The following is a 57,671-nucleotide window of genomic DNA, read 5'->3' on the forward strand; positions in this document are numbered from 1 at the left end:
AAGCCTGTCGGCACAACATGGCTGGGAAATCCCGTGAAATTATGCGGGCCGGTCAGCGGTCTGCTTGCCCCGAGAAACGGAATTTGTTTTCCGTTGATAGTCGCCATGACGGTATCGATGGGCGCTCCGATGCATGAATACGCCGGGAGGAGCAGGCCGTCATACGGCGCAAAAAGGGCCTCCATTTCCCTGATCAGAATTACCTTTTTCTTAAGTGCCTCAAAATACATAGCCAGTGTTGTGTTTCTGGCATTCTCAATTCGCGCGCGAACATCGTCTCCATATTTCTCAGGATGATTGTCGATATTCTCCCGATGCACCGCCAAAAGTTCCGCGTCGGCAATCGGCAGGCGCTCGTTGTTCAAATCATCGGCGAACGAGCAGGCTACCGTGTCGATTTTCGCACCGAGACCTCGCAGCACCTCCACCGCTTCGTTGAAAGCATTTTCAACGCTTTTATCAATCTCGATTTGAACCAGGTCCGGGCATAGCACAAGCCGAAGCCCCTTTACGTCACCCCCAATTTCGGCGGAAAAATCTGGTACCGGCATATCGATTGAGGCGCAATCCGCCGGATCGTAGCCAGCCATTCCCTGCAGAATAAGGGCGCAATCCCGCGACGAGCGGGCAAAGGGGCCGATGTGATCGAGACTCGTGGCATTCGGATAAACGCCGGTGAGGCTGACACGGCCATATGTGGGCTTTAATCCGTTGACACCGCAAATCGCCGCAGGTCCCCGAATCGAGCCCCCGGTGTCGGAGCCAAGGGCGGCCGGACACATTCTTGCCGCCACGGCAGCCCCTGAGCCGCCGCTTGAGCCTGCCGGGATACGACTCGTATCCCACGGATTCGCGCAAGCGCCGTAATGTGGGTTCTTCGTTGACGCGCCACAGGCAAATTCATGGGTGTTGCACTTTCCAATGACTATGGCGCCCGCCTCTTTGAGCCTGCGTACGCACTCAGCATCTTTTTCAGGAACATTTTGAGAATAAAAACTTGAACCTTGTGTGGTGCGGATTCCTTCAGTATCAATAATATCCTTCACCCCTATGGGGATGCCGTGAAGCGGGCCGCGATACTGGCCGCCGCTGATTTCCTCCTCCGCCCTGGCCGCCGCCGACATCGCCTCTTCATGGCACACCGTGATAAACGCATTGAGCTCGGGATTCAGTTCATCGATTTGAGCCAGATGCGCCTCCACCGTTTCGCGCGGCGATATTTCTTGTGCCTTGGTTTTTTCGGCCAGTTCAGAGACAGAAAGAAAGCAAAGCTCACGTGATGACATTATTCGTTCTCCACAAAAACCTTGCCGCTTTGATAAGGCCCACCACAACCGCCATAGCCGCCCACGCCATGAATGGTCTCTGTGTCGGACGTGTTAATCGTCAAGTGAATTTCCCCCCGGGGAATCGAAATAAAATCTCCCTCCTCGGTAACCATCTCTTCTCTATTCTCACCGATATGCCAGATGGCTTTGGGCCCCCTGAGGTGATACCAGATGAGATCGCCGTTTGTGTGAAAGTGCGGTTTGCTTTTCTTGCTCGGTGGAAAAATAGTTCGATAAAGGGTGACGCTGTTCACGCCGCAAGACTCTTCCGTGAGCCCATAGTGCATCTCAAATCCGGGTTCATAAACAAGATCGGGATCCTGATTTTCGTTCTTAACAACTGTGGCCATGGTCGCCTTCCTCCTGGAAAATGGTCGAACAACAAAGAGCACTAATTTTTTTGTATACCGACACTCTAATGAACGACGTACCCGCCGTCCATAACGAGCGCATGGCCGAGAATATAGGCGGCATCCTTGGAGACGAGAAATGCCACCATCCCGGCAACCTCCTCCACTGTTCCGAAGCGTCCGATGGGAACATCGCGGGCGCGCTGCTCAAGTTCTCCCGGGTTTCGGTTCGCCAGAAATCCATCAGTTGAAATGGGCCCTGGGCATATCGCATTCACCGAGATCCCGTCCCTGCCCAACTCAAGCGCCATCGAGCGGGTCAGTTGAATAAGACCCGCTTTCGTCAGGCTGTAAACAGAGCCGTAGCGCGAGGCAACTATGCCAAGTTGGCTTGCCATATGAATGATGTGCCCACCGCCCTGCGCCTTCATAATTGGCACTACGGCCTGGCTTGCCAAAAATGGCGCGCGAAGATTAATCGCCACCACCCGATCAAATTCCTCTTGGGTAAACTCTCCAAATGCCTTACGAACCCTGATACCCGCATTGTTCACTAGAATATCCACCCGGCCCATCCGCTCATGGGCAGCGGCTACCATGGCCTCCGCCTTCCCGCTGCCCGATATATCATGCTCGCCCCAGGCGGCGTCTGCGGCGCCCGCCTCCCGGCATGATTTTTCCACATCTATCAACTCTGCCTCTGTGCCGTCAGCCGCCAGATAGATCGAAGCGCCCTCTGAGGCCAGACGAAGCGCAATCGCCTGCCCTATCCCGCGAGATGCCCCCGTTATTAGAGCCACCTTTCCGCCCAATTCACCCATAGCCCACCTCTCCCTCAAGTTACTCAGAATAATTTCACATTTCCCATTATCTTAGATTATCCAGTGAAACAGAACAAAACGAGGGGAGCAAATTCATAATCGAATGATATAGTCTCTCAAACCCGCATGGCCGAGAAAACGGCAGATGCCCTACAATGGAAGCAACTAAAAGCATGTAATTGATTTGCAAATGGCCACTGAGCCAAACATTCGAACCTTGAAGCAATAAACTATGGAGAGAAAAAATGAGTGAGAAATCCGAAGCCTACCAACGTGGATTAGAAATCAAGGAGGCCCTCGGCGAATCTGCTCGCAGCAGCCTCGACGAAATCGATCAAGAATTTGCCGACGTTACTATCGAAACAATCTTCGGTGGGCCCTGGGCCCGTGAGGGGCTAAGCCTCCGAGATCGCGCCCTCGTAACAGCCGCCACGGTCATTGCGCTGGGCCGCGAAGCCAGGGCCGTCAAACCCAATATTCGGCGAGCGCTAAAGAGCGGTGTAACGGATCGCGAGTTTCGGGAAATGTTGTACCAGGTCATGCACTACGCTGGCTGGTCAATTGGGGGCCCAGCCATGAATAACTACAAGGAGGTGCTGGCGGAATTGGAGAATGAGGGATAATCAAAACCAAATTCCTCAGCACCAACAATATGACAGGTGTATAATTTATTTTCCTTGTGAGTTTATGCGCTGAGCTCAACTTTGACCGATTATTGACTTAATCGCTTATTCGAATTTCTTTCTTTCAGGAGAAAACAATGCGGTGGATGCGCTTTGAGGTTGACGGCAAAACTACTTACGGAATCGTTGAAGGCGATTCGGTCAAAGCGGTGGATGGCGATCCCTTTGATGGCTACCAGGAAACCGGCAAAAACCATGACATATCCAATGTCAAAATATTAATACCCCTCGTCCCGAAAACGTTCTACGCGGCGGGTCTGAACTATGTCGCGCATATTGAAGAGCAGGCCCGCCTGCATGGCCAGGAGATCAACCTGCCCAAGAAAGCCGATGTCGGCTACCGGGCGAATAATTCCTTGATCGCCCATGGCGAGACAATCGTTATTCCGAAAGACGCGACCGTAAAGGTCGAATACGAAGGCGAACTGGTTGTCGTCATCGGAAAGAAGGCGAAAAACATCACCGAGAATGAGGCGCTCGATTATGTTCTCGGCTTCACCATCGGAAACGACCTCAGTGAGCGAAACTGGCAAAAAGAAGACCGCACCATGTGGCGTGCGAAAAATACAGACACCTTTGCGCCCATGGGTCCCTGGATCGACACCGATGCGAAACTCGAAGACATGGAAACCATCGTCAGCGTCAACGGCAAAGAAAAAATCCGGTTTAAAACCAACGATATGCTTTTTGGCGTCGAGCACTACATGAGCACCATCTCTAAATACATCGAACTTCTACCGGGAGACGTATTGTGGATGGGCACCGAAGGCGATTCGCCAAACCTTGTTCACGGCGATGTCGTTGACATCGAAATCACTGGAATCGGCACCCTCAGCAATCCGATCATAAAAGAAAGCTAATTGAGACCACTATGCAAATCGTTGATTCGCAAATTCATATCTGGGGCGCCAATACGCCAGAGCGTCCCTGGCCGGCAAATCACCACGATCCGCATCGGCCTATTCCCTATTCCCTGGCGGATCTGATACCCGAAATGAATGATGCGGGCGTTCACCGCACCGTGCTGGTGCCGCCGTCCTGGGAGGGTTTTCGAAACGACCTGGCGCTTGAGGCGGCGCGGCTTCATCCTGATCGCTTCGGGGTCATGGGACAGATGGATACGGTAGCGCCCGAATCGCGGGGCCTGATTGCTGGCTGGCGGCAACAACCCGGCATGCTGGGTCTGAGGCTGACTTTCACGCGACCGCACGTTCGCCCCATTATTTCCGAAGGGCTTGCAGATTGGCTATGGAAGGACGCCGAGGAGGCTGGAGTTCCGATTATGATCCTAATCGATTGGGAGCAGATCGATACTTTCGACAAAATCGTCGAGCGTCACCCGGGGCTAAAGTTTGTTCTTGACCATCTGTGCATTCCCGCCCGCCTGAAAGATGAAGCCGCTTTCGAGGGCCTCGATAAAGTTCTTTCAATGGCAAAGCGGCCCAACGTCGCCGTCAAGGCAACCGCTTTCCCAAGATACAGCACAGAGGATTTTCCCTACAGCAATCTTCACCCCTACCTTCGGCGCGTCTATGACGCATTCGGCCCGAAACGGCTTTTCTGGGGAACGGATCTGACCAGCCTGCCGTGTAATTACGCACAAGCTGTTGCGATGTTCATGGAGCATATTCCGTGGCTAACGGAGGAAGATAAATCCTGGATCATGGGTCGCGCAGTATGCGAATGGCTGGAGTGGCCACTCGAATAAACGGACTGACACACAACCTGATACACCTCGCCAAATTCAAAGCGAGCCCACACCCAGGAGATGCCTAGCCCCGGACGACAAAGTTGCCCCGCCAGGATTACGCTGGCAGCGAGCCGAAATTCGGTGGCGAAACGCGGCGCCTCGATGCCGCCTCATACGCCGAGGCAACTTTCAGCTGGATATCTTCCTTACCCGGCTCGGCCCGGAACACGAGCGAAAACGGCAACCCAGGCTCTGGAATCTCGGTGGGCACATCAGACGGCGCAGACTCATAGCGTAAGCCATTCGCGCTGAGCTTAAACACCGGATCGTAGGCCGTCCTGACATAGCCCGCCGGAATCAAAACTTCCGAGAGACCAGCATTGGGCCCGTTGTAGGATTCGAAGCGCAGATTGTTCCTGTTGCCATACTGAGGAGCCCCGCCAATTAGCCCCGGCGGCCACGGCGTGTGCAGACGGACTAACGCGTCAAGATGATTTTCCAAGATCACCATCATATCCACCCGACGCAGCAATTCACGCAGTATGATGCGCTCACTGACGGCCTGACGCTCACCATGCGGACTTCGCGGGTCGGCCACCTCTTCCCAATTCTTGAAGGCAGCGCGCTGATCGTCGCCCCAAAATTTCGAGCGCGCATTGAGCGTGGCAAAATCGGTGAGCTTTTCTGTAAATCCTTTCGCCTCCCAGTCCACAGCGCGTCGCGAGAGATATTGGTGAATATGGTACCGGAACGTCGGCGATACATCCCACTGCTGGACGGTGGCGAGGTCGAGGTTCGAGGGGGGCGTGATCTTTTCGTCCGTCAGCCCGACCAAGTAGTCGATCGGTTTCATTTTTCCCGTTCCGAAAAATTTTCCGGGCATGAATTCGGTCGGCACAATTGCCTCCGCGAATTCCTTGAATACGGGCTCACCATCTACCCCAAGACGGAACAGCAAGTCGGGCATGAATACGGGCACCAGCCTGGCGAGCGCCTGCCTGAAATCGGTTTTCATCGTTTCAATATCGGGGTCAGGTTTCCACAGGGGATCGGTCGATTCGACAAGCGTCACGCCCAACTTTTCACCGAGGATTTCCTTAATCTCTTTTGTGGCTGCGGTGACGATGGGCTCTTCGGTCTTTGAGCCCGGCGGATAGACCATCGACTCGCGGATGATCCCAAGACGCATGCCTTTAAGCGCACCCGGCGCGCCCGACATTCCCGTGTGGCTCGCGTAGGGCGTGTCCAACACTGATGAGCGCGGCACGGTCGTGAACGGGTCTCGTGGATCGTAATATCCCTCAACGGGATCTTTCAGGGCATCGAGCACCTTGGCGCAATCGGCGATTGCGCGGCAATGGATGCCGCTGCGGTCGCAATAAATATCCGCACCAATGGCCCCGCCGTCGAAGCCAAGCATCGCCTTGTGAGGCAGAATCAGCGCCACTGCGTTGTGGTTGGACGGCCCGCGGGTCGATGCCCGCGTCTCCTCGCCGAGGCTGGCCATCACCAGATTTGTGCTGACCGACAAGGCCGACCCCGAACTCGAGCCAAGCGAGGCCGCGCGGGTCGTGTCGTAGGGATTGGAAGGATTGCCCGCCCAGGTGCTGCGCTGATAACCCAGCGTCGAGGGGAGAACTTTATCAGGTACGTGGCGTCCACCCGGATCTCCCGCCCGACCGTTGTATTCCGTGTTAACGGCCTTGGCATAGATGATCGCTCCCTTGTTGCGAAGCTGCTCGACCAGCACATGATCTCTCGCGGGGAAATCGATGTCGTAGCTGGCGTCTCCGCCACCAGTGGATCTCATGTCCTTCGTGTCAAAGGGATCCTTGAACGAGAAGACGACCCCATACATCGGCATCTTTTCTAAATCGGGATTGCTGCCATACTCCGCGTCAAGCTCCGCCGCACGCTCAAGGGCGTCGGGCATCTCGCGGAACATATCGCACACGGGAGGCGCACCGGGGGGCAGCGGCCCCTCGGAGGGATGTCTGTCAAAATCGCCTCGGCATGTAACCGAGCGCTCGCCCCGAATGTTGAGAGTCCCAAGTGCATTCACATGCCCGGCATTTGGTATACCGGCAATCATTCCGAACTGTTGCTGCACATCGGGGTCCGAGGCCGTCGCCTCCATACGACCGAATTCGAGAGGCGTCCCTTTGTACTTGTCGAGATCAGGAAGAATTGCGGATGCCTTAACAGTTTCTGTCGGAAATCGGAGCGCCTCTTGTGCACGCACGGCGCCCGTTGCCTCTGGGACCGGGGCGCCGTCTTCCGTGACCAGCGCGCTGGCAACGCCATTATAAGCTCGTGCACGATCGATATAGTGCTGAACGATTCCAACACAGGTTATCTGCCCTGCCTTGATCGCGGCGTGCATTTCGTCAATCGTCGCCTCCTCAAGACGAAACGGTTCATTTTTCGTGCTGTCCTTATCCGGCATGTTCTTCTCCTTCAACAATTTAGCTTCTCCCCCTGGCCTCAAGGAAATTAAATCAAGTCATCTTTCTATTAAATTTTACGGAACAACAACGATTTTTCCGAAGAATTTTCCACCCAGAACAAATTGATGCGCCTCATTCGACTCATCAATTGAAAACTCCCGCTCAACATGAATATCAAATACCCCATCATTGAGAAGAGGAGTAAGGTCGCGAACCATTCCGGGGACTTGCGGCCCTAAGTTCAGACCCGACATACCCATGATATGCGCATCCTTTACCATGGCGGCGGGCACCCGAAATTGCGTCATTGGCCCCTTGCCCGTTCCCGTTCCAATAAGGAGAATGCGCCCCCCAATTCGGATGGCGTCCATGTCTTTATCAAAATTATCGCAAGCGACAAGCTCAACGATGGCATCCAGCCCCTTATCGTCAGTGAGTTGCTTGCACCGCTCGACGAAATCCTCTTCCTTATAGTTGATCACTTCATCAGCACCTAATTTGCGGCAATAATCGGCCTTTTCATCCGTGCTGACCGTAGCGAACACCCGGCAACCCAGATGTTTGGCAAGCTGAATAGTCGTCATGCCAACTCCCCCGGCGCCGCCCTGAACAAGTACGGTCTCACCAGGCTGAACATTGGCCTTCAAGACAAGGGCATTCCACGAAGTAAGGAGCGAAATCCGAATCCCGGCGCCTTGCCCGTAGCTAAATCCATCGGGGAGCGGGATAACACCTGATGCCTTCATCCGAACTATCTCGGCATAGGCCCCGCCCATGGTTCCACCGAAAACTTTTTGACCTTTCTCAAAATCCTCAACACCCTCTCCCAACTCGACAATCTCACCTGAAGCCTCATTGCCCGGGATATACGGAGGTGTGAGAAATTTCGAAAAAGGATGCTTGCCCGTTCGTGTGGCGATATCAGATGGATTTAGCCCGGCGGCCCCAACCTTAACCAAAATCTCTCCCGCCTCCGGCCTGGGGTCATCAACCTCATCCACCTGCATGGGAACATTCAAATCAAACTCGTACACGCGAACGGCTCTCAATTCAATTCTCCTGTTTTGACCCTCATAAAATATCTATATGCCCTAATTTAGGTTTCACAGTGAAGCGAGGATTCTAGACACAATTAATTTTTTTGTCGCCCCCTTATCTTTCCGGTAGGGGTGATGTAGAATGTACGCATCACAATCATTTCAAGAAAATAGATTCATGACCCTTTGTATTCACTGGAGAAGACACCAATGAAGCTACTTTCTTACCGAACAGCCTGGGGTGGCGCAAGCATCGGCGCCATAGTGGATGACATGGTAGCGGATCTACCGTTGCTATCGGCCCACTTTCGGCCTGGTGAGGCTTTCCCTTCCACCATGCTGGGATTGATTGGTCAGTGGGAAAGGCTACGCCCCATCCTGGAAGAACTTCTGGCCCAGGCGCCAGATATAATAGGCGAAAAAAATGGCGAGGGACGCTTCATCCCGGAGGGGAAAGTGAATTTTCTCCCACCAATCCCCTACCCCCCAAAAAATATTATGTGCCAAGGCGTGAATTACAAAGAACATGCCGAAGAAGGTGTTGAGGCTCTGACTCTTTCCACAGATTCGGTGTACGTGGAACAACCCGTAATCTTCACGAAACCCCACACGGCTTTGATAGGCCACCGAGGCGAAATTATCCACCACGACGCCACCGAGGCGCTCGACTATGAAGGAGAGCTCGGCGTGGTCATCGGTCGCACGGGGAAAAACATCACACCTGAAAAAGTATACGAGTATATATTCGGCTACACCGTTGCCAACGACACGCCTGCCCGCGACCGTCAACGAATACACAAACAAGCCTTCAAGGGAAAGGGCATGGACTCCTTTTGTCCCATGGGTCCCTACTTGGTTCCCAAAGATTATTTTGGCGATCCGATGAACGTCATGCTTCGAACATGGGTGAACGGTGAGCTTCGACAGGAATCGAGCACCTCCCTCATGATCCATAATATTCCCACATTAATCTCTGTTCTTTCCTTAGGGATGACATTGGAGCCTGGTGATATTTTTCTTACCGGCACCCCAAGCGGGGTGGGATACGCACGGGAAACCCCCACATTTCTACAGCCAGACGATGTGGTGGAAATAGAGATTGAGGGACTGGGTAAGCTCAAGAGCACCGTCGTGGCACCCTCAAACTAATATGCAGATACATAAGAGGAAATAAAGCGCGTAGCGCGGCCTAGCAAGAATAAAGTTGAAGAGAAAAACGTCCCGCTGAAATCTAACTTAAAAACATCTATTTCTATTTCTCAGGAAAACAAAAGGAGCAGGAAAAATGGATGAAGCTAAAGACCAGGTAGCACCCTATATCGATCAAAATCCAGACGCTGAGGCGCGAGTTCAAAAAGCACTTGAAATCCGAAAGGCCATGGGGATTTACGGAAAAGGGGGACAAAGCGGGCGAGGGTTTTGGAAATTTGCGCCTTTGCATGCCCAGGCTATTTTTGAGTATTGCTTTGGCATCGTATGGGCCCAGCCACTCCTTAATCTCAAGCAGCGCGAAATTATTGTTATCAGTGCTCTGGCCGCCAATAATCTCGAAGACGAGGTGGAATGGCACATACGCAGCGGCATGAGCCTGGGGCTGACGAGGGATGAAATAATTGAGGTGCTTACGACCCTATCGCCCTACATTGGTCTTCCTCGGACGAATCATGCCTTCAAGGCCGCACTTCGTGCTTTCGAGAAGGCAGACCGCGAAAATGGCATCGAGCCCGTGGAGCCTCCTGAAAACGACCCAGATGATCTTAAAGCTGAAGCTGCCGGTGACCAGATCGGGTCTCAGGTAAATCTAAAACCTGATTTAAAGGACCGCATCAACAAGGCTTTTGAGGTTCGCCAGAAGATTGGAATATACGGAACGGGTGGGCAGGGAAACGACGGCTTCTACAAAATCTCCAAGGCCCACAATCAGGCTATCTTCGAATATTGTTTCGGCATGATCTGGAACCAACCGCTACTCGACATGAAGACAAAAGAACTCATCGTCATCGCCGCTTCCACCTCGAACCAATGCGACAACGAGTTGGAATGGCATGTCCGCAGCGGGCTGAATGCGGGTCTATCGCGTGATGAGATTATCGAGGCGATAACCCAGTGCTCACCCTACATTGGACTCTCGAAAACGAATCAGGGAATGAGAGCAGCCCAAAAGGCTTTCGACGCGCTAGACGCTGATAAAGCTTAAAAGCGGGTGATGTTTGCGGGCTTGCCCTGCCGGAAACTTGTTCTAAATGAAACTTAAGTTCCTGACTTGCTCATTAATTTATGCGCAAATCACATTCAGAAGGGCCTGTCGGCCATTCACGCGCACCTCGTGAAGTGCCCGTTGGATGGCGGCAGGCAACTCTGAAGGATCTTCCACCCGCTCACCATAGCCACCGCAGTCCTCAGAAATCCGCTCATAATTAGGCGCAGGCTTAAGGTCAACCAGAACATAATCATTATTACTCACCGCCCAGCCGTCGGGTGCCAACTCACCGACTGCGGCGCCTACCGAATTCCAACGACCATTGTTAAATACCACGACAAGTATCGGCACATTATGAGCCGCAGCCGCCATGTGGCAGGCAATCGGATTACTAAACAGATAAGCGCCGTCTCCCAAACCACAGATAACCGTTTTCTCAGGTGCACCAAGTTTTGCCCCAATCGCCGCACCAAACCCCCAACCCAAACCGGATACCGACGGACTTCCGAAATAGCTTCCCGGATGGCACAGATGGAGTTGCTCGGCCTTCAGGTCATACTCACTTAAAAAAATCGTATCCTCATCCGCCACTTCACCCAGACAGTGCGAAACCCAGTACATATTAATTGGGTTCTGCTCAGAAGCCTTCTTTTCCAGCTCTCGCGTCTGCTCAGCCATCTCCTCATGTATTTTTTGATACTTCGCTTTTCTCTCTAAAACATTTTTCGTTTGAGTGGCTTTGCTTTCTTCAAGATTTTTCCGAAGGGCCGCCAATGACAACACAGGGTCTCCCGCCAATGCCACATCCAACGGAAATCCCCGAATGGGATAGGCTGAAAAAAGCGGATCACGTGCAATCTGGATGACAGGAACATCCTCACCAGGCCCTGTAAGTGAAGGAATCCATGGAACATCGGCTTCAACAGCAATGACCAGATCCGCTTTCTCAAGATAAGGATCTACTGAAAATCCCAAATGAAGAGGATTATCCGCTGGAAAGTTCATACTAAAAGGGAAAGATTCCACAACGGGCAGTGCCCAGTCTTCTGCCAGTTTTACCAATTCACCCACGGCCTTGGGATTTCGCCCCATGTGGCTAGCCAAAACAAGCGGCCGCTTGGCACTCGCAATGAGTTCCCCTGCTTTCAAGATATTCTCGGGACCAGCACAAACAGATATATTCGTGTCGAAACGATTCTGCGCAGTGTAGCGAATTGAATCCTGACGAACGGCAAGCTGCTCTCGGGGAAGAGTCAGATAAACTGGCCCTTGTGGGCTCGACTTGGCCAAAGCAATGGCCCGATCAACAACGGTATTCAGTTGCGCGAAATCGCGCAACTCGTAATCCCATTTCAAATACTCCCGAATCATCGACGCCTGATCGAAGCTCTCCTGGGGCCAATGGATGCGTCGATTGCGGGCACCGACAGCATCTTTTTCAAATATGGGGGTCCTCCCCGCCAATACGATCATGGGGATTCCCATTCGGGAGGCGTTCATAATACCGGCTGCAGAATTGGCCGTTCCCACCGTAACATGAGTAAACACTGCCGCAGGCTCGCCCGTCATCCCCGGGCCACGCCTAGCGGCCTCAGGACCGTCCATTCGGGACTCCTCGGCAAAAATATTAGAGCGCTCCCCAATACGCCTGCCGAGCATTTCGTTAGCCTCCGGCGTCTGCTTTTCTTTGAGCTCACTCGGGGTGGGATTAAAAAATGTATGCGCCGTTTCACCTCCGAGCAGCAGAATGAATCGATCGCCCGCGGGCACGCCGGAATCTTCCGTGCGGCTTAATCGAACTTCTCCGAACTTACGACTTATCTTTTCTTCGGATTGATAATGCGCCGCCCACAGAATTCCAGGTCGTTCAAGTGCCGTAGGAAGATGCACCTCGTGAAGCCAGTCAAAATATTCTTCCCGGTTTTCCTCCGGCAGATTATACCAAATGGCCCATATGCCCCGATCCATATCATCTACCTTTTGCGAATGGCTATTGAAACCAAATACATGTTGCGATTCACCACCAACGACACTAAGAAGCGTATTTACCAGTGAGTTGCGGTGTGGTCACGCCATCGAGTCCTTTTTCGTGATGCTCAAGACGAGTGTCCCGCGACCACGTTCGTTTCAGATCGTCCCTGACATGAAAACTCAATCGATCCAACCCTTCCACTTCCGATTCGACCAAGTCGCCGTCCTGAAACGAATGAAGGCCGCGATGATTGGTTCCGGTGGCTAACACATCGCCGGGCTCAAGCGGGTGAATGGAGGTTAGCCATTCGATAGAGCGAGAAATATTGTGCGCCATGTCGTCGGTGTTGAAATTTTGCTTGAGTGTGCCGTTATTCCATAACCGAATCTGCACGTTCATCGGATCAGGTATTTCGTCGGCGGTCACTATGTACGGCCCCATCGGAGCGAAGGTCTCACGCGATTTCATCTGGTAGAAAGTGTTCCCGGGGGGCAGAAGGCCGCGGGCCGAACCATCGACAAAATTGGTGTAGCCAAATACATAGTCCATGGCGTTTTCGACGCTCACATGACTCGCCCGCTTCCCGATAATCAGTGCGATCTCGGCCTCACCCTCAAAGATAGTCGCGGGAATGTCGGGCAGGACCATGGTGTCGCCATTTCCAATAATCGAGCCGGGCGTTTTATGAAATGCGTTTATAGGAGCTGGCTCCTCGCGCGTTCCATCCTCCATATAGTTGACCGCCATGCAGTCGATATTGATTGGCCGAGGCAGAGGGGGACGGATCCTGACACTGCTGACCGGAACGCCATCATCCGCCGCAGCAGCTTTTTCCAGGCGCTCCCTATAATCGTCGAAATGTTCGATGAGTCCGCTAATCAAATCGTGTGGTCCGAGATGGGGAATATCCTGCACATGGGATGAAACATCCACAACGTTATCGCCATTGAGAACCCCGAGTTTAAAATCGTCAAAATAAAGTATCTTCATGCCAGTCTCCTTTTCCTTTTTTTGTTCTGTTAATTTTTTTTCAAAAAAACTATCTATAAGGGGCCGCCCTGAGCAGCCCCCTTACCTCTCCACAATTGATTTCGTGCAATCGAAGTTAAGTATCATCCCCAGGAAGAACTCGATCCAATTGTCATCTCGCTGATAATTTTGAGCGATCCTTGAAACCAAAAAGAGAGATAAGAATCATGGCAAAGAAAGCGAGGACAATTAACGAGAAGGGAACAAAATAACTTCCCACCACGTCAAAAGTATAGCCCGCCAGCGGGGGCCCCAAGGCACCACCCGCACCGTAAGAAATTCCTAAGATACCCATAATAACCGCCAATGAGGGGCCCTTGAAAGTATCAGACACCAACGCCGAGAAGCAGGCACTCAATCCCCCTCCCCCAAAACCGAATATTATGGCAAACAAGTAACCTAAATATGGTGCACTTCCTAGACTTGGTATAGAGAGCAAGAGCATGACGCCAGCCGCCGAAAGCGCGGCAGAAATAGCCAATCCGTTCTGGCGTCCCAAATGGTCACTCACCCATCCATTAACGACGCTTCCTCCGATGCGAAAAAATCCCGACATGCCCAAAACCATGGCAGCGCTTCCCATACTGTAATGAGCGTCAACGAAATAGAGTTGGAGCTGGCTCATGATGGTGTTGTTACCAATTCCGATAAAAAAGGAAATGAGCCCAAGCATCCAGAATTGCATATCATTCCTAACGGAGTTGAAAACTTCGCCAGTGCCCATCATTTTCTTTTCGGTCGACTTAAAGGTAGGCACTTCCTCTGGCTCATTGGAAGAAAGTCCATCTAGAGAAAGACCCATATCCTGTGCTCGATTGCGGAGCAACAGGAAATTCGCCGGCGCAAGAACCAAAAGCAGCGCCAATCCAAAAAATAAATAAGCCATCCGCCAGCCGTAGAATTCGATCATCCTTGCCACAATAGGTACGAGGACAAGTGCGCCGACTCCGGCTCCCGAAAGACTCAAGCCCGTAGCCAGTCCCCGTTTTTTAGAAAACCAACGCGGGATAAGAGAGCCGTGCATGGAAAAACCGCTTAGGGCGTGACCAATCCCCAGGAATACACCGGTGAGAATGTAAACGTGCAAAAGAGAGTTAATAAAGAAGCCCCCGGCCAGGGCAATGCCGATGAGAACCGACCCCCAAGGTATGACTGCGCGCGGGCCATGTCTTTCAAAACGAGAGCCCGCAAATGGGCCCGTAATCGCATATATGACCATCATAAATGCGAAGGCTCCACCGAGAGCACCCCGGCTCCAGCCAAATTCATCAATTAAGGGAACCTGAAAGACAGAAAAAGAAATGCGCGCCGCCGTATGAAAACCCTGTGTGGCGAAAGAGAGTCCGATGACAACCCAGCCGTAGAAAAACCAAGGCGGGCTAGACGGAATTTCTTTGGATGCTATTTGTGAGTTGGGCTCTGAATCGTTCAACTAACGCTCTCTAGCGAAATGTAGCCGCATTAAAGATTCAAAGAATAAAATTACGAATCTGACTGCCCACAGCAATATTGCCAATCGCTACTTACTAGGCCACTAACAACCCTTAAATTGTGGCTTTCGCTTTTCAATGAACGCCTGTCGCCCTTCGGTATAATCCTGGCTATCAAAACAAGTCTTCACCATCTGCTCAATGGCATCTAAATTTCGATCCGAGGGATCTTTTAAAACTTCGGCAACGGTCATTTTGGTTGCCTTCACCGACAGAGGTGCATTCGAGGCAATCGAGTTTGCCAATTCGCAAACAGCACCCTCTAATTCATCAACCGGAACAACGCGATTAACGAGACCAATCCTCAATGCCTCCTCGGCGGAAAATCTCCTCGCGGAGAAAAGAATTTCCTTGGCGAAGGACGGGCCAACCAGATTCATGAGCTGCTCTAAGCTTCCGAAGCCATAGGCGATACCCAGCCGGGCGGCCGGAATACCAAGCTGAGCGTCCTCGGCAGCAATTCGAATATCCGCATTCATAGCCACGGACAGGCCGCCTCCCAAACAAAATCCCCTAATCATGGCTATCAAGGGCTTATCGAGACTCGCCAGCTTCAGCCTAGCCTCGGCTGACATGGCGGTATAACGCTCGGCCTGCTCGGCGTTTTTTCGCTGATCCTTGAACTGCGAGATATCGGCACCCGAAACAAAAGCCTTGTCCCCCACCCCTTTCATGACGACCACTCGAACCGAGTCGTCCTGCTGAAATGAATCAAGAATGGTGGTGATTCCCCCCCACATTTCAAGAGAAAGCGCATTCCGGCGCTCGGGATTATTGAAAATCATCCAACCGATCCCGTCTCCGGACTCGGCGATCATTTTATCGGTGTTGAGCTTCATCATTCACTCCATTAAAAAGAGGCAGCCTCTTTAAATAACCCCACCATCCCGCAACTTTTGAATGTCCCCGTCACTGTAGTCCAGCGTTTTTAGAATCTCCTCGGTATGAGCGCCGAGCTCGGGGGTGGCAAATCTCATGCGTTGAGGCGTCCGAGACATTTTGACGGCCTGGCCGACAATTTTCACCTCACCGAGCACAGGGTGATCAACATGCGGACTCATACCCAATACTTGAACCTGTGGATCGGCAAATGTTTGATCAACCGTGTAAATCGGCCCGGAAGGGATGCCGGATTCATTTAAAATGGAGATCCATTCCTCGCTCGTTTTTTCCCGCGTACGTTTATTAATTTCCTCGTTCAAGGCGTCTCGATTCTCCAGGCGCCTCTCGGGGTCAATATAGTCGGGATGCTCCAGCAATTCAGGCGCACCGATCGCCGGTGCGAGACGCTCCCATAAGCGCGGGGGGCCTGACTGAATATTGATCAATCCATCAGAAGTCTCGAATACCCCTGTCGGGGCGAACGTCGGATGATTGTTTCCCGCTTGCCCGGGCACTTCGCCGTTGATGAGATACCGTGCAACCTGCAAGTCCATCATCTGGATTTGTGCTTCCAACAAAGAGGTGTGCACCCACTGCCCCTCACCTGAGGATTCGCGCTCAAGTAGTGCGAGCAATACCCCCTGCGCGAGCATCATGCCAGCGGAGAGATCCGAAATCGGAATCCCCACCCGCATTGGGCCCTTCCCGGGCTCACCGGTCACCGACATGAGGCCGCTTAGCCCCTGCGAAATTTGATCCAGGCCAGGGCGGCCAGAATACGGGCCTTCCTGGCCGAAGCCCGAAATACTGCCATAGACAATGCGCGGATTTACTTTTCGAACCGCCTCGTAATCGAGACCAAGCCGGTGCTTTACATGAGGGCGGTAGTTCTCGACGACAACATCCGCCCCTTTCGCTAGGTCAAAAAATATTTTTTTACCCTCGCCACTTTTCAAATTGAGGGTAAGACTGCGCTTGTTGCGGTGCAGGTTTTGGGATTCGTAACCATGCCGATCCGCGCCCATGACTTCCATGCCCATGGCAGCGGGCATCTCTACCCGAATGACATCCGCCCCCCAATCCGCGAGTTGCCGAACTGCTGTAGGGCCTGCTCGCGCCCGAGTCAGGTCAATTACTTTGAATCGCGAAAGTGGCATAGATTTGTCGGACACTGTGAAGGCTCCAAATAAGATGGCGTATGTGAGTTCTATTTTTTTAATAATACAGGAAAACGAATTAATTGTTGAGGACCCCTACTATACGATGGGCCAGCTGCGCACCTTGATTTATTCCGAGATCACCTCCTCTCTGCTAGAATGAAGCTGCTAACCTGAACATTAAAATGTCGATAATATCAAAGGAGCCGCATTCCAAAGACCGGAATTTCGAGGCATAATCAAATATTCTCATATCACAGGAGGTCCATCGAGCATGGCGCAGGTTCATCTTGAAACAGATGTCCTCATTGTAGGCGGTGGGCTTGCGGGTCTTCGAGCTGCTATTTCAGCCGCCGAGACAGGGGCGAAAGTCACTCTGACCTGCAAACGCCAATCGGGTCGAAGCGGTAATACGCTCGTCGCTGCTTGCGGCATGTCGGCGGTTTCAAGCCTTATCGATCCGGAAGACACCCTTGAAAGTCATTATCGGGACACCTTGTCCGCAGGCAAAGGCATATGTGACCCCAAACTTGTCCGGCTATTAGCTGAACATGCAGAAGAAGAAGTATTCGCTCTTGAGCAATTCGGGGTAGCGTTCATACGGGATAAGGAGAAAAAGTTACTGAGCGGTCAGGCTCCCGGCCATAATAAGCGTCGGAACATTCGCACAGAAGCCGGTAACCTGCCCACAAATGCACGAGGCCAATCCATCACCCTTCCGCTTCTCGAACACGCAGAAAAATTAGGCGTCACCATTCTGGACCACACGCCAGTACTCCGGATGATTTCCATGGATGGGCGCCTCGCCGGCGCCATCGCTTTAAAGGAAGACGAAAATCGCTTCATTCTCATCCACGCCAAATCGGCCATTATCGCAGCTGGAGGCGCGGGTCAGATATTCTCTAATACAAACAATACTGCTGACATCACAGGCGACAGCTACGCCTTGGCCATCGGCGCTGGCGCCGAATTGCGAGACATGGAGTTTTGCCAGTTTTATCCCAACTGGGGTATTGATCCGATTCGCACAACTATCACCAGCCTCATCATGGGCGATGGTGCGGTTTTCCGAAATAAAGAGTGGGAGCGTTTCATGACCCGCTATTATCCTGCCTCCAAGGACATGGCCACACGAGATGAAACGAGTCTTGCTATTTTCCGTGAAGTACAGGCAGGCAGAGGCGTTAAAGGAGGTGTCTATCTCGACGCTACGGAAGTGGCGCAAAGTAAAATTGACGCCGAATACCGCTACCTGAACGAGGCTATGCAAAAACTGGGTCAGGATCTCCACGAAGATCCCGTCGTCGTTTCTCCCGTTGTTCATTACTGGATGGGGGGGATCTCCGTGAATGAAAATCTCGAAACTAAGACAAGCGGCCTGTTTGCAGCAGGAGAAGCATGTGGAGGGACACACGGCGCGAATCGTCTCGGTGGAAACGCCTTTACAGAATGTATTGTGTTTGGTGCTCGCTCGGGACGTGCAGCGGCAGAATACGCCATGTCACAAAATTCACCTCCACACATTTCCGAAACGGAAATCGACGAGATTCCTACAAACTTAAATGTTTCAGATACCAAGCCCGAACTAGCCAACCTAAAGCGCGAGCTCAAAGATCTGATGTGGGAAAAAAGCGGAATTGTGCGCAACGAGGAGAGCCTGACTCAGGCTCTCAATGGTATTCTAAAAATTCGCTTGCAGACCAGAGATAATGTAATAAGCCAGCCTATTCACCTCATACGCCGCTTCGAGCTACTCAGCATGCTTGATTCTTCCGAAGCAACGGTTCGCTCCGCCCTCCTTCGCAAAGAATCACGTGGCTCTCACTTCAGAGAAGATTTTTCCAAACAAGACGATCTTCATTGGCTCGGCAGCGTATTCGTTCACAAAACTGAGGAAGGTTGCAAGACTCGATTTCAACCCGTTCGGATTGAGGAAAAAGTTCCTACCTCCTGAATAGGCGTACCGCCAGCTATTCTCTAAATAAGACATTTTAAGAATGGAGAAAATTAAGTGGGTATTGAAATCAGGGATGATCGTTTTTTGGAGATCGTCAATGAAAACGCAAAGGTTGATCAACTCCTGACAGGATTCTTATTCACCGAAGGTCTGGCTTGGCATCCATACGAACGACACCTCACATTTTCAGATATCCGGGGAGATGAAATGTTCAGGTGGCACCCGGATGACTCGGAACGAAAAGGAGAGCTCAACAGCTACAGGAAACCTTCGAGCAAGGCAAATGGAAGCACTTACGATCTCGAAGGCCGTCTTCTCACTTGCGAGCACGTAAGCAGCCGGGTCGTTCGCGAGGAACACGATGGGTCCCTAACCACCATCGCTAGCCATTACGGGGACAAAGAGATTAACAGCCCAAATGACATCATCGTCAAAAGCAACGGTCGCATCTACTTCACCGATCCCCCATCTGGGCGCACCTCCCGCTCGGGGGTCGAGCGACCACAGGATCTCGATTTCCAAGGTTTCTTCCGAGTAGACCCGGACGGAAAAAATATTACTCTCCTGGACTACGAAGGCTACATCGTGCCCAACGGGCTGTGTTTTTCGCTAGATGAATCGAAACTTTTTGTTAACGACACCAGACGCGATCATATCCGCGTCTACGATGTTACACCTGAAGAAAAGGTAACTGGCGGTGAAGTCTGGGCAAAAACAACACCTGGCCCAGAAGGTGTGGAAGGCTATCCCGACGGCATGAAAATCGACAGCATGGGGAACCTTTATTGCACAGGTCCCGGTGGTATTCATGTTTTCACTCCCGATGCTACTTGCATGGGAGTCATCAGAACACCGGAGAAGCCTAGCAATATGACTTGGGGTGGACACGACATGCAGACACTTTTCATGTCTGCCTTCACGTCCATTTACCACACTCGGGTAAAAATTCCGGGACGGAAATTATTTTAAAATGGACATCTTATTGCCATATCCATACCTGTAGTCAATAAGGAAATAAAATGGGAATCACTCTTGGTATTCGTCTCGCACCCATCCACCCCCCTCAAAAATTGGCTGAGGCTGCAGCTGAGTGCGAGCGGGCCGGATTTGATGCAGCGTGGGTCACCGATACACCGCTTATCGCAGGGCGCTGGGGCGACCCCTATGTCTGTCTCGCATTGATGGCAGAAAAAACAAAAAATCTGAGAGTTGGGACCGGCGTAACCAATCCTTACATGAGACATTTCCCCGCCGTAGCGGCGGCTGGAGCAAGTTTGCACGATCTTTCTGGTGGTCGTTTTATTCTTGGAATCGGCGCGGGCAATTCTGCCGCCAGGGCACTAGGATTTTCCCAGGGAAAACTTGGTCGGCTCCGGGATTTCACTCGGTCTCTCAGAACCCTTTTTAAAGAGGGTGCATGTACGTTCGATGGCATGGTTCAAGAGCTCTACCCTCCCCGACCGGTTCCCGTTCATGTCGCGGCCATGGGACCAAAAACCATCGAATTTGCCGGGGCTGAGGCTGACGGTGTTATTTTCAACGTCGGAGCAAGCGTTAAGACCCTTGGATGGGCGATGGAAATCCTTCGGAAAGGCGCCAAGAAAGCAGGGCGAGATATTTCAGAAATTGAGGTTATTGCTGCGGTACACAGCGCAGCCGGACAGGATCGGGCAACATCGATTCGTAACGTGCGCCCTTTGATTGGTCTTTTTTATCATCTCGCACCTCACGTTCTAGAAATTGCGGGTTTCCCCATTGAAGCCGCGAAAAAAACCAGCCCGACCAATGTCTATCCTGATATCACTCATGCGCTGGATCCGGATGAAGCGAGTCGGGCCACCGAGTTCATTCCCGACGAAGTGGTTGAAGAGCTTGCCTTGATAGGCACGCCAGACGAGTGGACAAATCGCCTTGTGATGATGGAAAAATTGGGAATTAACCACGTACAAATACGGGGGCCAGAGTCTTACTCTATGCCTGACCCGGAAATTTCCTATTGCCGCGATGAGATCATTCCTCGTCTTCGTCAGGAACGATAAATACACCTATAAATTAGGGAGTTACTTTTTTAGAAACTTAATGATTTTTTTTCATTCGGAGAATCCGACAATGACAAGCACTCCAGCACGTATAAAATTCCAAGAACTTATTTCCGGCTCAAAATTCATTCCCTCCCTAGGCGTTTGGGATCCTTACACTGCGAGAGTAGCCGAATCAATGGGGATTGAATGCGTACATTTGGGCGGATACCAGATGGGCGCCGCCCTGGTAACGAGCGAGCCCCTAATGACACAGACAGAGGTAGCGAATATTACCCGCTATGTGACTGCCGCCGTAAAAATCCCCGTCGTGGTTGATGTGGGTGCTGGCTTTGGGGAGCCGCTTCACGTCATGCGGATGACAAGGGAAATGGAAGGGACGGGAGCCGCTTGCCTTCAGATAGAGGACCAGATTTTTCCTAAGCGTGCCCACTATCATAAAGGCATCGAACATACCGTCTCCACCGAGGAATTTATCGCTAAAATCAAGGCGGTCGTAGCTGCCCGCACAGATCCAAGTATGGCGATTCTTGCTCGAACTGATGTCATGCGAACGAAAGGCTACAAAGAGGGTGTGGAATGCGCGAATCTGTGCCTTCAGGCAGGCGCCGACATGATAATGTGCGCCCCGAACACCTTGAAGGAGGCTGAGAACACACCGAAGGACATTGAAGGGCCTGTCTTTTATATCAACAGCGAGGGCAATCGGTTTGGAAGGCCTGTTTTCACAGCGAAGGAATTCCAAGAACTCGGCTACAGAATGGCCAGCTACCCAACGGCCTTGCTATGCCCCATCACACAAGAGATGAAACGCGTGATATCAAATCTTGTCGAGAATGGAGATACCGGTCTACCCCAGGATAAAATGATCGGCTGGCGGGACGAGATTGAAGAAATCATCGGCCTCGACGAACTCTATAAAATCGAAAGCGATACTGTGGAATCCGGGGACATGAGTGCACCGACATAAAGACACAGACGCATATTCGGGCAGAATGGAATTCCAAGTGATGCGAAATTTAGGCTGAATCTGCTAGCTTGCCTTATCTGGGTATGACTGAGGCGAGGAGATACGATCCTCCTCCTCCTTCAATTACAGTGTTCTCTGCCCTAATCGGCAAAGTATCCAGATAAGCTACGCGGTCCACCGCCGAGGCACAGCTTGCAATCTCCAACCGAATCCGGTGGCCAGGCTGGAATAGATTGCCTGTGGGCACTATCTCGATCTCAAAAACTTCCTCTTGATTCGGCGTAAGAGGAACCGAACGGGTGTGCGGATGCCATGGTCTGCCGGGCCGCGATTTTTCTTCGTCCAGTTCGCGGTGCGAGGCACGTAGGCAACCCCTGGTTAAAATTCTAGTCTCACCGCTCGGTGATTCATCAAGCAACGTCACGATCCAGTCGGTGTCCTCAATGCTCGACCTTGCCACGAGGTGCATGGATAGAGGCCCGGTCAACTCCATTGGCGAAGACATGGGCTCGGTCCGGTAAACGAGGCGAGGATTCCCGTAGCGCCACTCATTGTTCATGGGATCGTTGACATAGGTTCGCTCAACTTGGGCGCCACCGTTTTCCGAAAGGCTTCCCTCAAGTCCTCCAGAGCTACCCCCAAGGAAGAATTTTTTCCACTCCGCCCGCGCCGGCGGCCATTCGGCCTCACCGCGCCAGCGATTCTCGCCCTCAATATAAAGTTGAATTGGTGGGCCGTCCATGACACCCGTGTCCATTCCCTTCAACCAATGGTCATACCAGCGAAGAGACTCCATGTGATAGGCCGCAAAAGGCCGCCAAGGATGAGGCTTGGGCCCGATGAGCATTCGCTTCGGGATATCACCCACCCCTTCCCAACCGGCAAATGCACCCGGCAAATGATCCCAATAAAAAGACCAGTCGGAACCAAAGTAAGTAGGAATTTTAATTTTATCGATGTGAGGCTGAGGAGAAACTGTCCAATGATGCTCCCCGTCAAAGGGCTGCTCAAAACCGAGACCATCCCGCATCATCTCTTGCAGACCAGACAAATCTTTCGAGCGCCCACTACTGAAATGGAGATTACTCATTGCCGAGAACCACATCCACATATAGCCGGTTTGGGGAATTCCGCCTGGGTAGTAGAGGTGTCGGTATTTATCTGTCCAGGCGTCATATGGAAAAATCGCTTTTAGGGGCTCAGGCTGATGGATGGCGGCCAAAAGCATGACGAGAGAAAAGTAGGAGCATCCCACCATCCCTACAGATCCGTTACACCAGGGCTGCGAGGCCGCCCAATCAATCAACTCAATAAAATCCTGCTGCTCGATAGGCCCACGATTATCAAATTTTCCCCCTGAATCGTTTGTTCCCCGAGAATCGACAATAATATGGACATACCCTCTGGGTACCCAGAACTCGGTAATGCCCGCTTCATTTTGGGCAATAGGCACGTCAGTTATTTGAAGATCTTTTGTGTAGGGTGAGATCGCCAAAAGCGCCGGAAATTTTTGGCCCGCCGCTCTTGGACGATAGACATCCGCAGCAAGACGAACCCCGTCGAGCATAGGGATACGCAGATTAGTGTCCGCCTGGATATTGTAAATAGGTGCAGATTGCTCTCTAACTTTTGGCGGCTCGTCAAACGGCCATTGAGGCCATACAGCCGGGTGAATATGCCGTAAGCGCTCCGGATCTGAGTTTTGAGAGTTTGCACCCATAGCAGACAAATTCCTTTCTGATAAGAAAACAAATCAGATAACATCTCGAATTTTTCTAAATATTATGCCTTTTGTGACCTATCCAACGACTCCTCCGATGTGGCCGCACCCCACTATATCAAATCGTCTTGTAGAACTCAGTGAGCCCAGACTCATCCAGTACACTTCGAATGGCTGCGCGATCTCGTTCGTCAAACGTCCTGTGCGGCGGCCTGATGACACAGGGCCGGGAGAGAACACCCAGCATATGGAGCGCCTCCTTTATGAACGCGGCGTTGTTCACTCCAGGGGTGTTATAGAACATGTTCACCACAGGATGGACTCGGTCATTAACCGCACGCGCAGCAGATAGGTCGTCGCGCCAGAAGGCTTCGATCAACTCCACCATCCAGTGCGGCATTAAGGTACCCAAGCTGATGAGAGAACCATCGTTGTGCCCCAATGCGCCACAAGGGAAGAGCAACACATCCGAGGAATTCAAGATCGAGATTCGCCGCTTAGCTCCAAGCAGAGCGATAAGATCTTTCTCGTAGAGTCGATAATCTCCCACAGCGTCTTTCACCGCCACTACGGCCTCTATTTCGGCGAGCCGGGCCATGGTCTCCGCACTATAATTGTTCCCTTGGCCGATCATGTGCTGGAATAAAACGATGGGGATATCAACTGCCTCCGCTAGGGAGCGAATGAATGCGACCGGTTCATCGGGACCCCGATTACTAACACCTCGAAACAACGGAGGTGGCAGGACAAGCACCGCCGCCGCACCAGAGGCCTTTGCGTCCCCCATCTGTTCGACATAATCGCGGGTACAGAGCCCGGACACCCCGGCGATGACTAGTATCTGCCCGCCCGCCTCCTCCACGTGAATCTGTGTCACCAGGTCACGCTCCTCACGCGTGAGAGCCCACGCGTCCCCGGCGTGGCCGTTGCAGGCAAGCCCCGAGACCCCGCGAACCCCCATCAGGAAACGGATTAGGATGCGGAGATCTTCCTCGTCTATACTAAAATCTTCGCGACATGGAAGAACTGTGGCGGGAAACAGACCCCGCCAAGGATTCGAGACCGACATGACTAGCACCTTCAATTTCAGGATTTCCCAACGATTCCACATTCACAAGATATGGAGATTTTGACCCTGTATCTTAGTGTTTTCAAGTGGGCTTTTCATTAATTACTAATTTTCTTTCTCGATTGGATGGCTCTCATTGCTCGAATCTCTACATCCCAACCTCGTTTCCTTCATCGCCGCGATATTCGTAGCGATTGCCCAGATGATGTACCGTCTGGCCTTGACTCGACTGAGCCCCGCCATCACGGCTTTGATGCTGAATATCTTCACGGCTATCTTCGCGGTTGGGCTCTATCTAATCGGGGAAGGGGCAAAAGCATGGCCTTTGGCCGCCCTACTCTGGTTTGCCCTTGTTGGCGTGTTTGGAAATGCAGGGGGGCGTTACTTAAGCCTTCTGGGTGTGAACCTAATAGGTCTTTCACGAAATCAGGTGATGGTACAAACAGTCCTGATTTGGTCTTCTCTACAGGGTATTTTTTTCCTCGGGGAACAAATGACAATAGGGATTGCCATCGGCACCCTAGCCATTATGTGTGGCGCAATCTTACTTCTCTATGATCGAAAGGCTGAAAAGATTCGTGCGCCCCTCTTGTATTACTTCATTCCCGTGTTCGCGTCTTTTCTTTTTTCTTTGACATTCGTTTTCCGAAAATATGGCATTGTCTTGCTCCCCTCAATCCCAATTGGGGTTGCCATATCTACCGGCTCGGGGGCTTTGCTAATGGCCGCCATAATGCCCTTCACCAAAAAAGGTGCCACCAAGCGCTGGGACCCTCGAGGTATGCTCATCATCTTCCTCGGAACGATGGTCAACTTCGTTGCCACAATCTTCTTCTGGTCCGCTATTCAAAGAGGCGAAATCGTTCAGGTAATTCCTATCAACCGCCTGTCGGTTCTTATTGTAATCTTCCTCTCCTGGTTCTTCGTGCAAAAACAAGAAGTCGTCACTTGGCGTATCGCCTTAGGAGGTGCCGTCTCCGTAGTGGGTGCTTTTGCGGTCGTGTGGGGGAAATGAAGGCGAGAACCAAATCTCATCTAGCGGTTCTTTGCCGAATTCCTCATCGCAAATCGACTCGGATCCAGAAAACCAATCGCCAATGACGCATCAATAGTTACAGCACAAGCGCAGGCCAAACCGTCTGGCCTGCGCTGTCCTCTAAATCAGTTTTAACAAAACTGAACGCTTAAATTTTTATAAGCGTCAAATCTTCAGCTTATAAAGTTTCTTGGCGTTATCCGTCAAAATCTTTTTTTGATCTTTACGCGAAATTCGAGACATTCCGGGAATCTTTGCCGCCTTTCCCAAATCACCCATGTCAAAGGGATAGTCAGTCCCGTAGACAATCCGGTTGGCCCCTAAAACTTTATATGCATACTCGAAGGCATCGGCATCGTGAATGATTGTGTCGTAGTAAAATTTCTTAATGTAATGATTTGGAGATTTGGCACGATTCACTTTAGGCTCTGTGCGCTCACCATAACCATGTTGCCAGCGGCCTCGAATCCATGGCGTAAATCCTCCTGTGTGCGAAAGCAAAAACTTAATCTTCGCGAAACGATCAAACACACCGCCAAAGATAAGACTCGATGCGCAAATGGTGGTCTCAAGAGGATTGCCAATAAAATTATCCAGGTAATAATCCTTCAATCGCTCGCCCGTTGCCCTATCTCCCGCAGGATGAATAAAAAGAGGAACATCGAGCTTTACCGCTTTGCGCCAAACGACATCTAGTTTTCGATCATCGAGATTTCTACCCGCCACGTTTGTTCCGATTTGTGCGCCGAGATGGCCCGTCTTAACCGCCTGAGCAAGCTCTTTTGCCGCTGCCTGTGGATCCTGCATGGGCAATTGCGCCATACAGCGAAATTTATCTGGATATTCTTTTGTGAGGCCAAGCAAAGATTCGTTGATGGCAGAGGAGATCTCTTTATTCAAGCCGACGGGAAGGGAATAGTAGGTCATCCCGGGAACTACCGAGAGAATCTGAAGATCAACACCTTGTTTTTTCATCCCCTTAAACCGGACATCGATATTCGTCAAATCTTCTCGAAGAGGAAACTTCAAGGCAAATTCCTTGCCTCCCTTCTTTCCTCGTGCCACCACAACATCCCATGGCTTGCCTTTTTGAATTGTTACAGCCTTACCGAATCTTTTTTTTCGGATGTTTTCGACAAAACTTTCAGGAATAATATGTGCGTGCGGGTCGATTATCACGTCTGCTTCACCTCAAAAAGAATAAGGTTATTAATGCATCAACGAGAAAGATGCTGGAATCCATATTTCTGAATTTTGAGAAGTCAAAACAGGGCCGGAGCCTGGAGGCCAATTGGCAAGTTTCTTAGTCGCCTCACGAACCTCTGCCCGATGAAGTAAGTCTTTATAGGCCCAAATATGTATAAATTCATTCAAGGTGCCGAACTCAGACGTAAAACACGCGGCAAGCGGAGAAACAGTCTCCCGCTCAGGAAGGTGCTCCGTCCAACGGCTAATGACATCATTCATCTTTCCCGTTTCCACGCCATAGGTGCGAACTTCATAAACCCCTCCATTTTCTCCTAGCCGGGGCTCCGATCGAAATGGAGGTGCAACCAACAGCTTATTGCTCTGCTCTAAAATGATACTTGCGCTTTTAGGTGGCCACCAAGATTGGCTCATAGCCTCCGCGCGCACTTCGTCGCGATGTTTGGCATCCTCGAATTCCCAGATGTGCATGACTCTGTTCAGATCCCCAATATCCGCAGTAAACATCCCGAGCAAACGCGATATCTTCTGCCTTCTTTCAAAAAGAGGTTCGAAATTATCCATAAATTCCGCCGCTTTGCCGATTTTCATCTTGTAAGTTCGCATTTCATAAATCATTTGATACCTCCATTCACATATTTCACTTAGATGGAATTACAGGAAGCAGGATATGCGCCTGCCGATCAAGTGCAAAGTGAAGCGATACACGGCCACCGAAAATAGAAACAGGGCGCTCCCTCGAATCATTGTGATGGTAGGGACCAACACCAGTGAATGCCATTTTACCCAGGGACTGAGGTCCTTGAGCGCCTCCGCCTGGATAAACGTAGTCATTCCCCCGTACGGAGAGCCCTATGCGATAGCCTTTGGGCACCACAATGCAGGTGGGTAGTACCTCAACATCGAGATCGTAAACCTTGTCCGGGGTGAGTGGTTGTTTTTCATCATGAGTATGATAAGGCCGATACGGCAAGCTAAGCTCAGGATCAAGTTTACGATGAGAGGCACGGAGCCAGCCATGCGCGATAGGTGTATGGGGATCAAGTGCACCCTGGAAAACCACCTCCTTCATATCACCAGTGAACAAGCGAACGACAAGGAACATATCAGCGTCTTCGGTTTCAGAAGATACGAAAAGCTTCGCTGCCGAGGGCCCGGTAAATTCGGTCTCCTCCTCAAACGGAGCGGTGAGAAAAGTGACCCCATCGCCAAGCGCTTCATAGGTGACATTTTCCGCTACAGAACTGGGCTCTGGGCGAAGGCTGTGATCTTCAGGGTGAAGATAAAATTTCGTCCACTGGGTTCGTGCGAGTGGCCACTCATTCTCGGCCCGCTCGACAAACGTTTCATCAACATGTCGAACCTGGAGTTGAACGGGTGGCTGATCCTTCCAACCCGTATCCTCGCCTTTAAGAAAGTGGCCAAAAAATTTCTTTTGAAGATTTACGCCGTAGTCGGTATAAAAATGGGTCCAGTGCTCAAGACCATGAATCTCTAGCCACTTTTCCTTAGATGAGGCGCGCATAAACCCTTCGACATTCCCGCGCAGATGAAGTCCATGTCCGCCCCAATTGCCCGCCGAGAAAAAGGGAACTTCGATTTTGGACAAATTCCCGCTACGCTCTTTCCAGAACTCGCCTTCCATGGGATGTGAGAAAAATTCTCCCGCGAAGTCGGAACGATTACTTCCCAATTCTTCTTCCGATAACGTCTCCGGGCCAGAAACCAAATCGCCGTTGACTCGACTTCGGTAGCCATTCGAGCCAAGACCATGCTGCCTGGGCATTGCGCTGTTCTCAAACCAGGAATCAAGCCAAGTGTTGTAGAGCCCTCCGTGAAAAGACATGTCGCGGTAGAAATCGGCCGCTCCCTCCCAGGCACACATCGCCGTCAAATGCGGAGGCTGTAAACCCGCCACCTGCCACTGGTTCATGGCGTAATATGAAATTCCGCAAAGCCCAACCTTGTTGTTACACCAAGACTGGATCGCCGCCCACTCGATACAATCATGATAATCTTTAATTTCACGAGGCGACCATGGGTGCAAATAACCCGGCGAGCGACCGGAACCACGGGAATCCACGCGCACGCAAATATAACCGTCAGGAACCCACTTCTCGGGATCTACCGCTTCCCACGTCTGGTACTTGTTAGTCGAGCCAGCGGGAACGTCTGGATGATTCTCCACCATGCTCTTCCACTGCAACGGGTAGGCATCCTCAAGATGAAGCCACTTGCCGTATGTCCCGTGATTCATAATTACGGGATATTTGCCTTCTTCAATGGGCCTATACACATCGGCTCGAAGAACCACGCCGTCGTCCATCATAATGGGAACATCCCATTCTATTAGCATACCGTCCCGGATTTCAGATTTAATCTGATCCGTCATATCTATTCTCCCATCTCAAAAATCATTTCATATGAATTGAAACTCAAAAAACCAAACATCTGCATATATACAAGAATACAATTTAATAAGGTTATCCGAACTTAGCTGATCTCATTCCCCAGGAAATACGCATTTCAAAATCAGCCCTCAAGCCCCACCAAACGAGCCGGATTCCGCTGGACCATTGGAACAATTTCCTCTGCGTCCAATCCTAGCCGCATCATGGAGGCAATAAACATCCGCATCATTTCCGGCGGCTTGGGATTCCAGTCCATCTGCGCATCCGAACTCAAGATACACCGCTCGGGTCCAATCTTGCGGATGGCCTCGAAAATTCTACTCGGCGCAAGACCATGGGCCAGGGGCATGACTGGAGCCCATGCGAATTCAATAATGTAGCCCAGATCGGCCACTTCGAGCATTTGAGCATCGCTAGCATCAATAAATGGAGTTAGTGCATGAGTAAACACAAATTTTTTCACACCGATTTTCTTGGCTCTCCGGGCGAGGATAACGCTCTCCTCGGGAGAAAAATGCCCGGTGGCCACAATTACGTCAGCATCACGAGCGATTTCAAGAATCGCATCAATCTCGGGAAGGATTTTTTCGCCTTCCCGAAACGCCACGATGCCCTCACCAGGAATTTTTTGTTTGTAGGTGGCAGCAATACGCGTGTTATAGCCACCGGATTTGATGTCATGCGCCGACGAATAAGTAGGCATCCAAATGATGTGAGCTCCTAGACTGACAGCACTCTCAGCCGCGAAAGGAGACAAACCGCCTATATTCGAATTCAGCACAATACTCCCAAAGGCGGTAACTCCCGGATACACTGAATTAAGAATCCGGGCTTGAGCCATGGTAGGCCATAAATGGCTTTTCATCGCAAAACCGCGCATCCCGCAATCTCGGGCAGATTTTGTCCATTCATGATCTAGGACACGTCCAGGCTCATCGACAAAAAGCTGCGGGAAAATATGGGCGTGGAGATCTATCGAACCTTCAAGTAATTCGTCTGCATAGGTACTCACGCTCCTACCTCCTATGTACTCTCGAATTCCCTATCGAGAAAAATTCGAGTCGTAGAGATAACCGGATTCTATGGGATCCATCGCTAGAGTTTATTCAGCTTATCCTTGAGAGAGGAGGGCCGCAATACCCAGCACCCAACGAAAATTATTATTCATGAGTTTCAATAGATTTCAAATTCGCCAAATATCCCATGCGCATAGAAAAAACACCTCTTGGCATTTCGATATTTATAGAATTACATATGAATTTGTTCGAAATATGCTTGGAAGTTGCTCCTAGTTGGCGACAAAGCTATTGTGTCTTAACAAACCGAAAATACTCACATCGAACTTCTTGAACAAGGAAAGATAAATGGCAACGCATGAACTTGGTATCATTCTGCATGGTGCAACAGGCGGTATTTGCTCAACCCAACATTTACATAACACGCTAGTACCAATTCGCGCCGAAGGCGGTCTTGTTATCGGCAATGATACAATTATGCCAAACCTGCTTTTAGTAGGTCGAAATTCAGAGCGGCTGGCTGCACTTGCATCAGAAATCGGAGGTGTCGAATGGACGACCGATCTGGATGCCGCATTAAACAACCCCTCTTACCCGATATTCTTTGATGCGGCGGCCACCCACCTGAGACTTGATTTGCTCAAAAGGGCGATTGCGGCTGGCAAACATATTTATACTGAAAAACCGCTCGCACCGTCGGTTGATGATGGGCTATCTCTCCTTAAAGCTGCTGAGGCCAATGGCCTGAAACACGGTGTGGTCGAAGATAAATTATTTGTTCCAGGATTCCATAAACTTCAAAATCTTGTTGATAGTGGATTTTTAGGCCGCATTCTTGGATTCCACATCGAATTTGGGTGGTGGGTGTTCGATGGTATTGGGGCCGACTCGCAACGACCAAGTTGGAACTATCAAAAAACGGGCGGGGGCGGATTAATCTCGGACATGCACCCGCATTGGCGCTACATCATCGAAGGTATCCTCGGGCCGATAGAAAGAGTTGCCGCAACATCTTGGACCGGGCAAACCAAACGCGCCGATGAGACAGGCAAGCCATTTAACGTTGACGTCGAAGATAACGTACACACGCTTTTAGAAATGAAAAATGGCGCACGTGGTACGATACTCAGCTCTTGGTCAACACGAGTGCGGCGCGATGACCTGGTCACCTTTCAGATTGATGGCACCAATGGCTCCGCTGTTGCCGGTATACGCCGATGCTGGAAACAGGCGGCAAGTGACACGCCTACACTCTTAGGTTTTAGAATGGGCCGTGACGAAGACACCATGAAAAATTCCGTAGATTATAATGGTCAATGGCAAGAAGTGCCGGATGCTGAGCCTTACAAAAACCCCTATCGTTTCGGATGGGAAGCCTTTATCAACCACGTTGTGTCCGATGCGCCATTCTATGCCGATTTTTCCGCTGGCATTCGTGATGTCCAACTCGTAGAAGCCTGCCAGCGCAGTGTCAGTGACGGCTCATGGATCGATATGACGCAACTCTAAATGGCTTGTTGATTCGTCCAGATTTATAGATACACCGAGACGGACCTTCTTTACGGTTGTGTTGTTTTAATTCCTTTCCCCTGAAGGGTACCGCCAAGTTTGATGTTATTGCACAGGAGGGCATGAAACATGGAAAAGAAAGAAATCGGGGTCGCCGTAATCGGATCGGGCCGCATCGGAACGCTTCGCGCCAATATGGCCTCACGCCACCCATCGGTTCGATTTCTCGCTATTTCGGATAAAGAACCTGAGCGCGCAGATTTGCTCGCCGAAAGTGTCGCGGCACATCTCTCCTCGGGAGACAACTACGAAATCATCTCGCATCCCGAGGTGGACACCGTCATCGTATCAACGCCTGAGCACGATCATGCCGAATCCATCATTCAGGCCCTGGAATTGGGCAAGCCCGTTTTTGTTGAAAAACCCTTAACACTGACCTTGGAGGATGCAGACAAGGTCGTAGAAGCGGTGGAAAGAACTGGGGTCGAGCTTCGGATCGGATACTCCAGGCGCCATGACCGCCGCTGGATGCTGGCCCGGGAGCAGGTCGCCCAAGGACGCCTTGGTCAGATCCTGGGAATCAATTCGCGCATTTATTCCTCAAGGGCACAAATCGCCGAGCCACTTAAGCGCTCACCAACCGCAACGCCAGTCACCGACGTTCTTACCTACTATGTGGACATGGCATGTTGGTTTTTAGAAGGCATCCGCCCGGTAGAGGTGTTCGCCAGGGGGAACGCGAAAATTTTTAAGTCATGGGGCTACTCTGCCGACGACGTTACATGGTCCATCATTACTTTCGAGGATGGCACTGTCGTAAACCTCGGTGTGTGTTGCGCTCTTCCCGCGAAATATCCCACCTACGGGCAAAGCGCTCGCTTCGAGATTCTTGGAGAGGATGGGGCCATCCTTCTGGATATAGACAACAAGGATAGTTTATTGTTCACAGATAAAGGCGTGCCACACGCTTATGTTCCTGATCACAGCGTGAACTTGCTCTTTATGCAGAGCAACTCATCTGGCGACTGGGCCATGGGGGAATTTTGGGGACCCATCGCAAACGAAACACGCTCCTGGCTCGACCACCTGGCGACCGGCTCTCCTTGCGTTCACACAACTGCTCAAGAGGGGCGCCAGACACTGGCCGTCACACTTGCCATCGAAGAATCCGCAAAGACAGGAAAAATAATAACTCTGCCTTCTCCTAACTAAATTACTAAGGCAGAACGTATATACCCGCTAATTATTCATACCTACTACTATTTCCTATTTCTGGTGGCTGAAATATTCCAGGAAAGAGTTAAAACATTGTCTTTCGGCAATCAAGACAATATTTGCTCAAGGCACTAAGTGCGGGATGATCTTCAAGAATACCGCCAATTCGATCCAGCATGGCCTTGGGAGCAACCGGCTCGCCACAATTTTCGCATCGCGGTGCGGTATCCCTGAAAAGAAGTTTGCTTTCCTGAGTCAGCGCCATGAAATCCGTCTTTTTTTCAAGCGCCATAATGTTTTCAGGGCAAACATTAAGACACCCTGCACAGGCTACACATGATAGCGAACTAAATTTGAGGGAAATCCCTGTCTCGTCCGGTTCAAGTTTCAAAGCATCAGCAGGGCAGGCGTTGACACATGCGCCACATAGCGTGCAACCGTCTAGAACTTCGATGACCCCATTTGGAGAATGAGTATGAGTGAGCACCATTTCTGGCGAGAAATTTTGCTGGGCCGCCATTTTGAGACAAGCTTTACCATTCCCTGCGGGTGAAAAATCAATATTGGCGAGAGACGCCGATGTGCCATTTGTTCCGTTTGTTGAGGCAACCAAAATATCCCCGTTGGAGGGGACAAAGTCCTCGAGTTCTTCAAGCCCAAAGAGCCGAACAGAATCTTCGGACAACCCTATTTTTTTCATCAGAGTTCGACAATAATCGACCCGCCCTTCGAGTCCCTCCCTATCTCCGTACTTACACTCATCCGCTCGGCAGGGGAGCAATCCCACCGCTGTGGCCCCTCGGCTTAGACTTTGAAGAATCCACGAGGGCGTAACCATGCCGAGGCACGGCACCTCAACCGGGAGCCAGCCAGCCGGAAAATTAGCGTTCCCTTCTCCGCCTTGGTGCAGTTGGGTAGCAAGTGCCCCACAAAGGAACATTATCCCATGTTGGACGCTAGGCAGATTCGCCCCACCCAGTAAAACGCCGGCCTGCGCTTCAAACTGCGATAATGAAGCTCCAGGGAATTCAAACGCCCCTCGGGGGCACAACGAAACGCAAGCTCCGCAACCGGTACACTTGCCCTTACTCAAAATCATCTGTCCGTTTTCGACTGAAAGCGCCTTGTGCGGGCACTCGGAGGAGCAAACGCGACACCCTTCATCGGCAGCACATAAAGATTCCTTGATTGAAGGAACAATTTCGTAGCGAACAGGAGGAAGCGTAAACAGAGAGCGTCTACTTCGCTTCTCTTCCCAAGGCACGATCATTTTTTCATTATCAGGGCGGCTTCGGGACAGGGCGTTAAGTTTCGCGATGGCGGCCTCGATGAGAAGCCCTGCCCTGGATGTCGCATTAGGCTGTTGATTATGATGGGTGCATAACTCACCCAGAAAGACGATCTCTACTGCCGAAGGATCGGCACCTAATTTTCTAAGTCGAGCATAAAATTCGACGTCACGAAAAGAAGAATCACATACACCGAGGATATAACGCTCATCTCTTTGAGCGATACCCTCAAGCCACTGGTCGGGATGATCACATGAGAGCGGAGAGAGACGAACTTTGGCCTTGGGATGTCGTCTTTTTAGCCCTGCCGCGAGATCGGAGAGATCCAGCCCCTCTCCTGCGTGTTCCAAATCACGGCAAAGAAAAATCATCATGACTTCACTTCCTCTTTGAAATTACCGAGCAAAGTAACAATGAGGTCTTTCTCGTGGGCCACAAACACCTCGACGGCGTTCGCCGCAACGGCATACAGTTCTCTTCCTCGCCTCTTAAAGAGCCCTTCAGCGAAAGCAGAAATCCATCGACCGGTATGATTTTCAAGAAAATCAATTTGACGGCGGAGAATTTTGGCTCCAACAATCGAATCCTCTCGCGCCCAGGCCTCGGCCTCAAGACCACATAGGGCGCTGAGGAATTCGAGTTGTACACTGGCATGGTCGGGCGTCTGATGGAGAGAGCCATCAACCACTAAACCGACCTCAGCATAGAGCCCGTCCAACTCTCCCATCAACAAAGCGATGTCTTCTCTTTTACCCCACGAGGACTCACAAGGAGAGCATCCCTCCGCCGGGTCCGCCATCATCAAATCCTTCGTGTATATTTCACCGAGAGACTCTCGCTCTGCCTCACCTACTTCACTCATCGCCGAAAGGAATTCTTCCCAATCCCCCCAGAAGGCGAAAGACTTCAATGACGAAGTTTCATCAGACAATGCCTCTGCGATGGGAGGATAAGCCGCCAGCCATTCTTCGTCGGGGTATTGAAATGCAGCGGCGAGGTACCGGTAAACTCCCTGCCGCAGAAGGGCCAGATCCTCAAGCGGTAATGCTTCATCATCGGCTCGAGGATCTGGCAAGTTATTTCTCTTCCGGCATAAGCTCATAAACCACCGCTGAAATGAAGACCAGCATCACTCCCAAAACAAAGTAACCCGCCGCGAATGGCACTACTGGATTACTGAAAGACGGGTTCGTGGGCGTACCAAGCGGAGCCGCCCAGTAGAGATAACTAACCGCCTGAAGCGCAAATCCTACGATGATTAACGAGAGTGTCCAAATTTTTCGCATTACATCTCCCCTTTCCCGGCATCAGCAACTTCCATGATAGGAAAGACCTTGACGAAAAGAATGTATAGAAACGCCCCTAATCCGAGGAGGCCCAGAATGACGCTCACTTCAACCCAACTCGGGGTGTACTGCCCTGTCCCGTACGGCAGCAGCGTTCCGTGCGTCTGTGACGGCACGACGATCAGATACCGTTTGCCGATTGCAGCGACGTTGACCAAAACACCCGAGAGCACCGCCACACCAATGGTGTATTTCCCCTGTGCAAACTGAGTGAAAAGGAGAACAGCAGGAACGAGAAGCGCCACCACCGACAGCCAGAACACCCCGGCGTATCTACCCGAAAGCAATGCCATGGATATCTTCCCCTCGTGGGATGAGGAGGCATAAGAAACGGTGAGCCATTCTACCACCATAAAATAGGTATACAAAAGAATGAGCACCATGAGGATATTTCCCAACCACTTGAATACCTCCATGCTGATCTTGTCTGTTTCCGAGGTAAACACGCGAAACAATGCTGCCAGGATTATGAGATGCCCGATTCCCGATACACCGCCCAAGATGACAAACCCGGGCGCTTGAAGGGCACTGTGCCAGCCTGGTCGTCCGCCCTGGAGTCCGAACACGGCCCCCAAGGTCGAAGTGGCCACAACCAGCAGGGGTAGAAGAGCCACCGCCAACCAAAAGGTTGACTGCTCATGGCGCCGCCTCTCGAGCGGCGTGTCTTTATATCCCGCGGCCCAAAACTGATAGAACCCTTTAAGAGCGCCCGTGGCCTGCTCGGCGCAAATAGCAGCATCCTTCCTGCCATTCAGATAGAAATAAACCAAGCTCGCGAAAAAATAGCCCGAAATTACGATGGTGAATGTTCCGAAGAACGGGGACATCGGTCGCCCGTAGAGCGGAAGATATAAAATCGCCCGTAGAGGCTTACCAACGTCTGACATAATCGTAAGGGCACCGAGGATTAGCGCAATAATTGTCATAAGCTCGGCTATTCGCGTGATAGGCTTTAGCACCTTCAGATCAAAGAGGCGAACTATCGCCGAGATAGTAATACCCGCGAAACTCACACCCATAAAATAGACAAGAAAAGCCACATAGAGCCCCCAGGTCGCTCCTCCCATGAGCCCGATATTGCGAAGCCCGGTGACTACCTCTCCATGTATAGCCTGTTGTGAATAGGCGTAAATTCCTAAGAGCACAAACATCAGAGAAAGACCCAGAAAAGCCACAGATCCTCCACTCCACCTACCAACGCCATAGGATAGGCCGTTACTCGTTCTAGCAGCCATGATTTAGGCCCTCCCTTTTATTTTAGCATCCACTTTTTCGATTTCCCTGACTTTCGAGTTCGGCGGTGTTCCACCCACGTAGTACACACGAGGCTTGGTTCCAGCCTCTTCGAGCAACCGGAAATTTTCATTATTTTGGAGAGTCCGGGAAACATCACTCATAAGATCATCCAAGTCCCCGAACTGAATCGCGAACGTTGGGCACTCATCCGCACAAGCGGGAAGCTTTCCCTTTTCCACAAGCTGAGGACAGAAGGTGCACTTTTCAATAACACCTTTCGAGTGCCCGCCACCGGCGATTTTTCTTTTCCCCTTCCCGTATCCCGCCTGAAGATCGGGGTTTGCGTACGGAGGACTCGCTCCCTGGGTGGCTTTTTGCGCTTCGGGTCCTCTCCAATCGAGATACTGTCCTTTCGTCGGATCCTGCCAGTTGAAGTTATTAACGCCGTAGGGACAAGCTACCTCGCAGTAGCGGCAACCGATGCAGCGGTCGCTGTCCGTCGCCACAAGACCGTTCTCTTGTTTGAATCGCGCTCCGACGGGGCACACTTTCACGCAAGGGGCGTTATCACAGTGCATGCACGGTCGCGGCATGAACCAGGTTTTTGTTCTTGGATACTCATCTTCCTCAAATCTAAAAACATGCATCCAAAAACTTCCTTGCGGAGTGTTGTTTTCCACCTTGCACGCGACCATGCAGGCTCGGCACCCCGTGCATTTGTCCAAATTGATTACCATTCCTAAACGTGCCATTGGGCTTTACCTCCTCAAGCCTTGAATACCTGGACTTTCACCTGGAAGGACTGGTCGGCGGTGTGAGACACATAGCCTTCCCCGGTAAAAAAGAGTTCATTGGAATTAGGTCCATGTCCTTGACCCCAAGGATGAACCCACTTGCCGTAGTGGTGCGGCATCCCTACGGTGCCGGGATGCATTCCCTCGCAATATTGGGCGCGTGCTTCTACCTTTCGCGTCTCACCAGTCACTGCATTGTGGGATTCCACCGACACCATATCGCCATCCTTGATCCCTTTCGCCTGGGCCACCTTTGGATTGATGTCAATCCGCTGCTCTGGGGCTAATTCCTTGAGGAGCGGAATCATGGTTGATCGGGCCTGTTTGAACTCAATGAGCTTGTAGCTGATGAGCGTCAAGTCGTACTTCGCGGGCGATAGATCCATGGTGAGCGGGCGCCAGTTCGGAAGCGCGGTGTAGTCCTGCCAGTAGATTTTCTTCGCCCCCTTGGCCTTCATGTCTTCCTGAATCCGTTGGAGCGATTCGCCGTAGAGACGGTGACGCATGCCCTTGAACGGCGGATTCTGGGCATAGCCATAGTATTTTTTGGCCTTGACCGGACCTTTGATGAGCACACCGTGTTTCTCGAAATAACTAACTCCCTCTTTAATCCCAGACGACTTCGCCCAGCGATCAAATACTTCGCGCTCGGTAGGCTTCCTGTCCAGGGGCAGCTTGTGGTCGCCCTTGATTTTGAGCGCCTTGTTGACCTGGGCGAGATAGCCCTTCTTGCCGTGGAGAATGCCCGCCTTCTCGCACAGATCCATATAAATCTGAATATCACCTCGGCTATCGTAAAGCGGTTTCATCGGTGGAACTCTCAACGTAATGGCATCGGTGTACTGATCGGTTGCGCCAATAGGTCCTTCGTATTTTTCAATGGTGGCCGCCGGAAGAACCACATCGGCGAACAAACTTGCCGTCTCATTGAGGAAGGGGTCGATAATCGCGACAAACTTAAATTTTTTATACGACTCAATGAAATCGGGTGTTGAGCAGAACGACCCCAATGGATTCGCCATGTGGATGAGCAGCACCTCGGGGGTGTAGTCCACCTCATACTTTTTGGGATCGAGCATCACCTTGGCAACGATGCCAGAGAGATTGCTGTTGATCGGATAGAACTTCGAGTCCTTGAGGTAAATGTTGTAAGGGCCGTCCTTGACCTTGGCCTTGTCGAGTTTTTTCCAGTTCTTGTGGGGTTTGAACTTCCAGTCGGTCCGCACCCCGCCGACCGCCTCGATGGCGCCCAGGAGCATGAAGACCATCATCATCGAGCGGATGGTCTGGAAGCCGAGTTCGGTCTGGCACATGTGGTAGGCCATGACAGAAACAGGACGATGGGGAAGCGTCACACCATCCACGACAATGGTGCTGCCAATCATAGCATTCTTACCTAGGTCGTCGGCTATCTTGCGGATGTTAGCCGCTGGAACCTCGCAGATTTTCTCGGCCCACTCGGGAGTGGATTTGGCCGCATGCTCCTTGTATAGCTGATAGCCTGTTTTCACCTTGACGCCGCCGGCATCGAACTCGCCTTCAAGAGCAGGCTTAACACCCTCGGCGTCGAACGCCTTGGGTTTTCCCTCAACCGTGTCCCAGACCTGCTCCTTTTTGTCCACGATGAGGAATCTTCCATCTTCCTTCACGAGGAAGGGAGAGTTGGTGTGATTAACGAGATATTCCTTGTCGATATGGCCCCGCTCGATCAATCTATTTGAGAGCGCGAGGGCGAGCACCATGTCGGTTCCCGGCTTGATGGGCACCCACTCATCGGCAAAATGGCCCGCCGGGCGCGAGCGCGGATCAATGGAAATCATTTTCATCCCGCGCTCTTTAGCCTTGGTGAGTTGCTGAGGCCACGTCAGCCAGCAGGTTTTGTTTCCCCCGGCATTTGTGACGTTCCATCCCCAGGCCAAGAGGTAGTTACAATGGCGAAAATCAGGATGGAGGACACCGTGAAGACCAGTTGTGTATTCGGCGGCCCTGTAGCCGGCATCTGAGCAATATGCCCCGTGATGAAGCTTGGTAGCTCCCGACGCTTTTACAAAAGCGGTGTCATAAAACTTCTTGGCCTTGCTGCGACCTTTTTGCCAGATGAGCAGCCTTTTATCTTTTTTGCGCACTTCCTTGATTTTATTTCCGGTAAGGGTCAAGGCCTCGTCCCAAGAAGCTTTTCGAAATTTCCCGGGAACCCCTTTCCCGTTGGTTCTAATCAGGGGGGTTTTCACCCGGTTGGGGTCGTAGACCGCCTGTATCTGTGCGACACCCTTCGGGCAAAGCGTCCCTTTATTCTTGGGATGGTCAGGATTACCCTTGAACTTTACAATACGGCCATTCACCTTTTTTGCGAGCATTCCGCAGTCCTGCTTGCCTATCCAACATGTTGTCGGCACCCACTCCTCCTTCACCCCGGCGCCCGCACCACTCGCTCCCTCAACCAGCGTTTTCGGCCCCCCAGTGAGGAGCGAAGCTAATGCTCCTCCTCCGGCGACACCCGCTGATCCTTTAAGAAATGTCCTGCGTTTCATCTTCATTTCAATCCTCCTGTCATTTCAGATGACGAACGATGATAAAATTGCTCTTTCATGGGAACGCATCCTCTAAAATCTATAAATTCAGAAAGTTTTCTCGCTCGAAGTTCAGTCTCGATTCGCTCTCGCTCTTCTTTCCAAAAATCATGAATTGGACAACTTCCATCACACTGGTCCCAGCCAAGTAGGCATTTCCCAATCCAATCTGCTCCCTCGACGGCCTCTACTATTTCACTCAAGGTGATTTCCTCGGCCGGGCGGGCGAGCAACAGACCTCCCGTGTAACCGCGTTTGGTCTTGACTAGTTTTTTCTCGGCAAGTGTTTGAATAATTTTCGACAAGTAAGATCTAGAAATTCCAGTGCAACTCGCGACATCACGAACGCTAATCAAACGGCCACTCAGGCTTTCCAAACAGCTCATCGCAGCAACAGCGTAGCCAGTTGTTTTAGATAGCATAAGCATTTGATATCACTCTTCTTATCCGAAGTGGCGATGCTCACAAATAACCCGGGAGGGCTTTTAAGACTATTTACTCTTATATAATTGGCTTTGAATACCTGCCTGTCAACAATTTTTAAGGTATCTGGGTATTTAATTGTAGATTTGATCGATCTCGTGAAAAAAAGTGCCTTTTTTCGAAGCTATTATCAGATACGACTTGATATGGGGTAGGCCATTAGTTTATTGCTCCAACTATATTTCGACTTTCATCACCTGGATAGCAGCAGGATGGGCAGGACAAAAATATTCACAAACACCGCAACCGACGCAATTATCAGTTACTACAGGACCATGACCAGACGCTGACTTTTCAATCCGAATCGCATCTGAGCCTACTGGACAGCGGTCCGCACAGTAGTTACATCCCGGGTCAATTCCGGCCCAAGACCAGCAGGCACTGGCTTCGACACGGGCCAGGCCGATTCGAATTTCCCGGCGAGGGATTTGAGTGAGCGCACCGCTCTGGCATGCTGCCATGCACGCCAATTCATCGCACAAAACGCAGGCCGCCTCACTCGGCTCAATAATCGGCGTATAGCGGCCAGGGTCATCTTTCCGAGGAACAAGTTTAATGGCATTGGCCGGGCAGACCTCGGCACAAGAACCTACGCCGCAACATAATTCGAGAAACTCATTCTCCAGCGCAGCGCCCGGTGGGCGAAGGTAAGGAACGGCAGAGGTTTGTTCAACGATGCGCTCCTCTCTTGCACCCTCGGCAAACGCACGCAACAGTGCCCTCGGTCCTTCTTTAAAAAAAGCCTTACGATCAATTAGCTTATCAGGTGAAATAGCCATCAATCATTCCCCATCAAGCAAGCTTACGTGCTGGCCGCTCTACTGTGTTAGGTGGCAGAACATGAATCGCCTTGGTGGGCACCGGGCACACTTCCTCGCATAGCCCACAACCTACACACTTCTCAGCAATCACCTCAGGCTTGAGTAGCCCCCGCTGAATGATAGCTTCTCCTTTCATAGGGCATATCGTGAAACAAGCCTCGCAGCGTCCCCGGTGAATATGAGGCAGGCAGGTTCGTTTGTCGAGAATTGCGATTCCCATACGAACTTCACCGGCCTGAGATTCATCGAGGGGCGCAATCGCTCCAGTCGGGCACACCTTCGTGCAACGCATACAAAGTATACAACCACGCTTGCCTGGAAAAATTACTGGTGTCACCGAAGCCAGCCCAACGCTTTGAGTAAATCGAATCGCCTTAACCGGACAAACCTCGCCGCAAAGATAACAACCCGTGCAACGCTTTCTGAATAAGCCCTCCTCCACCGCACCGGGTGGCCTGAGCGGGCCGCTCACATAAACGGCGAAAGGATTTTCCTCGGCCAGCTTTTTCCGCAAAGGTTGGTGAGCGCGTGCACGCATCAACCACGAGACACCGCCAACGGCCAACGCCGACACCACCCAGCCGATTTTTCGCAAAAAAGTACGCCGAGCCTGCTTCGATCCCTTCGGCGTTTTTTTTCTCAAAGAGGGCATCGGGCGGCCTCTCTCTTTTCCGTGGACGACTCCGCCGCTTCGCTCCCAGCCCGCCTCCGAAGCTCCGGCTCAAAGCGAAACACCAGCGCATCTACCGCGCACACTCGAACGCATTCGAGGCATGAAGTGCATTCAATGCCCGTCGCGTCCGTCATCGGCGAGAGTCCAAACGCGCAGACCTGGTTGCAGTCCCCGCAATCATCGCAGGCCGACTTGTTGCGCTGGATGGAAACGCGCCGAAAGTAGCCGAGCAGCGAGTAAAGCCCACCGCCCGGACAAAGGTACCGGCACCAGAGCCGCCTCGAGAGAAAAATTTCTGCAAGCGCCAATGCGATGAGAAATAAAAATCCCGCCCCGAGGGAGCCGAAAAAGATCAGTTCGAATAACTGCCTACCAAGAACTGCTGGTGGATAAATCAGGGGGAAAATTTGCGCTCCGAGCCCAAGCGTTGACACCACACCAAACCCGAGAACAGCGTACTTCATCGTGCGTTTTAGACGAAAATTGCGAACCGGCACCCCGAACCGGGTAAGTAGACTGCGGAGACTGTCTCCCATCTCAAGAAGGAAATGAACCGGGCACAACCAGCCGCAGAACACGCGCCCGAGCAGGGCCGTCAGTACGAGAAACGGCAATGCGGCCAGCAGAATTTTGCCCACTCCGCCGCCAGCCACTAATGCACCTAGCGCGTTCAACGGATCAATAACAAAATAACCGCCAATGCTCATCGCCCAGGGGCTTCCGGCGAAGTACCCCGAAAGAGGTTGGGCGCTTCTCGGCCTCTCCCCTATGAGGGCTTCCATCTCGTTAATAAAAAAAGTAGGAACCGCGCCCCCGCCTCTGATTCGCCTAGAATTAAGCGAATATTCAGGAGGGCCGTAAAGAGAACGGGTGTGCACCCCCACGTCATAAAGTGCGAGGGCTGGCGCCACGATCAGAGAAAGGAAAACAAGCGTCTGAGTTGTTTTACGAACCAGATGCCACATGCGTTTCTTCCGGCCTGCGGAAATTGATTCGCCGCCTGCGATTGAGAAAGAACAGAGTAGCCAACAAAACGGCACCAACGGAAACCACGTAAGGGATAAATGAGGAGGACTTCCCTTCAACATCCACTGCCACCTCTCCTCGTATATCCCCCACCGCCAATCGAAGTATATATCGCCCCGGCCCAGAAACTTTCTGGCGAATTCGATAGGCCGCTTCCTCAAAGGGCTTTGCGTGCTCGAAATTCACGATCCGCTTGCCTCCTTTCCAGAGTTCAATTGAAAGCGGCCCCGCATAACTCTGGAGAGTCTTCGCGTTCATCAAGCCAATGTAGAACTGGACATCGTCGGGAGTATCTGAGCGCTCCCTACGCAAACCCTCGAAGAAGTAACTGACGACGACAACGTCATAGTTGCCGATATGCGCTCGCGTCTCTTTGGTTGGTATCTGTGGATAGCTCTCTGCGTAACCATAGTGCGGCTGAGAGCGCATGTGATGGGCCGCCGCTGGTGAAACTGCCAACGTAGCGAACACCGCCATAAGCCCGCCCACGATTAGAAACGTAAATCGCCTAAGCGCAGGAATAATTTCCTCGTAGCCGCCTCGCTTTGTCCGCACTGGAGCAAGGCTTAGCAATTCCTCCGGACAGACGGATAAACAAATACCACAGTTGAGACACTCGGCCTGCGCTATGGGCTCAGCCGGATTTAGCGCCATCGGACATGCCCCAGTGCAGGCCGTGCAGCCTGTCCGGCAAGCCAGAAGCGCTTTTCTCAGCCGAAGTGGCGCAAGGGCCCCAATGAAGCCGAGGACGGCTCCTGTCGGACAAAGTGATCGGCACCAAATACGGCGAGACAAAAAAAGCTCTGCAAAGATAATCACGGCGAGTACCGAAGCTCCGGCAGTCAGAGTTCCAAAGAAGATAAGCGAAAAAATATCACGCCCAATTTGAACGTGGGGCAGAAGCTGCGCCCAAAGAGCAATATCCATCACAACCGACACTGAAACTCCTCCCAGGAAAAGAACCCATTTCAGCCACCGGGGGGCAGCCCAATCCAAAGTCTTCAGCCCCAGTCGCGGTAGAAGCCTGCTACGAAGCAGATCAATCCCTTCAAGAAGTGTATTGATCGGGCAAATCCACCCACAGAAAACCCGCCCCAGCAATACTGCGATTACCAGGACCAACACGCTTGCTCCGAGAAGAGTCGCCCATGCATCCCGAGAGCGCATAAAAGTTTCAACAGCGATTACAGGGTCAAGAAAACTAATCCCAAAAAAAGAAAATGAGCCAAACCCACCGACAATATCATTTGATCTTGAGGGGAGATCAGGAATCCAAACAGCCACAACAGAGAATATTTGGTAAAGCACCTGCTCGAAAGGTGTGCCCATTAACGAGATACTATGGAAGGCGTTTTTTCCATACTGCTGATAGAGAACCCCGCCGTAGTTCAAGGCGATGACAGCGATAAGAAACCCAATCGCCCCAAGCTGAAATACTCGCCTCGGCCATCTGGGCATAATCTCAGGCCTCCACCGGAACGATGCGTATGGCCTGGGGAATATGAATGCACGCTCGCTCGCAGAGTCCGCATCCCACACAAGCATCCGTCACGATGGGCTGCTCATAAAGACCAGTCATCATCGCGACACCTGGGAACGGGCAAGCCCGGATACACACGCCGCATGTTCGTTTCTGATAGGAATAGCACATCGACTTATCGACAACGGCGCGGCCCATCTTGACCTGCGTTTGAACGGAATAATCGTCAGCCGATATCGGCTCAAGCGCGCCCGTGGGACAAACTTGTGTGCACTTCATGCAGAGCATGCAGGCCTGCTCGCGTGGAGCGATACGCGGAGTATTGAGGTTCCGAATACCGAACGAGAGGCCCGACATCCTGATGGCCGTGTTGGGGCAAACGGCGGCGCACCGTGCGCACCTGATGCAGCGCTTGAGAAACTCCTTCTCGGGAAGCGCGCCTGGCGGTCTGAGCAGCGGGCGAACACGCGCCGCCACCTTAGCAATAGCCCGGCCACTAGCCGTGCCAAGAAGTACCGCCACACCCAACGCTGAGGCACCCGCTTTCAAAAATGCCCGTCTGTCAAACCGAAACGCCATCTGCCAACTCCAACAAAACGGGCCCGGGGAGACACGATCTACTCCCCGGGCCCTACAAAGGCGATTAAATTTTTTCGATCCGAGCCTTTAAGTGCTTGTAGTCCGCCTGTCCCGAAACTGGGTCGAAAGCGCGGTGAGCCGTTGCGTTGACGAGCCACTTGTTCTTCTTCGGGTCCGCGCTGTCGGCCACGGACAGGTTCCACGGAGAGAATATCTGGCCCGGCATGACCTTGTTCCGCGCGGGCTTGACCTTGCTCTTTGTTCCTATGCTCGCGCGACCCTCGTAGCTTCCGCGCGGTGAGACGACACGAATCCACTCGCCGTCCTCGATACCGAGCTGTTTCGCATCCTTGGGATTCAGTTCGACATACTGCTCTGGAACAAGCCTTCTCGTGGTCGCCCCACGGATTGTCTTCGTGGTGTGGAAATGCTCGAAGACGATTCCCAGGTTGAGCCAGAAGGGATACTTATCGTCTTTTGTGGTCTCGGCGATGGACTTGCCGTGGTAGTCGAAATCGGGAAGATCTGGCGTGAGCGCATTATCGCGCATCTCGACGAGCACCTTGTAATTGTCGATCACGTAAAAATTTGGATCCTTACCCGCTTTGTCGAGCTTGCCGATGATCTCCCTGGCATTGGTGTAGTCCTGCTCGGTGAGCTTGAACTTGGCCTTTCCGTTCTTTCTCCGAAAGGCGCCATAGGGCTTATCCTTCCAACCCTCCTGGTTCATGTACTTGCGCTCGACACCACCCTTTTTCGCAATGTCGTAGGTGGGCGCGGGATAGAAAATGCCCTTTTGCTTGCGAAGCTGCTCGTAGGGAGAGATGCCGTCTCGTTTTTCGACCTCAAGCATCCCGGTGAGATTGGCATCCGACCCCGCGCTCGCGCGGAGAATATGGCGGAAGACATCCTCGGGATCATAAAGACCATTTTTCTTTGGCTTATAAGGAAATACCTTGTCCGGGTCGAGCCCCAATTTCTTGGCAACGACTTTCCCTTCCTTGATGATGATGTCGAGGTCAGGGATGCAATTCTTGGGGGGCTCCATCGCCTTATCGGTGACATACATCTTGCGCTCGCTGTTCTGGTAGATGCCCCACTTCTCCCCGTGTGTCGCAGCTGGGAACACCACATCCGCGTAGAGCAGATTTGGTGCGTGCCGATAGGCTTCGGCCATGTAGGTGAAGGTCTTGGTGAGCGCCGGGCGAACAAGCGTATTCGTATCCGGCAAGTCGATGTGAGTGGCATAGGCAAGTTGGAGCACCTTAACCTCGCCTTTGAGCGCGCGTTCGAACATACCGATCGCCATACCCTTGTTTTTCATCTTAGCTGTCTTATCGAGCCTGCCCGCTGGCAAACCCCATTCCTTGTTGATGTGCGCACGCTGTTTGGCGTTCTTTAAGCCCTCGTTAAAGGGAAGGCGACCAGTGAGTCCACCCATGAGCCGCTCGCTCATAGCATTTGGCTGGCCGGTCATCGAAAACGGACCCCAGCCCGGCTTGCCGATGTTGCCGGTTAGCAAATGGAGATTGATGAGGTTGATGGTTCGATGCTGGCCGTGAATCGACTGGTTGTAGCCGATTCCCCAGAAGGTAAGCACACCACCCCGGCCGCGCCGCTTTCCCTTCAGAGTGGCGTCAGCCCAGATGCCGGCGATGCGCCGGACAACGGAAGGAGCCATGCCGGTTCGATCAATAACCTGCTCCGGGCTATAGCGAGCCAGAATGCCCTCGCGATACTTATCGAAGCCATCCGTGTGCTGGCGAATGAAAGCTTCATCTACGGCCTGGGGGTATTCCTTCATCAGGACATGGGCGATGGCATTTTGGAGCGAGATGTCGCCATTCGGACGAAGAGTGATCGAGAGACTATTGTTTTGGTTTACCTGGGAATAGCCGTCCATGGTGCCAGTGAAACGCGGATCGACCACCATGGTCGGAATGTTTCTCTTCTCCTTGGTGGCCGCGACGCGCCAGAAGAGCACCGGGTGCGACCCGCGAGCGTTGTGGCCCCAATGGCTGATAAAATCAGCCTCTTCAATATCCGAGTAATTCGTCGGCGGGTGGTCGCTTCCCAGGCTGTGGATATAACCAGTGACCGCCGAGGTCATACACATACGGGCGTTTGCCTCGATAGTGTTCGACTGGAGCACGCCCTTATAAAAAATATTGTCGAGCCATTGCTCTTCCATCGTGAGCTGGCCGGACTGGAAAACGCCAATGGAGTTTCCGCCGTATTTTTTCACGACGGAGACGAGCATGTCCGAGACAATTTCGGTGGCTTCCTCCCAGGTGCCCTCTCTGAAGACACTGTCGTCGAAGCGGCCCTTTGTTTTGGATACATAGCCCGTGAGCGGGTTGGACATGTCCTTGCGAATTAGCACCTTATCGAGCCTATCGACGTAGAGCGCCTCGGCAGCGGTGAGCCCCTTGATGCATTGAAGACCCTGATTCACTGGCGAGTCCTTGTCGGGAACCGAAGCGACTATCTTGCCGTTCTCCACAACGAAGTAGGTGTGGCACCCCACACCGCAATAAGGGCACTGCGTCGGCACGAGCTTGCGTGTGTCTGTGGTGGCCGCGTCAGCGTCTCCGATGAACCGGAACATTTCCTTGTCGCGGGTCAGACTTCCGCCCATCGCCAAGCCGGTGGCCAGGGCGGCGGCTGAGCCCTGCAGAAAATTTCGCCTGTTAAACTTTGACATTACTCACTCCTCCACGGATCGCGTGGTCCCCCGCCCTGTTTTTCCCAGGAGCGGATATAAGCCACCAAGTCATTGATCTCCTCTTCCCTCAATTCGACGAAACCCTGCTTGCCCTTCAAATAGGACCCCATTGGGGTGCCCACCCGACCGGACATCAGCGTCGCCTTGATGTATCCGTCGGTAGAGGATTTGAGGAAACCCTGGTTGTTAAGAGAGGGGCCGGGGTAGCCCGCGATGGCATTTGTTACATGGCCGCCGCCCACCTGCGGCCCTCCGAGCCCATTGAGGCCATGGCAACCGATGCACATGCCGTCAAAGAGAAGTTTTCCGTTCGAGACAGAACCGGCCACTCGTTTGATGTCGAGGCCTTTGTAGTCGGAAACCTGCCAGCCTCGGACAAACGTGGCAATGGCTTCAATTTCCTTTTTCTTAAGAATGGCGCCGTAGGCGATCATCGTCCGCGGAAGACGACCGTAAAAGATCGTCTTGCGGATGTAGCCGGGTGGTGCAACGGAAAGGAAACTTTGAAGATTGAGAGGCACCCCGACTCCACCCTCACCGTTCTTGCCGTGGCAGGCAGCGCAATGGGTAGCAAAAAGCTTTTGGCCAAGGGAGTAATTGGAATTCCAGCCGCCGTCTCGATAGGCATCGGCGCCCTTTCCCTCAAAAAATGGCCATGCAAAAATTGAGAGCAATAGAACTAGAGATAAAAGTACTGCACGCGGACATTTCACAAAGCTGCCTCCTCAAAATTATGCCCTTGGTAGGGTATTTAAATAGAAGGTTTGCAAATCTTTTCCAGGAAAAACTCTTTTTGTAGCTGAAAACTCCATGAATATAAGTAATTATAATTAAATGGCTTATGTGTTTTCAGGAAACCTAAAAAACACACACATACAAGAATACAGGGTCCTTATCTCTTATATATAACCCAAGACAGTTCTCCGCAACCAAAATTTAGATTCTCATGTGTCTTTAGAACACCAGAGTTCTCGACTCCGAGATAAATCCCCCTACTTCATAGCCCTATTGCAGCTAAACGAAACTCAATTATTTGTAGGCAAAACACGGTCAATGGGGTCCGATTTGAGGATTAGAACCTTCTTGCCAGCCCAATCTGAGGCGTTTGGCCATAGCAAGAAAATGGGTAGGAAACATCCATAAACAGATTATTCTTGGAAAGCGGGCTCAGGTAATACGCCTACACTCAGCAAGGCGATGAACACTATGCTTTAAGGCTTAAAGTTTCTATTTGCCATGCACAAAACAGATTTTGAACTCATAGATATATTTACAAAAGACATGCTTTCATCCCAGGAGCCATATCAATGAAAATTACCCAGGTGACGCCAATTCATGCTGGACAGTTCATGTTTGTCAAAATCGAGACAGATACAGGTATTTACGGAATTGGGGAAGCTGGCTCCTGGGGACATATCGAAGCTGCCAAAGCTGCACTGTCAAGGTTCGCCGACTACTTAGAGGGCAAAGACCCGTCTAAAATTGAACATCACTGGAACGTCATGCATCGTTTCTCTTATTTCTAAGGACTTGCCATCAATGCAGCTATTTCGGCAATTGATATTGCGCTCTGGGATATCAAAGGCAAGGAACTAGGCGTACCTATCTATCAACTTCTCGGCGGGGCTGTCCGCACCAGCGCGCGAGTCTACGGACACGTATATGAAAAAACCATCGAAGGAATTCTTGAGGAGGTAAAACGAAAAAAGAGGAGGGCTTCACCGCCGCAGGGCACATTAATCCATTCTTGGATGAAGGCGAGGATGAAATCTATTTCAAGTCGCATGCCGCCAAGATGCGCGATGCAATCGACAATGTCAGGCAAATGAGAGAAACAGCGGGCAACGACTTGGATTTATGTATCGAAATCCACCGCAGATTGACCCCGGCAGAGGCCATAGTTCTCGCGCAGGGCATAGAACAATATCATCCGATGTTCATTGAGGACCCGATGCGTCCCGAGGATACCGACTCGATGGCTCTCATCGCAGAGAAAATTCGAATCCCAATTGCTACCGGCGAACGATTTTCAACTATTTATGAATTTCAGGCAGCACTATCCCGAAATGCGATGGCATACGCCCGCACAGACTTGTGCCTATGTGGTGGCATCACCGGCGGCCGAAAGGTTGCCGCCATGGCTGAGGCACATAATGTAATGGTGGTGCCGCATAACCCACTGTCTCCGGTCGGCCTGGCCGCCTGCCTGCAACTCGATGCTGCGATACCCAATTTTGCCATTCAGGAATACAGCACCGGCTTTGAGGATGGCGTTATGGTTTCTTCTCGGAAACACCTTGGGCATGACATTGTCGATGAAGTACCAACCCCCGTAGATGGCTTCGTCGCCATACCTGATAGACCGGGAATCGGCATCGACCTGGTCGATGCTCCGGAATCCATACGTCCGCCTATGAGCAAACCCGTCGCCATGCGCCTCCACCGCGACGGTTCACCTGTCGACCAATAGGCAAGTCATTAAACTACGCTCCCATCTCTCCTTATTTAGTAATTCGCCTTAGGTAGGGCATTTTCATAGTATTTGCTTTACAATTTTCCCAACTGTGCAATCGAATCAAAACACCTTCATCATTTTCTCGATGCCACCAAGGTGAATGAAAAAAGGACACATTTATGGTTAATACGATCAAAACAACTTGCACCCTGGACTGCCAAGACGCTTGCGGTGTAGAGGCCGAAGTCGAAAACAACCGAGTTGTTCGGTTACGCGGCTCAAAAGTACATCCCTACACGGAGGGTTTTTTGTGCATCCGCTTAAACCGATACCTTGATCGTCTTTACAGCTCAGAGCGGGTGACCTCCCCACTACAAAAAACAAAAGATGGGTGGCGAAAGATATCCTGGGACAATGCCATCGATTTAGCTGCAAGTAAGTTTCGCGCTGCCGTGGATGAGTATGGCCCCGCCTCCATTCTCTATTTTATGAGTTCGGGCTCTTTCGGCATTTCCAATCGCTACAATATCCGCCTGTTTAACAAGCTAGGTGGGCCCACGGTAGCCTCTGGCTCTCTTTGCCTGACAGCAGGTGTCGCTGGGATGATTCAAAGCCTGGGTCGTTCTATATGCCCTGCGCCCTCCGAGATGGTAAATAGCCAGATGATTGTCCTTTGGGGAAGAAACCCGGTCGCATATTCGGTCCACATGGTTCCGCTTATTAAAAAAGCCCGTGAGAATGGCGCCAAGATTATCCTCATCGATCCCATCCGAAACGAATCTGCAAAATTCTGCGATCACCACTATGCACCGAAACCCGGCGGAGACGGGTATCTAGCCCTTGCGATATGCAAATATCTACTCGAGGAAGACAAGGCGGACGTTGAGTTCCTAAAGAACGCAACGCTGAACGCAGAAGCGATCGAGCGAATGTCCCAGCGTTTTTCATGGGAACAGCTATCTGTTGGCTGCGGGCTTTCGGAGGAAACATTAAGAGAAATCGCCATGCTCTTTAGTCAGAACCATCCCGCCACAATCTGCATGGGAAGAGGCCCTCAACACTACAAGCAAGGTGCGGAGATAACTCGTTTGATTCTGGCCGCGTGCGCCTTATCCGGGAACCTTGGCGTGAAGGGAGGCGGGTATAATTACAACTCGGACTTTTGGGGACCGTTTGATCGCACGCTAGACGGGGGAGAATTCGCAACCTCGCATCGCACAGCCCCTAAAGCCATAATTGGGGAGGCTATCCTAAATATGAAGGAGCCGCCGATAAGGGCGGCCTACATTCACGGAGGAAACCCGGTAACCCAATGCCCGAACTCTCAAAAAGTGGCCCGAGCGTTTCGTTCCATAGATTTCGTAACTGTAGTGGATTCCTTCCTGACCGATACGGCGGAATGTGCAGATCTCTTCCTACCGTCTGCTATGTTCCTTGAGACTAGAGATATTCGCGCCGCTGGCTGGAATCCCTATGTCGGCCCGGTGGTGCCCGCTGTCCAGCCTCCGGAAGGGGTAAAAGCGGACTGGGAAATTGTAGGTCTCCTGGCCCAGAGACTGGGTATTGAAGACCCCTATCTAGGCCACCCGATAGAACAATTCCTACCGAAGGCGTTAGCACCCATTGAGAAGTACGGCCTGAACCCTAAGAACGCCACAAATGAAATATTCAGAAATCCTGAGTCTCCCAGAACTCCTTTTGAGGGTGGCGTCTTTGCGACGCCCTCGGGCAAGTTTGAGTTCCTAGAAGAGTGGGAGCCGGAAGGAGACTCGAAAGCTGATGACCGCTATCCCCTTCGTCTTCTCTCGTTAAAGTACCAGCGCTATCAGTCTTCACAGATGCTTGAGTCTCAACAAACGAAAAGCGAGGCCATCGTTTGGCTCCACCCAGAGACCGCCACGCGCTTCACCCTTAAAGATGGAGAGAAGGGCCGCCTTCTCTCCCCCAGCGGTGAGTGCGAGGTTGTGTTCGCTTTAGACGAAGAGCTTCGAAAAGATGTTTGTCTGGCAAGGTCAGGCGGTTGGATGAAGAAGGGACACGGGATAAACGTCCTCACGGAAGATATTTTGACAAACTCCGGTGAATGCTCCGGGTACTACGAAACGAGAGTGCGCCCGGTGGCGCAAAGCTGAGATGTCCCCAGTTTCACAAAATTTGTTTAATGCCCTAGCCGTAAAGAGCCGCTTTAAGCGGGCCTCTCGCCTTATCGGGGTCGATACCGTGCTCTCGGAGTTGTTCCCCGGCCTCAGCCAAAACGCGATCCAAATCTCCGTATAACTTGAAAGTTTTCGTCCAATCCGGATATTCGAATCCCATCGATTGGCCCAGAATCGTCATGAAATTTTCCAACTCGAAAGCTTGATTCCCCTCCTCTGGACAAAGTTCAAAATGGCAACTGTGATAGACGGTCACCACAGAATCCACTTCGGCAGCACTGGCCGAGGAAAAGAGTTTTTCGCGCATCGCCTCAGGCGCTCCTGGCAACAGAAGCGTGGGACATTGATAACCATGGTCCTTATGTTGGTCAATTTCGACCACTTCGAGGCCAGGGACGCAGGCAAGAATCGCTTTCACATTCTCTTCCACACCATCGGTTCCTCCGTGAAGATGGAGTGCAATCCGCTTATTGACCTGGGTCAAACAAAGAGATTTGAGGGTATCGATATTCTGGGCCAAAAATTTCGTCACATGAACAAAGGGGAGTTCGTCATTTCCGGGTCCATTATAAAGAGGGCGGTATTCCGTGTATTGCATCTGGCAGGTAGGGCAGAAAGTAATTACCTGCCCAGACCCATAAGACTGAAATTTTTCAAGTGACCGCGTACCCATGGCCGCCCCTGCCTCGGGGTCGCTGCTTCGAAAATGATTAATGCCGCAACAATGAGCCATTCCGCCCGCCACTTCGTAGTCCAATCCCATCCTTTCGAATACATCCATGCACGAGAGCAGGATATGAGGCGTCTTGAGAATATGGCACCCGAAATAGAAAAGATTTTGTGCGGGGGCCTTCTTCTCGAACCGGACAGAGGTAAGACGCCGATAAAGATCAGGTGGAGTTTGGAGCCCGGCCGTGACGCGAATGATTCCACTTAGCCGGCGGAAAAAATTCCGTCCGCGTTGTCTTAATTCCTCTTTTCCGAAATCGCGCTGCTGGAGTTTGGTTCTGGCATAAAGCAGCATTTCCCGCGGATTTACATCCTCGGGGCAAGCATCGATACATGCACCGCTCTTTTGACACGCCTGAGCCCAAGCCGCGCCCTCGGGTGCAAAGGGACGACCATTAATAATATCCACCACCGAGCGCACAACAGATTCAGGGTTTTCCTCTTGGAGCTCTGTGTAAGGCAGCATCGAACAAGCTTCGACACATTTGCCGCAAAAAGTACAAAGCTCTGTTATTCGATCCATACGCGCTTGAAGATTGCTTTCAAATGACACTTCAGTTTTCGGGCTCATAAAGTTCCCTTCGCTGAAAATCGAAACAGGGGTTTAGATCGACCCCTGCGCTTAAAAAAAATTTAAACGATTTTACCCGACAACAATAGATCGATGCTCCTCAATTTCAATAAAACCCATTCAGACAGGAAGTTAAGACACAACAGTTCATTAGCTCCCCCCTCAGGGCTTATCTCCCGGCTTCCATTCCGGATGGCTGGGCCATTCCTTAATCTGTCCTTTCATATTCTCGCCGTAACGAACCCGGAAGAGGAGGGTCCGCTCGGGGCCGTTGTTGTATTCGTGAAGCTCACCCGGCGGATGTACAACGAATGAGCCAGGGGTAACTTCAATGGTTTCCTCTGGTGATTTCATCGTGCCGCCACCCTGAAAGCAAAAATAAATTTCAGTGCAATTCGGATGACAATGATACGGGCTGACCTGACCAGGCTCCCAGCAGGCGATGGTGGTATCACCTTCTCCATAGGTACCGAGAATTTTATCGACATGCCGCTCGGGCTTAAATTCCTGCTCTTCGAGCATGCTGAAGCTGTGCATAAATCTCTCCTTTAAATAACAATTCAATAAAATCCATTCTCGTTTGTTGAAAAATTTCAGGAGCCGCCTACAATTATTGACATCTCGTCGATAATTGTATCACTCCCAACAATAGTCCTGGAACCGTAGCTGCGCCTCGCAAATGTCCCACATCCATTCAGGCCGCTATGAAAAGAAACATCACCACCGAGATAAAGACCAGTCAACACCGACTCAAAAACCTTAAAAATTACCCGTCATTAAAGAATTTTCGGCATTTCGCCAGAAATTGAAAAATGGAATTATCCTGAAATGGCCCTACCGCTGTCTATAAAACTTATGATATCTGGGCCATTCGAAATTTTTGACCGAACGCGCTAATCTCATACTATCTTCAGAAGATTTTTAATTGATAAAAGGAGGAGCAAATGACCCTCAGCGCTTCACCAGAGGACACAAATGACCAAGCACTCCTGCGTGTTTTGAACCCGGTAGTGGCCCGAAAATTCAAGCCAATGCCACCCGCCAATAGAGTCAATGATCTTTCGAAATCCAAAATCGGATTATATTGGAACTATAAAAAACATGGCGATGTGGCTTTAAACAGGGTAAAAGACCTGCTGTCAGAAAAATTTGAGGGTCTAAGCTTTGAATGGCTAGAAACGGGGCCTGTGAACGAGGCAACCGAAGAGTGGTTTGAAAATGTCCGTCAAAGAGAAATTTCTGCAGTAATTGCTACAACCGGGGACTGAGGATCCTGCACATCGTGGTTGGTCAGAAACCACGCAGGCATCGAAGAGTTGGGCATACCTGTTGTCTCTATCGTTCAGGATTATTTCGTCGAAGATGCAAGAGCAAGCGCCGAAGCATATGGCTTGCAAGAACCCGCACTTGCTATAACCCCTGATGCGTTCACCACCATCACAGCCACACAAACTCTTGAGGCCATCGATCGTATTTTCGAAGATATTGTCTCCGGCCTGACAAAACAAATCCCAACATCCAACGAGAATGTCGTCAAAAGAATTGCTATTCATGGACCCGATGACGATACGCTGCAATTTTTCGGCACAGACCTTCTGGAGTGCCTAGAGAATATGAATGAGCGGTTCCTGGAATGGGGATGGAGCGATGGTTTTCCTCTTGTGCCGCCGACTGAAAACTCCGTAAATAAAATGCTAGCTGGGACAAAACGTGTGCCCGATGATGTTGTAGTGGAGAATTTTGTTCCTGGAATGGCTCAGGCAACCGTCAAAGATATTGCCATTAATGCTGTGATGGCGGGATGTCAGCCCGAATTCATGCCAATCATCATCACGGCTATAGAAGCCATGCACCATCCGGAAATAAATTTGCGAATGTGCACGGTTTCTACTGGTGCGCACGCCCCGCTCTTTGTCGTAAATGGTCCGGTGGGAAAGAAACTAAAAATCAATTCCGGCTCCTGTGCTTTAGGAAATGCCGGGCCCGGAAAACTTTCTTTCCCGAATATCGCGATTGGACGAGCGGTGCGCCTCGCGTTGATGAACGTGGGCGGCGCATATCCCGGCATATTGGATCAGGACACCATCGGCTCACCGGCAAAATTCAGCATGGTTCTCGCAGAAAACGAAGGGAAAAATCCATGGGAGCCCTATCATGTTGAAAAGGGTTTTAGCTTGGAGGAAAGCACCGTCTCATGCTTCTATGGCCACTCCTTGATTGAAATCGCCGATCTTGAAAGTGATACTGCCGACACCCTTATCAATACGATCTCCTTGCGGGTCATCGGTATCGGCCAGACCATCTTCATTCCGTATTATCCCGTAATTTTGCTGTCTCCGGCCCACGCAGAAATTTTCAACCGGGACGGCTGGACGAAAGACGATATACGCCAATATCTTCATCTTCATTGCGCTATCACCGCCGAAAAATACAGGCGCTCCAAGTCTCTTGCCTGGGGCCAGGATCGAAAATGGATCACCGAAGCGGATTCAAGCGCTATGATTCCTCTGTTTGAAGAGCCGGAAAAAATCGACATCGTCGTTGCAGGCGGAACATCGGGAAAAAGTGCAGCCTACCTTGGCCTATGCCCTAAACCTTATCCCGTGAAATCTTGACATATAAATATATTTTGCTTTGACTAAGAATCCAGGAATAAGGACGCGATGTCTTCAAGATAATTTTTTCTCACAGTTGCATTCTGCAAAAATTAGCTCCATGCCCTTTCCGGCTTTAAACTGGATGGACGGGAGACATCTCATGCCTATAGTTGATGCACAGGTCCATATATGGGCTGCCAACACACCAGAGCGGCCTTGGCCAGAGGAACAAATAGTCAAGCCACATCGACCAGAGCCTTTTTCGAAGGACAATCTCCTGGAGGAAATGAACGCTGCAGGCGTCCAACGTGCGGTCCTCGTGACGCCGATGTGGGAGGGTTTTCGAAATGATTTGGTACTCGAGGCGGCACAAGCACATCCAGATCAATTCGCCGTCATGGGGCGCTTCGAGCCAGAATTACCCGCATCACGCGGACAAATGGCAACCTGGCGAGAACAAGTCGGGATGCTTGGTTTGCGCCTGGTACTCAGGCACCCACCTTTTCGACCGATACTCTCCGAAGGACTCGCAGATTGGCTGTGGGCGGAGGCGGAACAGGCTGGCGTACCTATCATGCTCTTGGTCGATTCGGCGCAATTGAAATTCATCGATCAAATTGCCGAACGTCATCCAGGGTTGAAACTGGTCGTGGACCACCTGTGTATTTCCGGTGATGACAAAGACGAGGAAGCATTTAAAGACCTGGATATGTTGCTGGCCGTTGCCAAGCGTCCAAACATTGCTGTCAAAGCGACTTCATTGCCGCAATTTACCAGCGACAATTATCCCTACACTCGGATTCATCCCTACCTGCGCCGCATCTATGATGCCTTCGGACCAAAGCGTATTTTCTGGGGGTCTGATTTATCCCACCTATATCATGTGCCGTGTTCTTATTCTCAGGTG

General features: G+C 51.5%; 48 protein-coding genes and 1 pseudogene (1 of these 49 running past the window's edge). 17 read left to right on the forward strand and 32 right to left on the reverse strand.

Annotation, left to right across the window (positions count from 1 at the left end):
• From HOJ95_14840 to HOJ95_14850, 3 genes are all read right to left on the reverse strand, one after another.
• On the reverse strand, positions 1-1,286 hold a 1,286-nt coding region (locus HOJ95_14840), incomplete at its 3' end, for an amidase (GenBank protein ID MBT6395973.1).
• Positions 1,286-1,678 carry a cupin domain-containing protein gene (locus HOJ95_14845; GenBank protein ID MBT6395974.1) on the reverse strand — a complete coding sequence of 131 codons (393 nt, stop codon included), beginning with the start codon at positions 1,676-1,678 and terminating at the stop codon, positions 1,286-1,288. The genes HOJ95_14845 and HOJ95_14840, both read right to left, overlap by 1 nt.
• A gap of 65 nt (positions 1,679-1,743) precedes the next feature.
• Positions 1,744-2,499, reverse strand: coding sequence for an SDR family oxidoreductase (locus HOJ95_14850; GenBank protein ID MBT6395975.1), 756 nt, complete (start codon positions 2,497-2,499; stop codon positions 1,744-1,746).
• Between the two features lie 245 nt (positions 2,500-2,744).
• On the opposite strand from HOJ95_14850, the gene HOJ95_14855 reads away from it, so the two are divergent.
• From HOJ95_14855 to HOJ95_14865, 3 genes are all read left to right on the forward strand, one after another.
• Positions 2,745-3,122, forward strand: coding sequence for a hypothetical protein (locus tag HOJ95_14855; GenBank protein MBT6395976.1), 378 nt, complete (start codon positions 2,745-2,747; stop codon positions 3,120-3,122).
• 137 nt (positions 3,123-3,259) lie between these two features.
• A complete protein-coding gene (locus HOJ95_14860; protein ID MBT6395977.1) occupies positions 3,260-4,042 on the forward strand; it encodes a fumarylacetoacetate hydrolase family protein in 783 nt (260 codons plus the stop codon).
• Positions 4,043-4,053: 11 nt separating this feature from the next.
• Positions 4,054-4,890 (forward strand): amidohydrolase family protein, encoded by an 837-nt coding sequence (locus tag HOJ95_14865; GenBank protein ID MBT6395978.1) that lies wholly within the window; start codon positions 4,054-4,056, stop codon positions 4,888-4,890.
• Positions 4,891-4,987: 97 nt separating this feature from the next.
• On the opposite strand, the gene HOJ95_14870 is transcribed toward HOJ95_14865, so the two are convergent.
• Together HOJ95_14870 and HOJ95_14875 are read right to left on the reverse strand one after the other, a co-directional pair.
• Positions 4,988-7,318 carry an amidase gene (locus HOJ95_14870; protein MBT6395979.1) on the reverse strand — a complete coding sequence of 777 codons (2,331 nt, stop codon included), beginning with the start codon at positions 7,316-7,318 and terminating at the stop codon, positions 4,988-4,990.
• Positions 7,319-7,393: 75 nt separating this feature from the next.
• The gene (locus HOJ95_14875) at positions 7,394-8,368 is read right to left on the reverse strand and encodes a zinc-binding dehydrogenase (GenBank protein MBT6395980.1); all 975 of its coding nucleotides are present in this window, start codon (positions 8,366-8,368) and stop codon (positions 7,394-7,396) included.
• 198 nt (positions 8,369-8,566) lie between these two features.
• Between HOJ95_14875 and HOJ95_14880 the strand changes: the two genes are divergently transcribed.
• Positions 8,567-9,505 carry a fumarylacetoacetate hydrolase family protein gene (locus HOJ95_14880; GenBank protein MBT6395981.1) on the forward strand — a complete coding sequence of 313 codons (939 nt, stop codon included), beginning with the start codon at positions 8,567-8,569 and terminating at the stop codon, positions 9,503-9,505.
• 136 nt (positions 9,506-9,641) lie between these two features.
• Positions 9,642-10,553, forward strand: coding sequence for a carboxymuconolactone decarboxylase family protein (locus tag HOJ95_14885; GenBank protein MBT6395982.1), 912 nt, complete (start codon positions 9,642-9,644; stop codon positions 10,551-10,553).
• Positions 10,554-10,631: 78 nt separating this feature from the next.
• Here HOJ95_14885 and HOJ95_14890 read toward each other — a convergent pair whose 3' ends face one another.
• The 5 genes from HOJ95_14890 to HOJ95_14910 form a co-directional block, all read right to left on the reverse strand.
• Positions 10,632-12,524 (reverse strand): thiamine pyrophosphate-requiring protein, encoded by a 1,893-nt coding sequence (locus HOJ95_14890; GenBank protein ID MBT6395983.1) that lies wholly within the window; start codon positions 12,522-12,524, stop codon positions 10,632-10,634.
• A 64-nt stretch (positions 12,525-12,588) separates the two neighbouring features.
• Positions 12,589-13,518: a fumarylacetoacetate hydrolase family protein gene (locus tag HOJ95_14895; GenBank protein MBT6395984.1), complete on the reverse strand. Its 930-nt coding sequence runs from the start codon at positions 13,516-13,518 to the stop codon at positions 12,589-12,591.
• A 151-nt stretch (positions 13,519-13,669) separates the two neighbouring features.
• Positions 13,670-14,989 (reverse strand): MFS transporter, encoded by a 1,320-nt coding sequence (locus HOJ95_14900; GenBank protein MBT6395985.1) that lies wholly within the window; start codon positions 14,987-14,989, stop codon positions 13,670-13,672.
• Positions 14,990-15,091: 102 nt separating this feature from the next.
• Entirely contained in the window at positions 15,092-15,889 is a 798-nt protein-coding gene (locus HOJ95_14905; protein MBT6395986.1) for an enoyl-CoA hydratase, read from the reverse strand.
• Between the two features lie 27 nt (positions 15,890-15,916).
• Positions 15,917-17,086, reverse strand: a complete 1,170-nt coding sequence (locus HOJ95_14910; GenBank protein ID MBT6395987.1) for a CoA transferase — start codon at positions 17,084-17,086, stop codon at positions 15,917-15,919.
• Positions 17,087-17,360: 274 nt separating this feature from the next.
• Here HOJ95_14910 and HOJ95_14915 point away from each other — a divergent pair, with 274 nt between their 5' ends.
• The 4 genes from HOJ95_14915 to HOJ95_14930 all read left to right on the forward strand — a co-directional run bounded on the left by HOJ95_14915 (position 17,361) and on the right by HOJ95_14930 (position 22,052).
• Positions 17,361-19,040, forward strand: a complete 1,680-nt coding sequence (locus tag HOJ95_14915; GenBank protein ID MBT6395988.1) for an FAD-dependent oxidoreductase — start codon at positions 17,361-17,363, stop codon at positions 19,038-19,040.
• A gap of 57 nt (positions 19,041-19,097) precedes the next feature.
• Positions 19,098-20,012, forward strand: a complete 915-nt coding sequence (locus HOJ95_14920) for an SMP-30/gluconolactonase/LRE family protein (protein ID MBT6395989.1) — start codon at positions 19,098-19,100, stop codon at positions 20,010-20,012.
• Between the two features lie 50 nt (positions 20,013-20,062).
• Positions 20,063-21,082 (forward strand): LLM class flavin-dependent oxidoreductase, encoded by a 1,020-nt coding sequence (locus HOJ95_14925; GenBank protein ID MBT6395990.1) that lies wholly within the window; start codon positions 20,063-20,065, stop codon positions 21,080-21,082.
• Between the two features lie 70 nt (positions 21,083-21,152).
• Positions 21,153-22,052 carry an isocitrate lyase/PEP mutase family protein gene (locus tag HOJ95_14930; protein MBT6395991.1) on the forward strand — a complete coding sequence of 300 codons (900 nt, stop codon included), beginning with the start codon at positions 21,153-21,155 and terminating at the stop codon, positions 22,050-22,052.
• A gap of 73 nt (positions 22,053-22,125) precedes the next feature.
• On the opposite strand, the gene HOJ95_14935 is transcribed toward HOJ95_14930, so the two are convergent.
• Complete coding sequence (locus HOJ95_14935) at positions 22,126-23,772, reverse strand: CocE/NonD family hydrolase (protein MBT6395992.1); 1,647 nt, start codon at positions 23,770-23,772, stop codon at positions 22,126-22,128.
• 118 nt (positions 23,773-23,890) lie between these two features.
• Positions 23,891-24,856: a dihydrodipicolinate synthase family protein gene (locus HOJ95_14940; protein ID MBT6395993.1), complete on the reverse strand. Its 966-nt coding sequence runs from the start codon at positions 24,854-24,856 to the stop codon at positions 23,891-23,893.
• A gap of 121 nt (positions 24,857-24,977) precedes the next feature.
• Here HOJ95_14940 and HOJ95_14945 point away from each other — a divergent pair, with 121 nt between their 5' ends.
• On the forward strand, positions 24,978-25,856 hold the full coding sequence (locus HOJ95_14945) for a DMT family transporter (GenBank protein ID MBT6395994.1): 879 nt from the start codon (positions 24,978-24,980) through the stop codon (positions 25,854-25,856).
• A gap of 186 nt (positions 25,857-26,042) precedes the next feature.
• On the opposite strand, the gene HOJ95_14950 is transcribed toward HOJ95_14945, so the two are convergent.
• The 4 genes from HOJ95_14950 to HOJ95_14965 all read right to left on the reverse strand — a co-directional run bounded on the left by HOJ95_14950 (position 26,043) and on the right by HOJ95_14965 (position 30,506).
• On the reverse strand, positions 26,043-27,056 hold the full coding sequence (locus HOJ95_14950) for an amidohydrolase family protein (protein MBT6395995.1): 1,014 nt from the start codon (positions 27,054-27,056) through the stop codon (positions 26,043-26,045).
• Positions 27,057-27,086: 30 nt separating this feature from the next.
• Entirely contained in the window at positions 27,087-27,701 is a 615-nt protein-coding gene (locus HOJ95_14955) for an NIPSNAP family protein (GenBank protein ID MBT6395996.1), read from the reverse strand.
• Positions 27,702-27,723: 22 nt separating this feature from the next.
• On the reverse strand, positions 27,724-29,439 hold the full coding sequence (locus HOJ95_14960) for a CocE/NonD family hydrolase (GenBank protein ID MBT6395997.1): 1,716 nt from the start codon (positions 29,437-29,439) through the stop codon (positions 27,724-27,726).
• Positions 29,440-29,615: 176 nt separating this feature from the next.
• Positions 29,616-30,506 (reverse strand): hypothetical protein, encoded by an 891-nt coding sequence (locus tag HOJ95_14965; protein ID MBT6395998.1) that lies wholly within the window; start codon positions 30,504-30,506, stop codon positions 29,616-29,618.
• A gap of 352 nt (positions 30,507-30,858) precedes the next feature.
• Here HOJ95_14965 and HOJ95_14970 point away from each other — a divergent pair, with 352 nt between their 5' ends.
• A complete protein-coding gene (locus tag HOJ95_14970) occupies positions 30,859-32,019 on the forward strand; it encodes a Gfo/Idh/MocA family oxidoreductase (protein ID MBT6395999.1) in 1,161 nt (386 codons plus the stop codon).
• Positions 32,020-32,148: 129 nt separating this feature from the next.
• Complete coding sequence (locus tag HOJ95_14975; protein MBT6396000.1) at positions 32,149-33,231, forward strand: Gfo/Idh/MocA family oxidoreductase; 1,083 nt, start codon at positions 32,149-32,151, stop codon at positions 33,229-33,231.
• A gap of 88 nt (positions 33,232-33,319) precedes the next feature.
• Here HOJ95_14975 and HOJ95_14980 read toward each other — a convergent pair whose 3' ends face one another.
• The 14 genes from HOJ95_14980 to HOJ95_15045 form a co-directional block, all read right to left on the reverse strand.
• Positions 33,320-34,897, reverse strand: coding sequence for a 4Fe-4S binding protein (locus tag HOJ95_14980; protein ID MBT6396001.1), 1,578 nt, complete (start codon positions 34,895-34,897; stop codon positions 33,320-33,322).
• Positions 34,894-35,598, reverse strand: coding sequence for a molecular chaperone TorD family protein (locus HOJ95_14985; protein ID MBT6396002.1), 705 nt, complete (start codon positions 35,596-35,598; stop codon positions 34,894-34,896). The genes HOJ95_14980 and HOJ95_14985 overlap by 4 nt, the downstream gene beginning before the upstream one ends.
• 1 nt (position 35,599) lies before the next feature.
• On the reverse strand, positions 35,600-35,809 hold the full coding sequence (locus HOJ95_14990) for a hypothetical protein (GenBank protein ID MBT6396003.1): 210 nt from the start codon (positions 35,807-35,809) through the stop codon (positions 35,600-35,602).
• The gene (gene nrfD, locus HOJ95_14995; GenBank protein MBT6396004.1) at positions 35,809-37,104 is read right to left on the reverse strand and encodes a polysulfide reductase NrfD; all 1,296 of its coding nucleotides are present in this window, start codon (positions 37,102-37,104) and stop codon (positions 35,809-35,811) included. The genes HOJ95_14990 and nrfD overlap by 1 nt, the downstream gene beginning before the upstream one ends.
• 3 nt (positions 37,105-37,107) lie before the next feature.
• The gene (locus HOJ95_15000; GenBank protein MBT6396005.1) at positions 37,108-37,857 is read right to left on the reverse strand and encodes a 4Fe-4S dicluster domain-containing protein; all 750 of its coding nucleotides are present in this window, start codon (positions 37,855-37,857) and stop codon (positions 37,108-37,110) included.
• Positions 37,858-37,871: 14 nt separating this feature from the next.
• The gene (locus HOJ95_15005) at positions 37,872-40,436 is read right to left on the reverse strand and encodes a molybdopterin-dependent oxidoreductase (protein ID MBT6396006.1); all 2,565 of its coding nucleotides are present in this window, start codon (positions 40,434-40,436) and stop codon (positions 37,872-37,874) included.
• Positions 40,433-40,897 (reverse strand): Rrf2 family transcriptional regulator, encoded by a 465-nt coding sequence (locus HOJ95_15010; protein ID MBT6396007.1) that lies wholly within the window; start codon positions 40,895-40,897, stop codon positions 40,433-40,435. The genes HOJ95_15005 and HOJ95_15010 overlap by 4 nt, the downstream gene beginning before the upstream one ends.
• Positions 40,898-41,128: 231 nt before the next feature.
• Positions 41,129-41,731 carry a 4Fe-4S dicluster domain-containing protein gene (locus HOJ95_15015; GenBank protein MBT6396008.1) on the reverse strand — a complete coding sequence of 201 codons (603 nt, stop codon included), beginning with the start codon at positions 41,729-41,731 and terminating at the stop codon, positions 41,129-41,131.
• A gap of 13 nt (positions 41,732-41,744) precedes the next feature.
• Positions 41,745-42,425: a 4Fe-4S dicluster domain-containing protein gene (locus HOJ95_15020; protein MBT6396009.1), complete on the reverse strand. Its 681-nt coding sequence runs from the start codon at positions 42,423-42,425 to the stop codon at positions 41,745-41,747.
• Entirely contained in the window at positions 42,413-43,411 is a 999-nt protein-coding gene (locus HOJ95_15025) for a 4Fe-4S binding protein (protein ID MBT6396010.1), read from the reverse strand. Before HOJ95_15025 ends, HOJ95_15020 begins: the two co-directional genes overlap by 13 nt.
• Positions 43,392-44,930 (reverse strand): 4Fe-4S binding protein, encoded by a 1,539-nt coding sequence (locus HOJ95_15030; GenBank protein MBT6396011.1) that lies wholly within the window; start codon positions 44,928-44,930, stop codon positions 43,392-43,394. Before HOJ95_15030 ends, HOJ95_15025 begins: the two co-directional genes overlap by 20 nt.
• A gap of 4 nt (positions 44,931-44,934) precedes the next feature.
• Positions 44,935-45,531: a 4Fe-4S binding protein gene (locus HOJ95_15035; protein ID MBT6396012.1), complete on the reverse strand. Its 597-nt coding sequence runs from the start codon at positions 45,529-45,531 to the stop codon at positions 44,935-44,937.
• Between the two features lie 64 nt (positions 45,532-45,595).
• Positions 45,596-48,235, reverse strand: a complete 2,640-nt coding sequence (locus HOJ95_15040; protein MBT6396013.1) for a molybdopterin-dependent oxidoreductase — start codon at positions 48,233-48,235, stop codon at positions 45,596-45,598.
• Positions 48,235-48,969, reverse strand: a complete 735-nt coding sequence (locus HOJ95_15045; protein MBT6396014.1) for a c-type cytochrome — start codon at positions 48,967-48,969, stop codon at positions 48,235-48,237. Before HOJ95_15045 ends, HOJ95_15040 begins: the two co-directional genes overlap by 1 nt.
• A 594-nt stretch (positions 48,970-49,563) precedes the next feature.
• Here HOJ95_15045 and dgoD point away from each other — a divergent pair.
• Together dgoD and HOJ95_15055 are read left to right on the forward strand one after the other, a co-directional pair.
• A pseudogene (gene dgoD / locus HOJ95_15050) lies at positions 49,564-50,726 on the forward strand (galactonate dehydratase).
• 164 nt (positions 50,727-50,890) lie between these two features.
• The gene (locus HOJ95_15055; GenBank protein MBT6396015.1) at positions 50,891-52,843 is read left to right on the forward strand and encodes a molybdopterin-dependent oxidoreductase; all 1,953 of its coding nucleotides are present in this window, start codon (positions 50,891-50,893) and stop codon (positions 52,841-52,843) included.
• A 34-nt stretch (positions 52,844-52,877) separates the two neighbouring features.
• Here the strand turns inward: HOJ95_15055 and HOJ95_15060 are convergent, their stop codons facing one another.
• Positions 52,878-54,167 (reverse strand): (Fe-S)-binding protein, encoded by a 1,290-nt coding sequence (locus tag HOJ95_15060; protein ID MBT6396016.1) that lies wholly within the window; start codon positions 54,165-54,167, stop codon positions 52,878-52,880.
• A 162-nt stretch (positions 54,168-54,329) separates the two neighbouring features.
• Positions 54,330-54,704 (reverse strand): cupin domain-containing protein, encoded by a 375-nt coding sequence (locus HOJ95_15065; protein ID MBT6396017.1) that lies wholly within the window; start codon positions 54,702-54,704, stop codon positions 54,330-54,332.
• Between the two features lie 407 nt (positions 54,705-55,111).
• Here HOJ95_15065 and HOJ95_15070 point away from each other — a divergent pair, with 407 nt between their 5' ends.
• The 3 genes from HOJ95_15070 to HOJ95_15080 form a co-directional block, all read left to right on the forward strand.
• A complete protein-coding gene (locus tag HOJ95_15070) occupies positions 55,112-55,435 on the forward strand; it encodes a hypothetical protein (GenBank protein MBT6396018.1) in 324 nt (107 codons plus the stop codon).
• 18 nt (positions 55,436-55,453) lie between these two features.
• Positions 55,454-56,782, forward strand: coding sequence for a hypothetical protein (locus tag HOJ95_15075; GenBank protein MBT6396019.1), 1,329 nt, complete (start codon positions 55,454-55,456; stop codon positions 56,780-56,782).
• Positions 56,783-56,924: 142 nt separating this feature from the next.
• Positions 56,925-57,671, forward strand: partial view of an amidohydrolase gene (locus HOJ95_15080; GenBank protein MBT6396020.1) — the 5' portion only. 96 nt of this gene lie beyond the right edge of the window; the window shows 747 of its 843 coding nt (coding positions 1-747); it begins with the start codon at positions 56,925-56,927; the stop codon falls past the right edge of the window.

The sequence above is a fragment of the Nitrospinaceae bacterium genome, assembly GCA_018669005.1.
Taxonomy (GTDB): domain Bacteria; phylum UBA8248; class UBA8248; order UBA8248; family UBA8248; genus UBA8248.

Coding starts and splice junctions, on each gene's coding strand:
- HOJ95_14845 (MBT6395974.1), bottom strand. CDS start 1,678: ATGGCCACAGTTGTTAAGAACGAAAATCAGGATCCCGATCTTGTTTAT.
- HOJ95_14850 (MBT6395975.1), bottom strand. CDS start 2,499: ATGGGTGAATTGGGCGGAAAGGTGGCTCTAATAACGGGGGCATCTCGC.
- HOJ95_14855 (MBT6395976.1), top strand. CDS start 2,745: ATGAGTGAGAAATCCGAAGCCTACCAACGTGGATTAGAAATCAAGGAG.
- HOJ95_14860 (MBT6395977.1), top strand. CDS start 3,260: ATGCGGTGGATGCGCTTTGAGGTTGACGGCAAAACTACTTACGGAATC.
- HOJ95_14865 (MBT6395978.1), top strand. CDS start 4,054: ATGCAAATCGTTGATTCGCAAATTCATATCTGGGGCGCCAATACGCCA.
- HOJ95_14870 (MBT6395979.1), bottom strand. CDS start 7,318: ATGCCGGATAAGGACAGCACGAAAAATGAACCGTTTCGTCTTGAGGAG.
- HOJ95_14880 (MBT6395981.1), top strand. CDS start 8,567: ATGAAGCTACTTTCTTACCGAACAGCCTGGGGTGGCGCAAGCATCGGC.
- HOJ95_14885 (MBT6395982.1), top strand. CDS start 9,642: ATGGATGAAGCTAAAGACCAGGTAGCACCCTATATCGATCAAAATCCA.
- HOJ95_14890 (MBT6395983.1), bottom strand. CDS start 12,524: ATGGATCGGGGCATATGGGCCATTTGGTATAATCTGCCGGAGGAAAAC.
- HOJ95_14895 (MBT6395984.1), bottom strand. CDS start 13,518: ATGAAGATACTTTATTTTGACGATTTTAAACTCGGGGTTCTCAATGGC.
- HOJ95_14905 (MBT6395986.1), bottom strand. CDS start 15,889: ATGATGAAGCTCAACACCGATAAAATGATCGCCGAGTCCGGAGACGGG.
- HOJ95_14910 (MBT6395987.1), bottom strand. CDS start 17,086: ATGCCACTTTCGCGATTCAAAGTAATTGACCTGACTCGGGCGCGAGCA.
- HOJ95_14915 (MBT6395988.1), top strand. CDS start 17,361: ATGGCGCAGGTTCATCTTGAAACAGATGTCCTCATTGTAGGCGGTGGG.
- HOJ95_14925 (MBT6395990.1), top strand. CDS start 20,063: ATGGGAATCACTCTTGGTATTCGTCTCGCACCCATCCACCCCCCTCAA.
- HOJ95_14930 (MBT6395991.1), top strand. CDS start 21,153: ATGACAAGCACTCCAGCACGTATAAAATTCCAAGAACTTATTTCCGGC.
- HOJ95_14935 (MBT6395992.1), bottom strand. CDS start 23,772: ATGGGTGCAAACTCTCAAAACTCAGATCCGGAGCGCTTACGGCATATT.
- HOJ95_14955 (MBT6395996.1), bottom strand. CDS start 27,701: ATGATTTATGAAATGCGAACTTACAAGATGAAAATCGGCAAAGCGGCG.
- HOJ95_14960 (MBT6395997.1), bottom strand. CDS start 29,439: ATGCTAATAGAATGGGATGTTCCCATTATGATGGACGACGGCGTGGTT.
- HOJ95_14970 (MBT6395999.1), top strand. CDS start 30,859: ATGGCAACGCATGAACTTGGTATCATTCTGCATGGTGCAACAGGCGGT.
- HOJ95_14975 (MBT6396000.1), top strand. CDS start 32,149: ATGGAAAAGAAAGAAATCGGGGTCGCCGTAATCGGATCGGGCCGCATC.
- HOJ95_14980 (MBT6396001.1), bottom strand. CDS start 34,897: ATGATGATTTTTCTTTGCCGTGATTTGGAACACGCAGGAGAGGGGCTG.
- HOJ95_14990 (MBT6396003.1), bottom strand. CDS start 35,809: ATGCGAAAAATTTGGACACTCTCGTTAATCATCGTAGGATTTGCGCTT.
- nrfD (MBT6396004.1), bottom strand. CDS start 37,104: ATGGCTGCTAGAACGAGTAACGGCCTATCCTATGGCGTTGGTAGGTGG.
- HOJ95_15000 (MBT6396005.1), bottom strand. CDS start 37,857: ATGGCACGTTTAGGAATGGTAATCAATTTGGACAAATGCACGGGGTGC.
- HOJ95_15005 (MBT6396006.1), bottom strand. CDS start 40,436: ATGAAGATGAAACGCAGGACATTTCTTAAAGGATCAGCGGGTGTCGCC.
- HOJ95_15010 (MBT6396007.1), bottom strand. CDS start 40,897: ATGCTTATGCTATCTAAAACAACTGGCTACGCTGTTGCTGCGATGAGC.
- HOJ95_15015 (MBT6396008.1), bottom strand. CDS start 41,731: ATGGCTATTTCACCTGATAAGCTAATTGATCGTAAGGCTTTTTTTAAA.
- HOJ95_15020 (MBT6396009.1), bottom strand. CDS start 42,425: ATGCCCTCTTTGAGAAAAAAAACGCCGAAGGGATCGAAGCAGGCTCGG.
- HOJ95_15025 (MBT6396010.1), bottom strand. CDS start 43,411: ATGTGGCATCTGGTTCGTAAAACAACTCAGACGCTTGTTTTCCTTTCT.
- HOJ95_15030 (MBT6396011.1), bottom strand. CDS start 44,930: ATGCCCAGATGGCCGAGGCGAGTATTTCAGCTTGGGGCGATTGGGTTT.
- HOJ95_15035 (MBT6396012.1), bottom strand. CDS start 45,531: ATGGCGTTTCGGTTTGACAGACGGGCATTTTTGAAAGCGGGTGCCTCA.
- HOJ95_15040 (MBT6396013.1), bottom strand. CDS start 48,235: ATGTCAAAGTTTAACAGGCGAAATTTTCTGCAGGGCTCAGCCGCCGCC.
- HOJ95_15055 (MBT6396015.1), top strand. CDS start 50,891: ATGGTTAATACGATCAAAACAACTTGCACCCTGGACTGCCAAGACGCT.
- HOJ95_15060 (MBT6396016.1), bottom strand. CDS start 54,167: ATGAGCCCGAAAACTGAAGTGTCATTTGAAAGCAATCTTCAAGCGCGT.
- HOJ95_15065 (MBT6396017.1), bottom strand. CDS start 54,704: ATGCACAGCTTCAGCATGCTCGAAGAGCAGGAATTTAAGCCCGAGCGG.
- HOJ95_15070 (MBT6396018.1), top strand. CDS start 55,112: ATGACCCTCAGCGCTTCACCAGAGGACACAAATGACCAAGCACTCCTG.